Origin of the sequence: Nocardia acidivorans NBRC 108247, assembly GCF_001625085.1 — a bacterium.
In the GTDB taxonomy this organism is placed as follows: domain Bacteria; phylum Actinomycetota; class Actinomycetes; order Mycobacteriales; family Mycobacteriaceae; genus Nocardia; species Nocardia acidivorans.
This window is the reverse complement of sequence record NZ_BDAW01000017.1, coordinates 57672-114247: the sequence shown is the minus strand read 5'-3', so window position 1 is coordinate 114247 and position 56576 is coordinate 57672. Positions and strand designations below refer to the sequence as shown.

Annotated in this window: 55 protein-coding genes and 4 tRNA genes (2 of these 59 cut by a window edge); 37 read left to right on the top strand and 22 right to left on the bottom strand. The window is 65.8% G+C overall.

Annotated elements, in window-relative coordinates; all coding sequences use genetic code 11:
• The 6 genes from menE to NA10_RS11475 all read right to left on the bottom strand — a co-directional run.
• Positions 1-171, bottom strand: the start of a protein-coding gene (menE, locus tag NA10_RS11500; protein ID WP_067567117.1) for an o-succinylbenzoate--CoA ligase. Its footprint begins 960 nt before the window's first position; only the first 171 of its 1131 coding nucleotides appear in the window; it begins with the start codon at positions 169-171; the stop codon falls past the left edge of the window.
• 101 nt (positions 172-272) lie between these two features.
• On the bottom strand, positions 273-623 hold the full coding sequence (locus NA10_RS11495) for a DUF3349 domain-containing protein (protein WP_067567029.1): 351 nt from the start codon (positions 621-623) through the stop codon (positions 273-275).
• A gap of 25 nt (positions 624-648) precedes the next feature.
• The gene (locus NA10_RS11490; RefSeq protein ID WP_067567027.1) at positions 649-942 is read right to left on the bottom strand and encodes a hypothetical protein; all 294 of its coding nucleotides are present in this window, start codon (positions 940-942) and stop codon (positions 649-651) included.
• Positions 929-2140: an inorganic phosphate transporter gene (locus tag NA10_RS11485; protein ID WP_084514534.1), complete on the bottom strand. Its 1212-nt coding sequence runs from the start codon at positions 2138-2140 to the stop codon at positions 929-931. The genes NA10_RS11490 and NA10_RS11485 overlap by 14 nt, the downstream gene beginning before the upstream one ends.
• A gap of 75 nt (positions 2141-2215) precedes the next feature.
• Positions 2216-2602, bottom strand: coding sequence for a VOC family protein (locus NA10_RS11480; RefSeq protein ID WP_067567025.1), 387 nt, complete (start codon positions 2600-2602; stop codon positions 2216-2218).
• A 135-nt stretch (positions 2603-2737) separates the two neighbouring features.
• Positions 2738-3631: a 1,4-dihydroxy-2-naphthoyl-CoA synthase gene (locus tag NA10_RS11475; protein ID WP_067567023.1), complete on the bottom strand. Its 894-nt coding sequence runs from the start codon at positions 3629-3631 to the stop codon at positions 2738-2740.
• Positions 3632-3984: 353 nt separating this feature from the next.
• Between NA10_RS11475 and NA10_RS11470 the strand changes: the two genes are divergently transcribed.
• Positions 3985-4431, top strand: a complete 447-nt coding sequence (locus NA10_RS11470; RefSeq protein WP_067567021.1) for a DUF6918 family protein — start codon at positions 3985-3987, stop codon at positions 4429-4431.
• 75 nt (positions 4432-4506) lie between these two features.
• On the opposite strand, the gene NA10_RS11465 is transcribed toward NA10_RS11470, so the two are convergent.
• Positions 4507-5334 carry a siderophore-interacting protein gene (locus NA10_RS11465; RefSeq protein ID WP_067567019.1) on the bottom strand — a complete coding sequence of 276 codons (828 nt, stop codon included), beginning with the start codon at positions 5332-5334 and terminating at the stop codon, positions 4507-4509.
• 88 nt (positions 5335-5422) lie between these two features.
• Between NA10_RS11465 and menD the strand changes: the two genes are divergently transcribed.
• Complete coding sequence (gene menD / locus NA10_RS11460; RefSeq protein ID WP_067567017.1) at positions 5423-7057, top strand: 2-succinyl-5-enolpyruvyl-6-hydroxy-3-cyclohexene-1-carboxylic-acid synthase; 1635 nt, start codon at positions 5423-5425, stop codon at positions 7055-7057.
• Between the two features lie 3 nt (positions 7058-7060).
• Here menD and NA10_RS11455 read toward each other — a convergent pair whose 3' ends face one another.
• Both NA10_RS11455 and NA10_RS11450 read right to left on the bottom strand, forming a co-directional pair.
• Positions 7061-7318 (bottom strand): Rv3202a family protein, encoded by a 258-nt coding sequence (locus NA10_RS11455; RefSeq protein ID WP_067567015.1) that lies wholly within the window; start codon positions 7316-7318, stop codon positions 7061-7063.
• A 47-nt stretch (positions 7319-7365) separates the two neighbouring features.
• Positions 7366-7545, bottom strand: a complete 180-nt coding sequence (locus NA10_RS11450) for a hypothetical protein (protein ID WP_067567013.1) — start codon at positions 7543-7545, stop codon at positions 7366-7368.
• An 18-nt stretch (positions 7546-7563) separates the two neighbouring features.
• Between NA10_RS11450 and NA10_RS11445 the strand changes: the two genes are divergently transcribed.
• Positions 7564-8220, top strand: a complete 657-nt coding sequence (locus NA10_RS11445) for a hypothetical protein (protein WP_174562502.1) — start codon at positions 7564-7566, stop codon at positions 8218-8220.
• Between the two features lie 189 nt (positions 8221-8409).
• Positions 8410-8904: a hypothetical protein gene (locus tag NA10_RS11440; protein WP_157556377.1), complete on the top strand. Its 495-nt coding sequence runs from the start codon at positions 8410-8412 to the stop codon at positions 8902-8904.
• Positions 8905-8916: 12 nt separating this feature from the next.
• Here NA10_RS11440 and NA10_RS11435 read toward each other — a convergent pair whose 3' ends face one another.
• Together NA10_RS11435 and NA10_RS11430 are read right to left on the bottom strand one after the other, a co-directional pair.
• Positions 8917-9150, bottom strand: a complete 234-nt coding sequence (locus NA10_RS11435) for a DUF8836 family protein (protein WP_067567009.1) — start codon at positions 9148-9150, stop codon at positions 8917-8919.
• A 9-nt stretch (positions 9151-9159) separates the two neighbouring features.
• On the bottom strand, positions 9160-9780 hold the full coding sequence (locus tag NA10_RS11430) for a TetR/AcrR family transcriptional regulator (protein ID WP_067567007.1): 621 nt from the start codon (positions 9778-9780) through the stop codon (positions 9160-9162).
• 84 nt (positions 9781-9864) lie between these two features.
• On the opposite strand from NA10_RS11430, the gene NA10_RS11425 reads away from it, so the two are divergent.
• The gene (locus tag NA10_RS11425) at positions 9865-10899 is read left to right on the top strand and encodes an aldo/keto reductase (RefSeq protein ID WP_067567005.1); all 1035 of its coding nucleotides are present in this window, start codon (positions 9865-9867) and stop codon (positions 10897-10899) included.
• Here the strand turns inward: NA10_RS11425 and NA10_RS11420 are convergent.
• The 4 genes from NA10_RS11420 to NA10_RS11405 form a co-directional block, all read right to left on the bottom strand.
• Positions 10896-11957, bottom strand: a complete 1062-nt coding sequence (locus tag NA10_RS11420) for an alpha/beta hydrolase (protein WP_084514540.1) — start codon at positions 11955-11957, stop codon at positions 10896-10898. The two genes, NA10_RS11425 and NA10_RS11420, sit on opposite strands and share 4 nt — an antisense overlap.
• An 80-nt stretch (positions 11958-12037) precedes the next feature.
• Positions 12038-16483 carry a bifunctional nitrate reductase/sulfite reductase flavoprotein subunit alpha gene (locus NA10_RS11415; RefSeq protein WP_067567110.1) on the bottom strand — a complete coding sequence of 1482 codons (4446 nt, stop codon included), beginning with the start codon at positions 16481-16483 and terminating at the stop codon, positions 12038-12040.
• Positions 16484-16616: 133 nt separating this feature from the next.
• On the bottom strand, positions 16617-17330 hold the full coding sequence (locus NA10_RS11410) for a demethylmenaquinone methyltransferase (RefSeq protein WP_067567003.1): 714 nt from the start codon (positions 17328-17330) through the stop codon (positions 16617-16619).
• A 9-nt stretch (positions 17331-17339) separates the two neighbouring features.
• Positions 17340-17771: a DUF3592 domain-containing protein gene (locus NA10_RS11405; RefSeq protein WP_245677145.1), complete on the bottom strand. Its 432-nt coding sequence runs from the start codon at positions 17769-17771 to the stop codon at positions 17340-17342.
• A gap of 93 nt (positions 17772-17864) precedes the next feature.
• Here NA10_RS11405 and NA10_RS11400 point away from each other — a divergent pair, with 93 nt between their 5' ends.
• Entirely contained in the window at positions 17865-18368 is a 504-nt protein-coding gene (locus NA10_RS11400; RefSeq protein ID WP_067567001.1) for a DUF2505 domain-containing protein, read from the top strand.
• Between the two features lie 108 nt (positions 18369-18476).
• On the opposite strand, the gene NA10_RS11395 is transcribed toward NA10_RS11400, so the two are convergent.
• Entirely contained in the window at positions 18477-18911 is a 435-nt protein-coding gene (locus tag NA10_RS11395) for a VOC family protein (RefSeq protein WP_067566999.1), read from the bottom strand.
• 118 nt (positions 18912-19029) lie between these two features.
• Here NA10_RS11395 and NA10_RS11390 point away from each other — a divergent pair, with 118 nt between their 5' ends.
• A complete protein-coding gene (locus NA10_RS11390; RefSeq protein ID WP_174562501.1) occupies positions 19030-20733 on the top strand; it encodes a purine-cytosine permease family protein in 1704 nt (567 codons plus the stop codon).
• A gap of 14 nt (positions 20734-20747) precedes the next feature.
• Here the strand turns inward: NA10_RS11390 and NA10_RS11385 are convergent, their stop codons facing one another.
• Positions 20748-21167: a helix-turn-helix transcriptional regulator gene (locus NA10_RS11385; protein ID WP_067566995.1), complete on the bottom strand. Its 420-nt coding sequence runs from the start codon at positions 21165-21167 to the stop codon at positions 20748-20750.
• A complete protein-coding gene (locus NA10_RS11380) occupies positions 21164-22438 on the bottom strand; it encodes a geranylgeranyl reductase family protein (RefSeq protein ID WP_067566993.1) in 1275 nt (424 codons plus the stop codon). The genes NA10_RS11385 and NA10_RS11380 overlap by 4 nt, the downstream gene beginning before the upstream one ends.
• A 376-nt stretch (positions 22439-22814) precedes the next feature.
• Between NA10_RS11380 and NA10_RS11375 the strand changes: the two genes are divergently transcribed.
• Both NA10_RS11375 and htpX read left to right on the top strand, forming a co-directional pair.
• Positions 22815-23837: a polyprenyl synthetase family protein gene (locus NA10_RS11375; protein ID WP_067566991.1), complete on the top strand. Its 1023-nt coding sequence runs from the start codon at positions 22815-22817 to the stop codon at positions 23835-23837.
• A gap of 179 nt (positions 23838-24016) precedes the next feature.
• A complete protein-coding gene (gene htpX, locus NA10_RS11370) occupies positions 24017-24919 on the top strand; it encodes a zinc metalloprotease HtpX (RefSeq protein ID WP_084514533.1) in 903 nt (300 codons plus the stop codon).
• On the opposite strand, the gene NA10_RS11365 is transcribed toward htpX, so the two are convergent.
• Positions 24916-25407, bottom strand: a complete 492-nt coding sequence (locus NA10_RS11365; protein ID WP_067566989.1) for a YajQ family cyclic di-GMP-binding protein — start codon at positions 25405-25407, stop codon at positions 24916-24918. The two genes, htpX and NA10_RS11365, sit on opposite strands and share 4 nt — an antisense overlap.
• Before the next feature lie 139 nt (positions 25408-25546).
• Here NA10_RS11365 and NA10_RS11360 point away from each other — a divergent pair.
• From NA10_RS11360 to NA10_RS11235, 27 genes are all read left to right on the top strand, one after another.
• Positions 25547-25629 (top strand) — tRNA-Tyr (locus NA10_RS11360).
• Positions 25630-25857: 228 nt separating this feature from the next.
• A tRNA-Thr gene (locus NA10_RS11355) sits at positions 25858-25930 on the top strand.
• A 75-nt stretch (positions 25931-26005) separates the two neighbouring features.
• A tRNA-Met gene (locus tag NA10_RS11350) sits at positions 26006-26078 on the top strand.
• A gap of 46 nt (positions 26079-26124) precedes the next feature.
• Positions 26125-26295 (top strand): 50S ribosomal protein L33, encoded by a 171-nt coding sequence (gene rpmG, locus NA10_RS35460; protein ID WP_029925945.1) that lies wholly within the window; start codon positions 26125-26127, stop codon positions 26293-26295.
• Positions 26296-26504: 209 nt separating this feature from the next.
• Entirely contained in the window at positions 26505-27590 is a 1086-nt protein-coding gene (locus tag NA10_RS11345) for a fused (3R)-hydroxyacyl-ACP dehydratase subunits HadA/HadB (protein ID WP_067567107.1), read from the top strand.
• A gap of 184 nt (positions 27591-27774) precedes the next feature.
• Positions 27775-27847 (top strand) — tRNA-Trp (locus tag NA10_RS11340).
• Positions 27848-27910: 63 nt separating this feature from the next.
• Positions 27911-28285 carry a preprotein translocase subunit SecE gene (secE, locus tag NA10_RS11335; protein WP_067566987.1) on the top strand — a complete coding sequence of 125 codons (375 nt, stop codon included), beginning with the start codon at positions 27911-27913 and terminating at the stop codon, positions 28283-28285.
• 115 nt (positions 28286-28400) lie between these two features.
• Complete coding sequence (nusG, locus tag NA10_RS11330; RefSeq protein ID WP_067566985.1) at positions 28401-29186, top strand: transcription termination/antitermination protein NusG; 786 nt, start codon at positions 28401-28403, stop codon at positions 29184-29186.
• 40 nt (positions 29187-29226) lie between these two features.
• On the top strand, positions 29227-29658 hold the full coding sequence (gene rplK, locus NA10_RS11325; protein WP_067566983.1) for a 50S ribosomal protein L11: 432 nt from the start codon (positions 29227-29229) through the stop codon (positions 29656-29658).
• Positions 29659-29775: 117 nt separating this feature from the next.
• A complete protein-coding gene (gene rplA / locus NA10_RS11320) occupies positions 29776-30486 on the top strand; it encodes a 50S ribosomal protein L1 (protein ID WP_067566981.1) in 711 nt (236 codons plus the stop codon).
• Positions 30487-30920: 434 nt separating this feature from the next.
• A complete protein-coding gene (gene rplJ, locus NA10_RS11315; RefSeq protein ID WP_067566978.1) occupies positions 30921-31490 on the top strand; it encodes a 50S ribosomal protein L10 in 570 nt (189 codons plus the stop codon).
• Between the two features lie 64 nt (positions 31491-31554).
• The gene (gene rplL, locus NA10_RS11310; protein ID WP_067566976.1) at positions 31555-31932 is read left to right on the top strand and encodes a 50S ribosomal protein L7/L12; all 378 of its coding nucleotides are present in this window, start codon (positions 31555-31557) and stop codon (positions 31930-31932) included.
• A 258-nt stretch (positions 31933-32190) separates the two neighbouring features.
• Entirely contained in the window at positions 32191-33249 is a 1059-nt protein-coding gene (locus NA10_RS11305) for an ABC transporter ATP-binding protein (protein ID WP_174562500.1), read from the top strand.
• A 97-nt stretch (positions 33250-33346) separates the two neighbouring features.
• The gene (locus tag NA10_RS11300; RefSeq protein WP_245677148.1) at positions 33347-34054 is read left to right on the top strand and encodes an MlaE family ABC transporter permease; all 708 of its coding nucleotides are present in this window, start codon (positions 33347-33349) and stop codon (positions 34052-34054) included.
• Positions 34055-34105: 51 nt separating this feature from the next.
• A complete protein-coding gene (locus tag NA10_RS11295; protein ID WP_067566972.1) occupies positions 34106-34924 on the top strand; it encodes an MlaE family ABC transporter permease in 819 nt (272 codons plus the stop codon).
• Between the two features lie 70 nt (positions 34925-34994).
• Positions 34995-36350: an MCE family protein gene (locus NA10_RS11290; RefSeq protein ID WP_067566971.1), complete on the top strand. Its 1356-nt coding sequence runs from the start codon at positions 34995-34997 to the stop codon at positions 36348-36350.
• Positions 36347-37435, top strand: coding sequence for an MCE family protein (locus NA10_RS11285; RefSeq protein WP_174562499.1), 1089 nt, complete (start codon positions 36347-36349; stop codon positions 37433-37435). Before NA10_RS11290 ends, NA10_RS11285 begins: the two co-directional genes overlap by 4 nt.
• Complete coding sequence (locus NA10_RS11280) at positions 37435-38442, top strand: MCE family protein (protein WP_067566970.1); 1008 nt, start codon at positions 37435-37437, stop codon at positions 38440-38442. Before NA10_RS11285 ends, NA10_RS11280 begins: the two co-directional genes overlap by 1 nt.
• A 2-nt stretch (positions 38443-38444) precedes the next feature.
• The gene (locus NA10_RS11275; protein WP_067566969.1) at positions 38445-39704 is read left to right on the top strand and encodes an MCE family protein; all 1260 of its coding nucleotides are present in this window, start codon (positions 38445-38447) and stop codon (positions 39702-39704) included.
• Positions 39701-40918: an MCE family protein gene (locus NA10_RS11270; protein WP_067566968.1), complete on the top strand. Its 1218-nt coding sequence runs from the start codon at positions 39701-39703 to the stop codon at positions 40916-40918. The genes NA10_RS11275 and NA10_RS11270 overlap by 4 nt, the downstream gene beginning before the upstream one ends.
• Positions 40915-42177 (top strand): MCE family protein, encoded by a 1263-nt coding sequence (locus NA10_RS11265; protein WP_067566967.1) that lies wholly within the window; start codon positions 40915-40917, stop codon positions 42175-42177. Before NA10_RS11270 ends, NA10_RS11265 begins: the two co-directional genes overlap by 4 nt.
• Before the next feature lie 28 nt (positions 42178-42205).
• Positions 42206-43030: a hypothetical protein gene (locus tag NA10_RS11260; RefSeq protein ID WP_157556373.1), complete on the top strand. Its 825-nt coding sequence runs from the start codon at positions 42206-42208 to the stop codon at positions 43028-43030.
• 12 nt (positions 43031-43042) lie between these two features.
• Positions 43043-43780 carry a hypothetical protein gene (locus tag NA10_RS11255; protein WP_067566966.1) on the top strand — a complete coding sequence of 246 codons (738 nt, stop codon included), beginning with the start codon at positions 43043-43045 and terminating at the stop codon, positions 43778-43780.
• 618 nt (positions 43781-44398) lie between these two features.
• On the top strand, positions 44399-47884 hold the full coding sequence (rpoB, locus tag NA10_RS11250) for a DNA-directed RNA polymerase subunit beta (protein ID WP_067566965.1): 3486 nt from the start codon (positions 44399-44401) through the stop codon (positions 47882-47884).
• 142 nt (positions 47885-48026) lie between these two features.
• On the top strand, positions 48027-51980 hold the full coding sequence (locus NA10_RS11245; RefSeq protein WP_067566964.1) for a DNA-directed RNA polymerase subunit beta': 3954 nt from the start codon (positions 48027-48029) through the stop codon (positions 51978-51980).
• Between the two features lie 159 nt (positions 51981-52139).
• A complete protein-coding gene (locus tag NA10_RS11240; protein WP_084514531.1) occupies positions 52140-52736 on the top strand; it encodes a Uma2 family endonuclease in 597 nt (198 codons plus the stop codon).
• A 46-nt stretch (positions 52737-52782) separates the two neighbouring features.
• Positions 52783-53223 (top strand): hypothetical protein, encoded by a 441-nt coding sequence (locus tag NA10_RS11235; protein WP_218021498.1) that lies wholly within the window; start codon positions 52783-52785, stop codon positions 53221-53223.
• Positions 53224-53227: 4 nt separating this feature from the next.
• Here the strand turns inward: NA10_RS11235 and NA10_RS11230 are convergent, their stop codons facing one another.
• The 3 genes from NA10_RS11230 to NA10_RS11220 form a co-directional block, all read right to left on the bottom strand.
• The gene (locus NA10_RS11230; RefSeq protein WP_067566962.1) at positions 53228-53944 is read right to left on the bottom strand and encodes a DUF8020 domain-containing protein; all 717 of its coding nucleotides are present in this window, start codon (positions 53942-53944) and stop codon (positions 53228-53230) included.
• Between the two features lie 111 nt (positions 53945-54055).
• On the bottom strand, positions 54056-55027 hold the full coding sequence (locus tag NA10_RS11225; protein ID WP_067566960.1) for a helix-turn-helix transcriptional regulator: 972 nt from the start codon (positions 55025-55027) through the stop codon (positions 54056-54058).
• A gap of 94 nt (positions 55028-55121) precedes the next feature.
• Positions 55122-56090: an EamA family transporter gene (locus NA10_RS11220; protein WP_067566958.1), complete on the bottom strand. Its 969-nt coding sequence runs from the start codon at positions 56088-56090 to the stop codon at positions 55122-55124.
• Between the two features lie 39 nt (positions 56091-56129).
• Between NA10_RS11220 and NA10_RS11215 the strand changes: the two genes are divergently transcribed.
• A protein-coding gene (locus NA10_RS11215; protein WP_067566957.1) for a CGNR zinc finger domain-containing protein crosses the window boundary here: on the top strand, positions 56130-56576 show its 5' portion. 84 nt of this gene lie beyond the right edge of the window; the window shows 447 of its 531 coding nt (coding positions 1-447); the start codon lies at positions 56130-56132; the stop codon falls past the right edge of the window.

Here is a 56576-nt window from a genome sequence, read left to right as displayed (position 1 = left end):
GACCACCAGCGCCACCGCATCGTCGATCTCCTCGCCGGGGCGCAGACTGCCGCTCAGGCGCTGGGCTTCGCGGCGGTCGGCGGTGGGTACGGGCAGCCATGCGGGGCCGTTGCCCTCGAGGGCTTCCCGCAGGTGCGGCAATACATCGCCTACCGATGCACCGGTGGGCATGGGCAGGGTGCGGAGGGTATTGCTCACGTTCGCGATCGTGTCATGTCGTGGGGTGGCCGTGCACCTGTGGGGTCCGTGGCCCGGGGTAGATGATGGATCGGTCAGTCGGACGTCGGTGTCGCCAGCGGCCATCCACCGGCTGCCAGCCGGGAGGCCACTCGAGCGATATCGTCCTCGCCGGGTTGTTCCTTGGCAACTCGGGAGATGGCGGCCTCGATATCGGCGCGCTCGATCTCACCGGTGGCGACGCGCTCGCTGACGAGCTCCTCCACCACCAGGTGCACCTCGTAATCGGTGAGCCGCCGATGCAGCACCGCGAGCAGCGCCACATAGTCCGATTGCGGAATGCCCTGCGGATACCCGGCTTTGAGCCAGTCCAGGACTTTCTGCAGCACATTCGAGCGCGGCGGGGTGCGAGCCGGATCGGAGTTCGGCTGTTCCGGAGTGGTCACCAGTGTGCCTTTCTCTTCCGTGGCGTCACGCGCCGAGCAGATGGATGCCGAGCCGGGTCGCGAGGAAGCCGCGTGCGATGAAGAGCACACCGACCGCCACCGCGATCATGACCACGGCGAAGCAGAGGGCGGAGATCGCGACCGCCACGGTACGGGTGGAACCGGTCGCGCCGTCGTCGATCCGGGCGCGATAGCGGATGCCGAAGGCGAATATGACCGGCAGTCCGGCCCCGAAGACCAAGGCGGCCAGGGTGACCCGCCACAGATCGCTGATATTGGACAGGAAGGTGTGCACGGCGTCGCTCCTATCCGATTCCATTGCCGACGGTGTCATCGCTGCGCACCGCCGCGGTGTTCCCGGGCGGCGTCGCGGTGTGCTCGGCCTGCCAGTCCGCGTTCACATTGTGCGAATTGACCGGGGTTCGCTTGGAGCGCCGCCAGATCAGCGCGGCCATGGCGATCAGCAGTGCGAAGACCACCAGCACACCGGCGGTGCCGCCGATGCCGTGCAGGATCCCCCAGCAGACCGCGCCGACCACACCGGCCAGCGGCAGGGTCAGCACCCATGCCACCACCATGCGGCCCAGCACACCCCAGCGCACCTCCGCACCGGGTCGTCCGATGCCCGAACCCAGAATGGATCCGGTCACGGTCTGCGTGGTGGACAGCGGCAGGCCGAAGTGCGCCGAGGTGAGAATGATCGCCGCACTGGTGGATTCGGCGGCGAAGCCCTGCGGCGGCGCGATATCGACCAGACCCTTGCCGAGCGTGCGGATGATGCGCCATCCGCCCAGACAGGTGCCGAGCGCGATGGCGACCGCGCAGGAGACGATCACCCACAGCGGCAGCGGATCGCTGGCCTTGGCCGAGCCGTGTGCGATGAGCGCCAGGAAGATGATGCCCATGGTCTTCTGCGCGTCATTGGTGCCGTGCGCGAGGGAGACCAGGGAGGCGGAACCGATCTGGCCCCAGCGGAATCCGTTCTCCACCGTCTTCTCATTGCTGCGGCCGGTGATGCGGTACACGGCCCAGGAGCCCAGCGCCGCGACCAGCGCCGCCACGATGGGTGCGGCCAGCGCCGGAATGATGATCTTGGCGAGCACGCCCTTGCTGCCCGCGGCCCAGATCACCCCGTCCCAGCCCAGCGCGGCGATGGTGGCGCCGATCAGACCGCCGAAGAGCGCGTGCGAGGAACTCGACGGCAAACCCAGCAGCCAGGTGAACAGATTCCACAGAATGCCGCCGACCAGACCCGCGAAAACAATGTCGAGCAGGGCGCGCCCACTCACCTCGGAGAGGTCGACAATGCCCTCGGCCACGGTCGCGGCGACCGCGACGCTGAGGAACGCGCCGACGAGATTGAGCCCGCCGGAGAGAAGTACAGCTGTTCGCGGGGGGAGCGCACCCGTGGCGATAGAGGTGGCCATCGCGTTCGCGGTGTCATGGAATCCGTTGGTGAAGTCGAATACCAGGGCCGTGAGAACAACGATCAGCAGAACGAGCAGTTCGGCAGACACGCGGTCCAGTTTGCGCTACGCCGTTCATATCGCGTTAACCGGTGCCCCCCGACACGCCTCACAGTTACTCCCGTGCTAAGGCTTTCGGGTATCGCGGCGAATCGGATGGTCCGCCGGGATCTGCACCAGCACGATCGGCACGTCATCCGGATCGCGCAACCACATCTCCACCAGACCCCACGGCTCCAGCGTCGGCGTGCGATCGATCACCACACCCGCGAGGGCGAGCTCCGCGGCGGCGTCCGCGCAATCGCGCACCTGTAACCAGATCGCCCCCGCGAAACCCGCCGGACCCTCGCCCCGCCCGTGTCCCGCCACCTCGAGCAACCCCTGTCCCGCGAAGAAGACCGTGCCCCCCGGATACTCCCGGGCAATCGCCAGCCCGAGGGTGTCCCGATAGAACTCCAGCGTCCGCTGATAGTCGACCGGCCGCAGGATCAGGCGACTGCTCAAGATCTCCATATTTTCCGCCCCTCCGCTTCGCTCGGGGCCGGGTCCGCGGCCCCGAAGTCCCGGTTCTTCCCTCCCTCCGGCTCAGTCCAGAACCGGGACGGCCGCGAACCTTCGGGGCCGGTGTGTGAGGTCGGGTTCATGGTGTCAGAAGTAGTACGGGTAGGGAGACCAGTCCGGGTCACGCTTCTGCAGGAACGCATCGCGGCCCTCGACGGCCTCATCGGTCATATAGGCCAGGCGGGTGGCCTCACCGGCGAAGAGCTGCTGACCGACCAGTCCGTCATCGCTGAGATTGAACGCGTACTTGAGCATGCGGATGGCCTGCGGCGATTTGCCGAGAATCTCCGCGGCCCACTCCAGGGCCACATTCTCCAGCTCGTCGTGATCCACGACCGCGTTGACCGCACCCATGAAATGCATCTCCTCGGCGGTGTACGGCCGCCCCAGGAAGAAGATCTCGCGAGCCCGCTTCTGCCCCACCATCTTCGCCAGGTAGGCGCTGCCGTAACCACCGTCGAACGAGCCCACATCGGCATCGGTCTGCTTGAACCGCGCGTGCTCACGACTGGCCAGCGTCAGATCACAGGTGACGTGCAGGCTGTGCCCGCCACCGGCCGCCCACCCGTTGACCAGTGCGATGACCACCTTCGGCATGAATCGGATGAGCCGCTGCACCTCGAGAATGTGCAGCCGTCCCGCCCGCGCCGGATCCACGGTGTCCGCGGTCTCACCCTCGGCGTACTGGTATCCGCTGCGCCCGCGAATCCGCTGATCGCCGCCGGAGCAGAACGCCCAGCCGCCGTCCTTCGGGCTCGGCCCGTTACCGGTGAGCAGCACCGCCCCCACATCGGAGGTCATCCGCGCATGATCGAGCGTCCGATACAGCTCGTCCACGGTATGCGGCCGAAAGGCATTACGAACTTCGGGACGGTCGAACGCGATCCGAACGGTCCCCTGCTCGACATGCCGGTGGTAGGTGATGTCGGTGAGGTCTTCGAATCCAGGGACGGGTTTCCACAGCGCTTCATTGAAGGTCACCCGCTGAACATAGCCGGGCCGATAGGGCGTAACGCAAGGTGACGACTGATTTCGTACCGCCGGGGGCGCCTCCCGGGGTACGCCCGAAACTCGCTGGGTACGTAATCGCGAGCGCGGCGCACGACCGGCGGGCCTCCCCAAGCGGTCGCTTGAAGTCGCGGGGCGGCGGACAGTGCTGGTCGGGCGACCGGGTTAATAACGCGGAATCGAAAGGGTGCCAACTGATTGCGGAGGCTTTACAGTGCAGTTGCTGCCTAGGCAGTCGTAGGGCGTCTGCATCGTGTGCAGGGGGACACCGGTGCGTATAGTTCCATGCGCTCGTTCATCGAAAAACTATCCGGAGGAACCTGAAAGTGGTTGCAGCACTGTCTGAATCCCTGCTCGATGACGCCAAGCGTCCGGCCTTCCTGGCCGACGCCAAAGAGGTTCTGGATGCTGAGGTGTCGGACAAGGGCGGCGCGTCGGGGCTCGCCGTGAAGGGCGGCTACGCCGCGGTGAAGAAGGTCAGCCCGACCATCGTCGGCGATGCACTGGAGTCCTTCATCCCGAAGTTCGTGGCATCGCTCGAGCCGTTCTGGTCCGAGTACCAGGCGTCCGGCGCGGGCTCGTTCGCCGACCTGCTGGTTGCCAAGCAGGACGAGGTCTCCGAGGCGCTGCTCTCGGTCACCGACGAGCGTGCCGCCGCATCCTCGCGTCCCGCGCTGACCAAGGTCTACAACTCCATGCGGTCTTCGGCGAAGAAGCATGTGGCCGAGGCGCTTCCGCGCGTCGGTGCGCTTGTGCAGCGTCACGCTGGTTGATCAAATGACCGGTTCGCGGCCCATCGGGGGCCGCGAACTCGGTTTTCCCAGCGGTTCGTTCAGCCCGCGGTTCGTTCAGCCCGCGGCCTTGCCGACTCGCCAGTAACCGGTGAATGTGATGTCCGCCTTGGGGATTTCGCGGTCCTGCACCAGATGCCGCCGCACCCCGGCCGCCAGTTTCTGCTCGCCCGCGACGAAGCCGTAGACGCCCCCGGCGGGCAGCTCCGCGCGTCGCACCGCATCGGTGACCAGTGCGCCCGTCGGGGCCCGCGGATCGGTGCGGACCAGCCAATGCACCCGCACGCCTTCGGGTTCACCGAGTTCCTGCTTGTCCTCGGCATGCGAGATCTCCAGGTACGCCGCGCCTTCGAGTCCGCGCGGGGCGGAGCGCAGAATGCCCGCGATACCGGGCAGTGCGCTCTCGTCACCCACCAGCAGCGACCATTCGGTGTGCTCCGGGGCCTGATAGGTGATGCCTTCGTCCAGGAGGCCCACCTTGTCGCCGGGCGTCGCGCCGGAGGCCCAGGCCGAGGCCGGGCTGTCGTCGCCGTGCGAATAGAAGTCGATATCGAGTTCGGCGGTGCTGCCGAATTCGCCGAAGCCCGCGGCGCGGTAGTCGCGCACCGTGTAATTGCGCACCAGCGGGCGGTGCTCCTTGCCCATCATGAGGTACTGCGCGTACCAGCCCAGGCTGCTGGCGGAGGTGGGAAGTTTCAGGCTGCCGTCGCGGCCCGGCATGAAGAGCCGGAACCACTGGTCGAATCCCATGGCGGTGAAGCCCGCCAATCCCTCCCCGCCCAAGGTGACGCGCACGAAATTCGGGCTGATCCGCTTGCTCGCCAGGACCTGCGCGGTGAGGATCTCCCGATGTTCGGGCTTGACGTATTTGGGTCGCTTCGACATGGGCTTAGGTTAGCAAAGCCTAAGTTCAACAACCAGGTGTGAGCGGGCTGACGAAGCGCGGAAAACGACTGTCTGAGAGGCTGGGAGGGTGAACCCTTCGACAGCACAGGCGCACGTCGTCGTCGACGAACTCGCGCGCGGCGGTGTGCGAGACGTGGTCCTGTGCCCGGGATCGCGAAATGCCCCGCTGGCCTTCGCATTACAGGCCGCCGACGCCGCCGGGCGCATCCGCCTGCATATGCGAATAGACGAACGCAGCGCCGGATTCCTGGCCATCGGCCTCACCGCGTCCAGCGGCAGACCCGTTCCGGTGGTGATGACCTCCGGAACCGCGGTCGCCAATCTGGGTCCCGCGGTGCTCGAGGCCAATTACGCCCGTATGCCGCTCATCGTGCTCAGCGCCAACCGGCCGTACGAGATGCTCGGCAGCGGGGCCAATCAGACCGTCGAACAGCTCGGACTCTTCGGCAGTCAGGTGCGCGCGACCATCAGCCTCGGACTCGCCGAGATCGAGATCGGCGAAGACCTCTACCCCAGGCAGAACAGTCTGTGGCGGTCGGCGGTCTGCCGCGTGCTGGCCGCCGCGCGCGGCACCCGCTCCGGCAATGCCGGACCCGTGCACTTCGACATCCCGCTGCGTGAACCGCTCGTCCCGGATATGGCCCTGGGCGATCCGCTGCCGCTGGGCCGCGCCGACGATCGGCCTTGGACCGCAACGCAATACGCGACCCTGGACGTACCGCTCGATATCGACCTGAGCCCGGATACGGTGGTCATCTCCGGTCACGGCGCGGGCCACCGCCCCGAACTCGCCACCCTGCCGACGGTCGCCGAGCCCACCGCGCCCATGCACGGGCCGCCGCTGCATCCGCTGGCGCTGGGCCTGCTGAAACCGAAGCAGGCCATCATCACCGGCCGTCCGACCCTGCACCGCCAGGTCTCCAATGTGCTGGCCGATCCCGAGGTGACCGTGTACGCGCTCACCACCGGGCCGCGCTGGCCCGATGTCTCGGGCAATGTCGTGGGCACCGGCACCCGTGCGGTCACCTATGGCGCGCCGCGAGCGCAGTGGCTGGAGCAATGCAGGGAACTGAACGAGAAGGCGGTGGCGGTGGTCCGGGCTGAACTGGCCGGACATCCGAAACCGACTGGCCTGCATGTTGCCGCCGTGGTGATGGACGCGCTGCACGAGGGTGATCAGCTGCTGCTCGGCGCGTCCAATCCGGTGCGCGATTCGGCCCTGGTCTCCTCTCCACGCCCCGGCATCCGGGTGCTGTCCAACCGCGGCGTGGCCGGTATCGACGGCACCGTCTCGGCGGCGGTCGGCGCGGCGCTGACACATCCGGGACGCACCGTCGCCCTGATGGGCGATCTGACATTCCTGCACGATGCGTCCGGACTGCTCGTCGGCCCGGGTGAACCGCGCCCCGAGGACCTGACCATCGTGGTGGCCAATGACGACGGCGGCGGCATCTTCGAACTGCTGGAACAGGGCGACCCGCAGTACGCGGGTGTCTTCGAACGCGTCTTCGGCACCCCGCACGGTATGGACCTGGCGGCGCTGTGCGCCGCCTACCGGGTGCCGCACCGCCAGCTGGACCCCGCGCAATTGGCCCGGGCGCTCACCGAAAACGCCCACGGCATAAGGGTTCTGGAGGTGGCCACGGAACGCTCCAGCCTCCGGGAACTGCATGCCACGGTGCGCGCGGGTATCGCCGGCTGAGCGCTATCCGGCGTCGGGTTCGTAATCGTCGTCCTGTGGAACGGGGATGGACTGCTCGATGAGATCACCCTCGTCGGCCTGCCATCCGCTGTCCCCGGCGGTGAGCGGGGTGATGTCGGAATCCGCTTCCAGGAGCGTCTCCGCCAGTACGTCCCGGTCGGGATAGGCGTCCGCGTCCGGATACGCGGCGTCGTCCGGAAATGCCGCGGTGTGCTGTTCGAGGTAATCCGCCTCGGGCACACCGTCGATACGTTCTGTCATGGAATGCTCCTCTCCTCCTCATCGGCGCTGCCGGGTGAAGTCGGGCACTACCGAGGATGCTCCGTTGCACCGGAGTCGGCAACCTGATCGGCCAACCGGGTGTGCAGGCGGTCGCGTACCTGGTCGGGGGTGTAGGCGCGACGTTTGCGTTCGGATCGGACGATCACCACACCGGTCGCCGCGACACCCGCGGCACCGGCCAAACCGAGTATCTTCCACAGGCGCATGCGCCTAGGCTAGTCGCCGTGCCACACGACGCGCCCGCGAATATCGGCCTGGACGCCGCGGTCGAACTGACTCGCACCGGGGATCTGTGGCTCTTCCGCGGGCATTCGGGGGCCGATCGCGCGATTCGCGGATTGACCAACAGTCCGGTGAATCATGTTGGCATGGCGGTGGTTATCGACGATCTGCCGGCGCTCATGTGGCATGCCGAACTCGGGCGGGCACTGCCGGACGTCTGGTCCGGCAATCATCATCGCGGCGCGCAGTTGCATGATCTGCGCGCGGCCGTGCTGCGCTGGCACGGGGAGTACGGGCAGCGGGGCTGGCTGCGGCAGTTGGATCGGCCGGTCACACCCGAGATGGAGGATGCGGTGCTGCGCACCGTGGCCCGGCTCGACGGTATGCCCTTCCCCTCCACCGGCGCGCTGGCCGGTCGATGGCTGCGCGGGCGGGTGCCGCTGCCGAAGGCGCGGCGCGAATCCGAGCAGGCCGGACTGGAGAACGCGTACTGCGCGGAAATTGTCGCCATGACCTATCAGGCCATGGGATTGCTGCCGGAAAAGCGGCCGAATTGGTATGACCCGGGCCGTTTTTGGAGCGGTGACAAACTGCGATTGGAGCAGGGGTATCACCTCGGCGGAGAAATTACCGTGGAGATTCCCACCGCCGCTTCCTAGCGTCGGCCGCCCCGCCCTGAACAGGGGTTATGGCATACCCCGTGGCATATGGCTAACCTCGTGATCGGGACAATAGCGGCACTTACCGATCTTGCGGGATGGGTCTGATTGCCGTGCCTGTCACCGATTTGGATCTGTTTTGGATTCGAAAGGCACCGCACGACAACTGGTTTGGGAGTTCTTGTGGGAATGGGATCGCGTACAGCGCCGGAAGCAGCCGTTCAACCGACACCCGATACACCCCATGGCGGATCCACCCCCTGGTACGAGGGCTCGCTGTGGTGGGACGCCAAATCCGTCCTGGTCACCCGCGCCGTCGGCCCGGGCACCATAGCCACCACCCCCCACCTGGTAGTTCCCGCGGAATTCGGCCGCCTGGCCTTCCTGCTCTCCTCCTACGGCGCGGAGGCCCAGCAGCTCGCCGACGACGGCCGGGTGGTGATCCAGTCGGGCGATTGGCGCGGCCGTCCCGCGCTCGGCTCCCGCCAGCACTACGGCATCGCCCGCGTCATCGGCGATGCCCAGTTGGCCGCCCGCATGCGGGAGGGCATGCGCATCAAATACGGCGCTCGAACCACCCTGGCCCGCATGGCGCATCGCTTCGCCAACGGCTCGGTTCCCTACGGCGATCTCGTCGCGCTGGTGGAGCTGCTTCCGCATCAGCCCCTGATGCTGACCCGCTGAGCGGTTCGGACTTCACCCGCCGTCGAGCGGGCCCTTGTCGGCGGGGTGCTCCACCAGGGCCAGGACGCGACTCGAAATGAAACGAGCTGTTCGGACATTGGTGCCGGTGCGGGTCACCTCGCTGACTTCCACCACCCCGCGGGCGATACGGACTTCGACTCGTCGACCGGCTCGGCCGGCTGTCACTTCGTAATTTCGGGAACCGTCGCCGGTATCGACGACAATCTCCACGCGATCACCTTTCATCTATCGATTCTACCGGCCTTGTATAACGAAAACGCCTGTCTGAGCAGCGATTACGGCTGATTCGACGGCCGCGGCGACGGTGTTCTCGTCCAGCGGCGCGGCGCTGGTGAGGATGCGGTAGTAGAGCGGGGCGGAGACCGCGGACAGGACGGCGCGGGGGTCGGTGTCGGGTGGGACTTCGCCTCGGGCGCGGGCGGATTCGATACAGGCGGACCATTCGGCCAGCCGGGTGTCGTAGAAGGCGTGCAGGGCGGAGGCGGTGCCGGCGTCGGTGGTGGCGGCGGCGATCAGGGCGCGGAACAGCGGGCCTTGACGCGGGTCGGTGAGGGTTTTTGCCACCAGATCGGCATTGGCGCGCAGGTCACCGCGCAGCGAGCCGGTATCACTGTGCGGCAGTGAGGTTTCCGCCATATCGACGAGCAGGTCGGCGACCAGTCCGGCGGGGGTGCGCCAGCGGCGGTAGACCGTGGTCTTGCCGACCTCCGCGCGGGCGGCCACCTCGCTCAGATCCAGGTGCGCGAAGCCGCGTTCGGCCAGCAGATCCCCGGCGGCGCGCAGCACCGCATCGCGGATGCGGGCGGTGCGCCCGCCGGGGCGGATCGAGCCGGGGGCGGTGGTGTCCGGCGTCATAATGGGCCTCCAGTTCCATTTAAGTTCTCGGGAGTGTAGCGTCTGCGATGTTAATGAAACTGTAGTTCCGTTAGGAGTAGGGCAATGGAGTACCGTCGACTCGGCGCATCAGGTCTGCTGGTTCCGGCTTTGAGCTTCGGCGCGGGTACCTTCGGTGGGCGCGGGGAACTGTTCAGCGCCTGGGGCGATACCGATGCGCGGCAGGCCCGCCGGCTGGTGGACATCAGTCTGGAATCGGGCGTCACCATGTTCGACACCGCCGACGTCTACTCCGACGGCGCCTCGGAACAGGTGCTGGGCGAGGCGATTCGGGGCCGGCGCGAGGAACTGCTCATCTCCACCAAGGCCGCCCTGCCCACCGGTCCCGGACCCTCTGACGCGGGCTCGGGTCGCGCGCGGCTGATCCGGGCGGTGGAGGGTTCGCTGACCCGGCTCGGCACCGATCGCATCGATCTGTTCCAACTGCACGCCTTCGATGCCGGTACCCCCGTGGAGGAAACCCTTGCGGCACTGGACGATCTGGTGCGCGCGGGCAAGATCCGCTACGTCGGCGCGTCGAACTTCGCGGGCTGGCAGCTCATGAAATCCCTTGCGGCGGCGGACCGATACGGATTCCCGCGCTATGTCGCACACCAGGTCTACTACTCCCTGGTGGGCCGGGATTACGAGTGGGAGCTCATGCCGCTCGGCATCGATCAGGGCGTCGGCGCGGTGGTGTGGAGCCCGCTCGGCTGGGGTCGGCTGACCGGCAGAATCCGTCGCGGACAACCCCTTCCGGCGGGCAGCCGACTGCATCGGACGGCCGAGGCGGGACCGCCGGTGGATGAGCAGAAGCTCTACGACGTGGTCGACGTGCTGGACGAGTTGGCCGCCGAGACCGGCCGCACCGTCCCGCAGATCGCGCTGAACTGGCTGCTCACCCGGCCCTCGGTGGCGACGGTCATCGTCGGCGCGCGCAATGAGGAGCAACTGCGGCAGAACCTCGGCGCGGTCGGCTGGAGCCTGGACGCCGAGCAGATCGCTCGCTTGGACAAGGCGAGTGCGGTGACCCCGCCGTACCCCTACTACCCGTACTACCGGCTCCCGGATTTCGCGCGCCTGAATCCGCCCGCCGTCTAGGGCGCGGAGTACAGCCCCGCCGCCAGCACCGGCCATGACGTCTTCAGGTCCTCCTGCCAATAACCCCACGAATGTGTGCCGGTGGGGCGGTAATTGAAGGTGGCGGGAATGCCGAGCGAATCCAGCTTCTGCTGCAGGGTGAGGGTGGACAACTCCACATTCGCCTCGATGAATCCGCCGAGCGCCACTACCTTCGGGGTCTCGGCGGGCTGCTCCATCCGGAATTTGCCGCCCGGAATATCCCAGATTCCGGGTATTCCGGTGCCGGAGGAGATGAAAAGATGGATACCGCGCAGCTTTTCGGCATTCAGCGTGGGGTCATTGGCGGCCCACAGCGGATCGTTCTCCGGCCCCCACATATTCGTGACATCGCCGCCGCCGTACAACTCGGTGACCGCCCGCACCGCCGCGCGGGCGATCGGGGTGGTGGTCTGATAGAGACCGCTGTACGAGGCGGCGCTGCGGTACATGCCGGGATGCGAGATGGCGGTATTCAGAATCGGCAGACCGGCCATGGAGATACCGGCAATGGCATTGACCCGATTGGTATTCAGCGCCGCGTCGATGAGCGGCGGCAGCTCATCGGCCAGATAGGTGCCCCACTTGTTCACGCCCAGCGCCGGATCGGGCTTGACCCAATCGGTGTACCAGGCGAACGCGCCGCCGACGATCCGTACCACATTGATGTTCTTGTCGGAGAGGAAATCCAGTGCGTCCGTGCGCAATTGCCAGGTGGCATCGTCGACGCCACCGCCCGCGCCATTGAGCAGGTACAGCGTGGGCCGGGGTGCGGAGGTGTCCGCGGGGCGCAGCACATCCACCGGGAAGGTCTGGTTCATGGCCGCCGAGAAGACGGTCAAGCGCACATTCCGGGCGTCCTTGATCTCGACGCTCTTGATAGAGGAACCGTCGGGCGCTGTCGCCGCGGTGCTCACCGTGTCGACCGAGGGGGCGTCCGCCACCGCGGGATATCCGATCGTGCCGATCGATACGGTGGCCGCCAAGGCCGCCAATGCGATGCGCCCGGTGATTCGTAGGTTCAAGACCCGCCCCTCCATGGAAAATATACGTTTCACATGGTAGGGGCGGCGGCCGCGGGAATCCACCGCTGCGCTGCCCCGAGAAATGCGGGCGCGAATCAGTACACGTCGCGAACGTAGCGTTTCTCGGCGACCAGTTGCTTTTTGAACGCCAGTGCGGCGTCCTCACTCAATTTCCCGTGAATCCGGGCGATTTTCAGCAGGGCGTCATCGACATCCTTGGCCATTCGTGCGGCGTCACCGCACACGTAGAAGTGCCCGCCGTCGCGCAGCCACGACCACAACTCGGCCCCGTGCTCGATCATCCTGTGCTGCACATAGATCCGCTCCCGCTGATCCCGTGAGAAGGCCAGATCCAGCCGGGTCAGGAATCCGGAGCGGAACATGTCCTCCAGTTCGGCGCGGTAGTAGAAATGGTCCGCGGCGTGCTGATCGCCGAAGAACAGCCAATTGCGGCCCCGGCACCCCAGTGCCCGTCGTTCCTGTAGGAATCCGCGGAACGGTGCGATCCCGGTACCGGGACCGACCATGATCATCGGCGCGTTCGGATCCAGCGGCGGCCGGAAATGCGGTGCCCGCTGCAGGAAGATCGGCACCTCCCGCGCGGCCCGATCCGCCAGGAAGGTGGAGCTGACACCGCCGCGCCGCGCCGCGCCCGGGGTCACCGGTGCGCCATAACGCACCACGCCCACCGTCAACTGCACCTCGTGCGGGCTCACCAGTGGACTCGACGAGATCGAATACTGCCGTGGCTGTAGCTTTTTCAGCACCCCGAGCCACTCGACCAGATCCGCTCCGGCCGGAAAGTCGCGCAGCACATCCACCGGCTGCCGATCCCACAGGTAGCCGTCCAGCTCATTGCGATTGTCCTTGCGCAACAGTTTGGCCAGGCGCGGATGCGCATTGCGTTCCGCGATGAAGGACAGCAGATCCGCGCTCACCTTGGTGATGTCGTAGCGGGTGCGCAGCGCCTCCGCGAGGGTGAGCTCGGTATCGTCGACCTCGATCATCCGAGTCCCGTCCAACCCGGTGACCGCGAGCCACTCCGACACCAGCGCGGCACAATTCGCGGGCCGGATACCGAGCGAATCGCCGACCTCGTAGGTCGCGTCGAGACCGCGCAAGTCGAATCCGAACTGCCGCACCTCTTTTCCGGATCCCGCGCGGGAGAGCAGCTCATTGCGCACCAGCGTCGCCCGCACCGGCGCATTGCGGGTGAACGGGGGCGCGGGCAAGGTCGCGACCGAGGAGCGTCCCGTGACCGGGCCATTCGCCCCGCGGGTGGCCGTCCGGCCGAATCCGCCGGAGTTCGCCGCGCCGGGGGTGAATCCTCCCGGGCTCGCGGTGTGCGCACCGAAGTCCGTGGCGCTGGAGGGCAATTCACTCGAATCGGAGCGCCCGGTGCCGTCGCCCGGTGGCGGGGAACCGGGCCGGGGGCCGTCCGCGCCGGGGTCGGCGCTGCCCAGTGTGGCAGTCACCGCGTCGATCCACTGTTCGGACAGCGATTCGTGATCCGGTTCGCTGTCGACGCGCGGAAGCAGCCGCGTCGCACCGCGTTTCGCCAGCAGCTCGTCGAGTTTTCGGCCGTGGCCGCAGAAGTCCTCGTAGGACGAGTCGCCGAGCGCGAATACCGCGTAGCGCAGGCCGTTCAGCCGGATTTCGCTCTCGCTCAGGCGATCCCAGAAATCCGTGCCATTGTCCGGCGGTCCGCCGTCGCCGAAGGTGCTGCTGATCAGGAGTACATCGCCGGTCAGGTCGGTGAGCTCAGCGGCGTCCATATCGAGGAGCCGAGGGGTGAACGCGGTGTCGGTGAGCCGGGTCGCGACGGCCGCCGCCAACTCCTCCGCGGTGCCGGTCTGCGAGGCCCAGAGCACCGTCACGGTTCGCGAGACCGCCGCCGCGCCGCTGTTCGTGCCGAAATCAGCTGTGGCAGAACCGAACAGGGAGTCCGGCTGATACTGCGACGCTACCGTCCCCGGCTGCGGGGCGCGGGAATACATGCCCGCCAACAGACCGTCGATCCACATCCGGCTGCCGGGGGAGATCGGCGCGGTCTCCGGCAGCACCGGAACCCCGATCACCGGAAGCGATTGCAGGGCAGCGAGGTAGCCGCCGAGGTAGATGCGCTCGGCTTCATTGAGCGTCGGTGCGGCGGGGCGTTCCAGGCCGAGCATGGCCGCCAGCGGATGTGGCCCGTGCGAGCCTCCCTCGGCCGTCGTACCCGCAGGCGTTCCGTACGACCCGTGCCGACTGCCGAATCGGCCGCCCTCGGGTCCGCTCGGACTCTGGTCGATTCGGTTCGTATCCTGCGGGGGTAGGTTCGGAACCCCCGTCGTGCCGGTATCGGGCCGGACGGTGGTGGACACGGTCGCGACCTTGCGCAGCCGCACCGCGCACGCCTTGAACTCCGGTTGCAGGGAGGCGGGATCGACCGCGTCATTGGTGACGGCATTGATGGTCAGGTATTCGCCCTGCTCGTCATTCCAGTGGAAGGGCGCGAAGCAATTCCCGGGGAGCACCCGATCGCTGATTCGCGCGGGCAGCACGGCCCGTCCGCGCCGGGACGCGATCTCTACTTGGTCGCCGTCGCGGATCTCGAGGGTGGCGGCGTCCCCGGGATGCACCTCCACGAACGGCTCGCCATTGAGTTTGACCAGTTTCGCGATCTTCCCGGTCTTGGTCATGGTGTGCCATTGATGTTGCACCCGACCGGTATTGAGCACGAACGGGTGATCCGCGTCCGGCATTTCGGCGGGCAGCAGATGCGGTCGCGGATAGAACACCGCCCGGCGGCTGGGCGTCGCGAAGGCCAGGCGTGGCCGCCGACCCTCGGCGTCGACGAACAGCTCCTGACTGACACCGTCGTTCACATAGCGAATCGGATTGCGCCGCCGTGCCGGATCCGGGCACGGCCACTGCATCGGCCCGTCGCGCAGGGCGTCATAGCTGATGCCGCGCAGGTCGTATCCCGTCGCCGGATTGCTGAATTGCCGGATCTCCTCGAAGATCTCGGCGCTGTTCGCATAGTCGAAGCCGTCGAATCCCATGGCCGCGGCGATATCGGCTATGAGCCGCCAATCCGGCCGGGCGGCACCGATCGGCTCCACCGACTGCCGCAGCAGCGTCAGCGTGCGCTCCGAATTCACCATCACCGCATCGGATTCCGCCCACAGCGTGGCGGGCAGCAGCAGATCGGCGTAGGCGTTGGTGGCGGTATCGGTGTACACATCCTGGGCGATCACCAGCTCCGCGGCCTCCAGCCCGGCGATCACATTGCGCCGATTGGCCATGGAGGCAACGGGATTGCTGCATACGATCCAGCACGCCTTGATACTCCCGTCGGCGAGACCGTGGAACATGTCCACCGTCCCCGGCCCGGCCTCGGTGCGAATGGTGCCGGGCGGCAGCCCCCACGCGGTCTCCACGAACTCCCGGTCCGCCGCCGCGAGTAGGCTGCGCTGACCCGGCAATCCCGGTCCCATATAACCCATTTCGCGCCCGCCCATGGCATTGGGCTGCCCGGTCAGGGAGAACGGCCCGGACCCGGTGCGGCAGATCGCGCCGGTGGCGAGATGCAGATTGATGATGGCATTGGTGGTCCAGGTGCCGTGCGTGGATTGATTCACGCCCATGGTCCACAGCGACATCCATTCGTCCGCCGCGCCGATCCACTCGGCGGCGGTGCGAATATCGGCCTCGGGTACGCCGGTCAGCTGCGCGACCAGGTCGGGGGAGTAGTCGGCCAGGAAGTCCGGCATCGACTCCCAGCCCTCGGTGTGCTCGGCGATGAATTCCGCGTCGATCGCGCCGTTCTCGATCAACAGGTACAGCAGCCCGTTCAGCAGCGCGAGATCCGTACCCGGTCTGATCTGCAGGAACAGATCCGCGCGCGCGGCGGTATCGGTGCGCCGCGGATCCACCACAATGAGTTTCGCGCCCGCTTTGCACCGATCGGCCATGCGCAGGAACAGAATCGGATGGCAGTCGGCCATATTCGCGCCGATGGCGAAGAACAGATCCGCGTGATCGATATCGTCATACGATCCGGGCGGGCCGTCCGCGCCGAAGGATTGTTTGTACCCGGTGGCCGCACCGGCCATGCACAGCCGCGAATTGGCCTCCATATGCACGGTGCGCAGGTGGCCCTTGGCCAATTTCGTTGCCAGGTACTGGGCTTCGATGGAGAGCTGCCCGGAGACGTACATGGCGATCGAGTCCGGCCCGTGCTCGTCCAGGATGGCGCGCAAGCGCTGCGCCGCCTCCAGCACCGCCTCGTCGACCGGCAGCGGGACCGGCGACTGCCCGCGCTCGGGACGCCGGTACGCGGACTCCATCCGCCCCCGCGTCCGCATCAGGTCCGCGTGCGTGGCGCCCTTGGTGCAGAGCCGCCCGGCATTGACCGGATGCAGTTTGTCGCCGCTCACCTTCGCGATCACCCGGGCGCTGGAGGCATCGGCCTCGGTGCGCACGGTGATACCGCAGCCCACTCCGCAGTACGAGCACGCGGTTCGAATGCTCGGCGGGGTAGCACTGGAATCAGGCATGATCCGATCTTCGTCATCCCCGATTGCGGCGGATTGCCCGAAGGTTATCGTCAGGTGACAATCCCCCTCACAATCGATTGCGGCCACCGTGAGGTGCGCGAACGCTGTGAGGCAGAACACCGCGCGGGGCGGATCAGCCCAATTTGTAGCCGCGATGCAACGCCACGGCGCCGCCGGAGAGATTACGCCACTTCACCTGCGACCAGCCCGCATCGGCAATGCGCAGGGCCAGCTGCGACTGCGTCGGCCAGGCCCGAATCGATTCGGCCAGATATACGTAGGCATCGGGATTGCTGGAGACCTTCTTCGCCACCGCGGGCAGCGCCTTCATCAGGTACTCCATGTAGACGGTCCGGAAGAGCGCGAAGGTCGGGGTGGAGAACTCGGCCACCACCAACCGTCCGCCCGGCTTGGTGACGCGCAGCATTTCACGCAGCGCCAGATCCGGATCGGCGACATTGCGCAGCCCGTACGAAATGGTCACCGCGTCGAAGGAGGCATCGGCGAACGGCAGCGCCATGGCATCGCCCGCCACCATCGGCACCTTGCGGAAGCGTCCGGCGGCCAGCATGCCCTGGGAGAAATCGGCGGCCACACACCACGCCCCGGACTTGGACAGTTCGAGCGTGGAGACGCCGGTCCCGGCCGCCAGATCCAGCACCCGCTCACCGGGCCGCAGCGCCAAGGCTTTTCGCGTCGCCCAGCGCCAATAGCGATCCTGACCGCCCGAAATCAGGGTATTGGTGAGGTCGTACCGCTTCGCGACACCGTCGAACATGGACGCCACCTCATGCGGCTGCTTGTCCAACGAGGCCCGAACCAATTCCCGCCGCTCTGTTTTCGCCACACCCGCACATTAGCCCGCGACGCGAGTGCGCGACCATCGCCTCCGGATCGCGCCGACCCACCCGGCCGGCGGCGACCCGAGCAGCCACAATGCCGGAATGGCCACCGCCCAGCTCACCAGGATCACCGACAGTGCGGGGATGATCGCGACACGCGCATCGCGACCCGCCACCCGCACCAGGTCCGGATCGCTGCGCCGGTATTCGACATTGATGCGCTCGCCCTGGGTGAGCTTGGTCGGATAGAGCACGCCGACCTTCGGATTATGTGTCTCCCCATCGGGCGTCACGAAGGTGACCGCCGATCGCAGGGTACCGGCCGATAGCACTTCCGCGCTGGTCACGCCCATATTCGAGCTGATGAGGTGATCATCGCGCCAGGCCGCCAGCACCAGCAGCACCGCGAGCACACTGATCGCGCAGGCGAGTGTGGCGATCGTCATCCGAGGCCGGCGGAAGCGCTGAGCCCGGCTGACAGACTGGCTGGTTTCCGACACTTCACCAGGCTATTCCATGACTGGACTACGGTTGCCGCCATGTCCCGTAAATTCAGCTTCACCGTGCAGTACAGCGTTCCGGTAGAAGAGCTTCACCGGGCACTGACCAACGACGAGATGTGGAACGCGCGGTTCGCCGACGCCTCCACCGCAACACTGGAGCTGTCGCACCCCGACGGCCCCGGCACCATCCGCATTCATATGACCGAAAAAGCACCCGAAGACAAGATTCCCGGCCTGGTCAAGAAGGTCCTCAAGAGCGATCTCGTGCTCGAGCGCACCGACACCTGGGGCGCCCTCGAAGGCGATACCGCCAGGGGCTCCTTCGACGGCTCCTCCGGCGGCATCACCACCGAAATGGCCGGCACCTTCGAATTGCGGCCCACCGCCGCGGGTTCGGAGATCGAGGCCGCGGGCACCGTGACCGTCAAGGTCCCGCTGGTCGGCGGCGCCATCGAACCGCTGGTGGAGAACCTGCTGGAGAAGGTGATGAACAGCGAGCGCAAGTCCGTCGAGGCCTGGTTCGCAGCGCAGAACGCCTGAGCCGCCGAAAGATCGAGAACACCTGAGCCAGGCTGATTCTCACCTTCGAGGGGTACCCCGTGGCCGCGCCCACCCGCGGCTACGGGATTCTCGGCGGCACCGGCCCGCCTAGCCCCGCGACGGATCGAATTCGCGCGGTTCGGTGAGCACCAGCCAGTTCCCGGAGTTGTCGCGAATGATCGCCTCCACGCCGTACGGGCGCTCGGACGGCGGCTGCACGAACTCCACCCCCTTGGCGGTCAGCTCCTCGAAGGTCTTCTGGCAGTTCTCGGTCCGCAATCCCAGCGCGCCGTGCGTGCCATTGGCCATGGACCGGCGGATCGCCTCGGCCAGATTCTCATCCAGCGGCGGCCCCGGGATCATGAGCGTGACCTCCAGCTCCAGATGATCCGGATGCGCCACCGTCACCCAGCGAAAACCATTGTCGCCCATGGTGATATCGCTGACCTCCACGAAGCCGAGATTGTCGATGTACCAGCGCTTGGACGCGGTCTGATCGGTCACGTAGACGGTGGTGAGGGAAACGTTCGTAATCGTCGTCATGGCATCAGGCTATGGACCGGGCCGCCCGCGGCGCTTCTCCGAAATTGCGGTGTCGCGACCGAGTCCGCTGTGAGTGTGACGTAACCCGCACGCAATAGGACCGCAAACCCGGCTCTACATGAGCGGGCAACCCTCGACCTCGGCAACCACTCAGCACGAGCAGGATCGAGGAGCACCGGTGGTCGAAGTCGATACCCGCCCGGCGAATTCCGTCGCGGCAACCAAGGAGACGCTGGAGGACTACACCCTCCGTTTCGCCCCGCGCAGTTACCGCACCTGGAGTCCGGCCGTCGTCGGAGTCTCCGCGCTCGGCGGCATCGCCTACCTCGCCGATTTCTCCATCGGCGCCAATATCGGCATCGCCAACGGCACCGGAAACGCGCTGCTGGGCATCGGCATCTTCGCCCTCGTCATCATGCTGACCGGGTTTCCGCTGGCCTACTACGCCGCGCGCTACAACATCGATCTGGATCTGATCACCCGCGGCAGCGGCTTCGGCTACAAGGGTTCGATCGTCACCAATGTGGTGTTCGCGTCCTTCACCTTCATCTTCTTCGCGCTCGAGGGCTCGATCATGGCGCAGGGCCTGAAACTCGGCCTGCACGTACCACTTCCGCTCGGCTATCTGGCCTCCACGCTGTTGATCTTCCCGCTGGTCATCTACGGCATGAAGACGCTCACCAAACTCCAGGTCTGGACCACGCCGCTGTGGCTCGTCCTGATGGTGCTGCCCTTCGTGTTCCTGCTGGTGCGGCACCCGGATTCGGTCGGCGCCTTCCTGTCCTACGGCGGTAAGGACGGCCAGGGCGTGAGCCTGACCGGTGCGCTGCTCGCCGCGGGCGTGTGCCTGTCGCTCATCGCGCAGATCGCCGAACAGATCGACTACCTGCGCTTCATGCCGCCCAAAACCCCGGAGAACACGCGCAGCTGGTGGGGCTGGATGCTGCTGGCCGGACCCGGCTGGGTGCTGTTCGGCGCGATCAAGCAGGTGGTGGGACTGTTCCTCGCGGTGTACCTGATCGCGAATCTGCCCGGCGCGCAGGACATCGCGAATCAGCCGGTGCGCCAGTTCCTGGAGATCTACCGGGACATGATGCCCGCCTGGCTCGCCATGACCCTGGCCGTGGTGCTGGTGGTCATCAGCCAGATCAAAATCAATGTCACCAACGCCTATTCGGGCTCGCTGGCCTGGACCAACTCTTTCACCCGTATCACCAAGAACTATCCGGGCCGACTGGTCTTCCTGGGCTTGAATCTGCTCATCGCGCTGATTCTCATGGAAGCCGATATGTTCAACTTCCTGAACAATATCCTCGGCTTCTACGCCAACTGCGGTATCGCCTGGATCGTCACCGTCGCAACGGATATCGCGGTCAACAAGTACCTGCTGAAGATCTCGCCGAAGCAGCCGGAGTTCCGGCGCGGCATGCTCTACGACTACAACCCGGTCGGCCTGATCGGCTTCGGACTCTCGGCCGTGCTGTCCATCATGACCTTCTTCGGGCTCTTCGGTGAGACCTTGAAGCCGTACTCACCGATCATCGCGGTCCTCGTGTCCCTCGTGGCCACCCCGCTCACCGCGATTCTCACCGGGGGCAAGTACTACCTGCGCCGCACCGACGACGGCATCGCCGCGCCCATGTTCGACGAACACGGCAATCCGTCCGGTGCGACGCTCACCTGCCACATCACCGGCATGGACTTCGAACGCCCGGACATGATCGCCTCCCCGATCCCCGGACCCGGGGGCGAAATCCAGTACATCAGCTCACTGGCACTCTCGACCGATAAGTCCGGCATCCACGTCCTGCCGCCGCAGTGACCTGAAAGACGCTGCTACCGCGGCGGTTTCCGATCCGAGAGACCGTGCATGAAGATGTAGCAGCCCGGAATATGGGGAGCGCCCTCGGCGGCGAACTTGGCCTGATACTCCGAGGGCGACATCCCCACCAGTTCGGTGAACTTGCGACTGAACGAACCCAGACTGCTGTAGCCGACCATCATGCACGCCTCGGTGACGGTGATATTGGTGGCGCGCAACAGATCCTGCGCCCGCTCGATCCGCCGCTCGGCCAGATACAGCGCGGGAGTCTTACCGTAGGTCGCGGCGAAACAGCGCAGAAAGTGATACTTCGACACCCTCGCGGCCGCCGCCAGCGCCTCCAGATCCAAAGGCTCCGCGTAGTTCCGATCGGCCAGATCCCGGGCGCGCCGCAAATGCGGGAGCAGCTCCTCGGGAACCGGCCGGGGCGTCATGCGAACGGCTGGAGTTTGTCGAATCGCATCGACGCGCGACCCGCGCCCCGCCACAGCCGGGCGGTCAGATCCAGATCCTCATCGGTGACCAGATTGCCCATCACCCGAACGGCGGTGCGCTGCAACAGCTGTGACCGCATGACCGGCGGACCGCCGAACGGCACCGCCCGCGGATGGGTGGCCAGCGCCGCCAACCGCCGCGCCACCGAATAGGTGCGACCGTAGCGCGCCCGCAGCAGTTCGGGCCAGATCCGGGTCAGATCCGGTTCGTCCAGCAGGTCCGAAAGCATATGCCCGCCTTCGAGTCCGTAGTCGATGCCCTCACCGTTCAGCGGATTCACACAGCCCGCCGCATCGCCGACCAGCACCCAATTGCGCCCGGCCACATTCGATACCGCACCGCCCATGGGCAGCAGCGCCGAAGCCACCGCGCGCGCCTCACCGTCGAAACCCCACTCCTGCCGGCGCAGCGAGACATAGTGCTGCAGCAGCGGTTTCAATGCGATATGCGAGGGCCGCTGCTCGGTGGCCAGCGAACCGACCCCGATATTGACCTCACCATTGCCGAGCGGGAACACCCACCCGTAGCCCGGCACCAATTCGTTGTTGCCGTCCCGCAATTCCAGATGCGAGGTGATCCAGGGGTCATCGTGCCGCTCGGACTTGATGTACGCCCGCGCCGCCGTCCCGTAGGCGTACTCGCGATGCCAGGTGCGGCCCAACAGCTTTCCCACCGGCGACCGCACACCGTCGGCGACGATCAGCACCTCGCAGGAGACCACGCGCAGCCCCGCCTCGGTCTTGACGGTGACCCCGGTGACCCGATCACCCTCCCGCGCCACCTCCACGACCTTCGCGCCCTCGACCATCCGCGCGCCGAACTTCACCGCGGTATCGCGCAGCTTGTCGTCGAGTTCGGTTCGCGGAACAGCGCTTCCGTACACCGGGAAGGAACCCTTGGGCCACGGCAGCAGCGCCTCGCGCCCGAACCCCGCCATCCGCAACCCGTGATTGACCGTATGCGCGCGCACCCAGTCCCCGAGCCCCAAATTCTCCAACTCGGCGGTAGCCCGCGGCGTCAGCCCATCCCCACAGGTCTTATCCCGCGGGAACACCGCCGAATCGACGAGCAGCACATCACGTCCCGCCCGCGCCGCCCACGCCGCCGCCGCCGACCCGGCCGGCCCCGCCCCGACCACCAGCACATCGGCATGCGACGGCAGCACATTCGACGAGTGCCCCTGCTCCGAACCGATTCCCGCTGAACCCATAGCCCCAATACTCGCAGCCCACCGCAACCACAGTCGACGGGGTTACCCCTCTGCACGAACACCCAACCCGATTCCCCAAAGGTTCGCGGCCGTCCCGGTTCTGGACTGAGTGGAGCGGAGGAGCGCAGCGGGGGAGCGGAGGGAGGGAAGAACCGGGACTTCAGGGCCGCGAACCCGCCCGGAGCGAAGCGGAGGGCAGATAAAGCGGAGGGAGGGAAGAACCGGGACTTCAGGGCCGCGAACCCCGCCCGCAGCGAAGCGAAGGGCAGATAAGCACAGTGTTCCGTCGGTCGCACTACGGTGGTGTCCATAGGGGGCTGGGTGTCCACACGCTAGGTTCTTTGGCGTGGGGTCGGACGCGGCACTGGGAGATGAAATGAGCGCATCGGCTGTGAGCGATGAGAGCACGGTGGTGGCGGGGGTGGATCTCGGCGATCCCGAGCTCGCGGTAACAGTGCGTAAGGGTCTGGTCGAAGTCGAGGACCTGCTGATCACCGAGCTGTCCGACGGGGAGGATTTTCTGCAGGAGGCGGCGCTGCACCTGGCCAAGGCGGGCGGTAAGCGCTTCCGTCCGCTGTTCACCATTCTCACCGGGCAGCTCGGCCCCAATCCGGACAGTCCGGACCTGATCACCGCGGGGACGGTGGTCGAACTCGTACACCTGGCCACCCTCTATCACGACGATGTCATGGACGAGGCCCCGATCCGCCGCGGTGCGCCCAGCGTGAACTCGCGCTGGGGCAACAGCGTCGCCATCCTGGCCGGGGACTACCTGTTCGCGCACGCCTCCCGCCTGGTCTCCACCCTCGGCCCGGACGCGGTGCGCATCATCGCCGAAACCTTCGCCGAACTGGTCACCGGCCAGATGCGCGAGACCATCGGCGCGCGCGACTCCCAGGATCCGGTCGAGCACTACCTGCGCGTGGTCTGGGAGAAGACCGGATCGTTGATCGCCGCTTCGGGGCGCTTCGGGGGCACCTTCTCCGGCGCGGGCCTCGAACACGTGGAACGGCTGGCCCGGCTCGGCGACGCGGTCGGCACCGCCTTCCAGATCTCCGACGACATCATCGACATCTCCTCGGTGTCCGAGCAGTCCGGCAAGACCCCCGGCACCGATCTGCGCGAGGGCGTGCACACCCTGCCGGTGCTCTACGCCCTGCGCGACGAGGGCTCCGAGGGCGACCGCCTGCGCAAACTGCTGGCCCGCCCGCTCGAGACCGATGCCGAGGTCGAGGAGGCGCTGGACCTGCTCTCGCGCTCGCGCGGCATGGTGCTGGCCAAGGAGAAGTTGCAGGGCTACGCCGATACCGCGCACGCCGAACTCTCCGCCCTGCCCGGCGGACCCGCCAACGAGGCCCTGGAGCGGCTGGTTCGTTACACCATCGAACGGGTCGGCTAGCGGGGAACTTCTGGCCTACCCGAGGCGTTGACCAGGTGTTACGTAAGATGACAACTGATTTCGTGAGGTGCGGTAACTCCTCGGGTACGCCCAGAACAGGCCGGGCACCCGGCGGAGTCCTGGAACTGAGTCTCGCGGCACGTCAGTGGCAGGCCTGAAGACGCGGAGAGGCGGGACAGTTGCATTCGCACGGGTACGCCAATGGTGTGAAGACTTTCGGACTGTTGGTCGGCATGTCGGCGCTGATCGTGTTCGCCGGAGCCATGTTCCGCAGTCCGACAATCCTGATCCTGTCGATTCTGCTGGCCGTGGGCATGAACGCGTACGCCTACTTCAACAGCGACAAACTCGCGTTGAAGGCCATGCACGCCCAACCGGTGACCGAACTCGAGGCCCCGGTCATGTATCGCATCGTGCGCGAATTGGCCACCGCCGCAAGGCAACCCATGCCGAGGCTGTACATCAGTCCCACCAACGCGCCCAATGCCTTCGCCACCGGGCGCAATCCGCGGCACGCCGCGGTCTGCTGCACCACCGGCATTCTGCAGATCCTGGACGAGCGCGAGCTACGCGCGGTGCTGGGGCATGAGCTCTCTCACGTCTACAACCGCGACATCCTGATCTCCTCGGTCGCGGGCGCCCTCGCCTCGGTCATCTCCGGCCTGGCCAACCTGGCCTTCTTCGCCAGCGCCTTCGGCGGCAATCGCGACGGCGAGGGCCCGAATGTCATTGGCATTCTGCTGGTTTCGCTGCTCGGCCCGATCGCGGCCGCGCTCATCAAACTCGCGGTCTCGCGGTCGCGCGAATATCAAGCCGACCAGGACGGCGCATCCCTCACGGGCGACCCCCTGGCTTTGGCGTCAGCGCTGCGCAAGCTCGAACGCGGGGTGCAGGCCGCCCCGCTGCCGCCGGAGCCGCAGCTGACCGCACAGTCGCACCTGATGATCGCCAATCCCTTCCGGGCGGGCGACAAAATGGCGCGCTGGTTCTCCACCCACCCGCCCATGGCGGACCGCATCGCCCGCCTCGAAGCCATGGCGGGCGGCACCAGCGGCCCGGCGGCGGGCCCCCGCGAGTATTAGCGGTAGTTCACGAACTGCAACGCGACCTCGAAATCGCCATTGCGCAGCAGCGACTGCACGGCCTGCAGATCATCGCGGCTCTTACTGCTGACCCGCAGCTCCTCGCCCTGGATCTGCGCCTTGACCCCCTTGGGGCCGTCATCGCGGATCTTCTTGGCGATCTTCTTCGCCTGCTCGGTGCTGATGCCCTGAATCAGCTCGCCTGTGATTTTGTACACCTTCCCGGAGGCCACCGGATCGCCCGCGTCGAACGCCTTGAGCGAGATATCGCGGCGGATCAGCTTCTCCTTGAAGACGTCCAGCGCGGCCTTGACCCGGTCCTCGGAGTCGGCGGTGAGGATGATCTTCTCCTCGCCCGACCATTCGATGCCGGCGCCAGTACCGCGGAAGTCGTAGCGGGTGGCCAGCTCTTTGGCCGCGATGTTCAGCGCATTGTCCACCTCCTGACGGTCGACCTTGCTGACGACATCGAACGACGAATCGGCCACGCTTGTGCTCCTGTCCGAGATCGGAAATTTTGGGATTGCCCCGCCGAAGGTAGCCCGTCCGGCACCCCGTTTTCCAGCCGGTTTGCATTGCGGGCGGGGGTTCGATGTATTCTCGTCACCGCGCTGCAAGGCGTACCCAGGCAGATTGCCCGAGCGGCCAATGGGAGCGGACTGTAAATCCGTCGGCGAAAGCCTACGTAGGTTCGAATCCTACATCTGCCACCGCGAAACCCCCCGAGGCCAATGGTCCCGGGGGGTTTCGTGCTTTTCCGTGTGGCGCGGGTGTGATCGACGCCGTTGTCGACCGGTAGCCGGCCTCATTTGGGGAGTACCCACTCAAGACGGTGTAAAAACCTCTCCTGACCACACGGTTTGGAGAGTGGGCGAGATGTTGTGTAACCTCGTTCAAGTCTTCAGCGCCCGGTTCCAAAGACCGAGCAACGCAGACATGCCCCCTTAGCTCAGTCGGCAGAGCGTTTCCATGGTAAGGAAAAGGTCAACGGTTCGATTCCGTTAGGGGGCTCGCCGGATTGCCGGTGGTGACCGACTCGGCATCCAGATCGATGGACCGGGCTATCGCCGCCGCGAATCCTCGCATGGCGGTGTAGCTCAGTTGGTAGAGCAAACGACTCATAATCGTTGTGTCGCCGGTTCAAGTCCGGCCATCGCTACCCATACTGATTAACCACATCAGGCTTACCGGAAAGAGGGCGCATCGTGGCCGCGAAGTCCACTGATATCCGGCCAAAGATCACCTTGGCCTGCGAGCAGTGCAAGCACCGTAACTACATCACCAAGAAGAACCGGCGTAACGACCCGGATCGTCTCGAGCTCAAGAAGTTCTGCCCGAACTGCGGTACCCACCGGGCCCACCGCGAGTCTCGCTAACTTAACCCCGCGCGTTCTACCGCGTGGAAGAAGTGCCGGATCGGCTCGTCACTACGTCCCCCCTACCAGGGGACAGTGGCTCCCGGTCCGGCACTTGGTGTATATAGCGGTGGTTCAGCGCTCTGCCGGTCCTTGAAAAGGGATCAGATAGGTGACTCTCTGCCGTGACAATCAACACCGAGATCGAATTGGTCAGCGATACTGCCGACATGGTCAGTAACACCGAGACCGAAACGGTCTCCCCGGGTGAGGCATTCGATCCCGCCACGCACGCCGCCGCCATGGTCGGCCACCACTACCGGGTGGAGGACTACTACGAGGTGGGCCGCGAGAAGGTGCGTGAATACGCCCGCGCCGTGCAGGACTACCACCCCGTGCACTGGGACGAGGATGTCGCCCAAGAGTACGGATACGACGGTCTGGTGGCGCCGCTCAGCTTCATCTCGCTGGTCGGAATCCTGGCCCAGCGCAAGCTCTTCGAGCAGATCGTCACCGGCTACGACCTGAGCCAGATCATGCAGACCGATCAGATCCTGGAGTTCCACCGGCCCATCAAGGCCGGCGACCAGCTCACCTGCATCGTGTACCTGCACTCGTTCCGGCAGGCGTTCGGCGGCGACATCATCGTCACCAAGAACGACGTGGTCGACCAGAACGACGAAATGGTGCTCACCACCTACACCACCCTCATCGGCCGTAGCGGCGGTGATATCGATCCCAATGTCGGTGACGCGGTGCGCAATGTGCTCATGCACGGCGTCGGCCCGGAGGAGACCCCGGATCACAAGCCGCGCACTCTGCGGGTCGCTGATCTGGAGCCGCAGCCGGTGCCGGTGACCCTGCCCGGCCGCGGCAAGATCACCCCGAATAAGCACGCCATCCGGTTCGAGGATGTGGCCGTCGGCGATCTGCTCCCCACCCGCGTGGTGCGCCTGACCCGCGGCGATCTGGTGAACTACGCCGGCGTCTCCGGCGATGCCAACCCGATCCACTGGAGCGATGAGGTCGTCAAGCTCGTCGGGCTGGAAAACGTTGTGGCGCACGGCATGCTGACCATGGGCTTGGGCGGCGGCTTCGTCACCTCGTGGCTGGGCGATCCGGGTGCGGTGAAGGAGTACAACGTGCGCTTCACCAGCCCCGTGTACGTGCCCGTGGACAAGGCCGCCGAGATCGAATACACCGGCAAGGTGAAGTCGATCGACCCGGAGAATCGCACCGCCGTGGTCGCCATCGTGGCGAAATCGGAGGGCCGCAAGATCTTCGGCCGCGCCACCGCGACCGTCCAATTGGCCTGATTCGACCGGTGACCCCCGATTGGCGATTGCCGCGTGAGATACCGTAGACTCGGTTATCTGGGGTCACCAGCCGATGCGCGCTGCTCCGAGGAGCGGCGCGTATGTATGTAAAGGCACGGCACGGCGACCCCGTAGTACAACTGAAGAGATACTGTGGTCGGGCGAGCAACAGACGTCCAACCGAAGGGGCGTAGCTCAATTGGCAGAGCAGCGGTCTCCAAAACCGCAGGTTGCAGGTTCAAGTCCTGTCGCCCCTGCACGCGTAGCGATCGCTTGCGGGTCGCTCGAAACGGTCAGTACAGCGACGAGGAAGGATCGACGTGAGCGACGAGCGGGATACTCGCCACGAAGATGGCGATGACACCGCCGCAGTGGCTCGTCCGAGCGGCAAGCGTTCCGCCCGGCGTCGAAACGCGTCGGCGGCGACGAATGTAGCGACGATCGATCGTCCTGCGTCACCGGCCAAGGCGAACAAGAAGTCCGGCAGGGCCGGTGGCGGTACGGGCAATCCGTTCAAGCGCCTGGTGAAGTTCCTCAAAGAAGTAATCGCGGAACTGCGCAAGGTCATCTGGCCCAACCGCAAGCAGATGGTCACCTATACGAGCGTTGTGCTGGTGTTCGTGATCTTCATGATCGCGTTCATCAGCGGGTTGGATGTGGCGTTCATCAAGGGTGTCAACTGGCTGTTCGGCTAGCTGACCGTCGGCGCCGGTTACCGCTCCCCGAGCAGAGGCGGGGGACGGACCATCCGCCTGGGGTGACCCCCCAGCGCGCAGAGGATTACGTGACGACAAGGAAGCGAGTGCCCCAGTGAGCACCCCGGAGAACGGCACAACCGACGAATTCGACGTCGACGATCTGGTGGAAGAGACCACCGACGCCGCGGAATTTGACGACCCCGCCGACGCGGAGGCAGCCGCTGACGAGCCGACCGCCGAAGAGCCGGCCGCCCCTGTCGACGCCGAGCCCGCCGATCCGGTAGCCGAGATGAAGGCCGCGCTGCGCCGCGCCCCCGGCGACTGGTACGTGATCCACTCCTACGCCGGTTACGAGAACAAGGTGAAGACCAATCTCGAGACCCGCGTGCAGAACCTCGGTCTCGAGGACTACATCTTCCAGGTCGAGGTGCCGACCGAAGAGGTCACCGAGATCAAGAACGGCCAGCGCAAGAACGTCAATCGCAAGGTGCTGCCGGGTTACATCCTGGTCCGCATGGAGCTGAACGACGAGTCCTGGGGCGCGGTCCGCAATACCCCCGGTGTGACCGGTTTCGTCGGCGCGACCTCGCGCCCGTCCCCGCTGTCCATCGATGATGTGGTGAAGTTCCTGGTTCCCGCCGCCAAGCAGCAGAAGCCCGCGGCCACCGCGGCCTCCGGCTCCGGCGAGACCTCGGGCGAGACCCCGATCATCAAGCCCACCATCGATGTGGACTTCGAGGTCGGCGAGTCGGTCACCGTCATGGACGGCCCCTTCGCCACCCTTCCGGCCAGCATTTCCGAGATCAATGCCGAGCAGCAGAAGCTCAAGGTGCTCGTATCGATCTTCGGTCGCGAGACCCCGGTCGAGCTGGCGTTCACTCAGGTCGCCAAGATCTGATCAGACTTGCAAACCGCAAGAACCTAACCAAGGAAGAAAGATGCCCCCGAAGAAGAAGAAGGTCTCTGGGCTTATCAAGCTCCAGATCAAGGCCGGTGCGGCCAATCCGGCTCCGCCCGTTGGTCCCGCGCTGGGTCAGCACGGCGTGAACATCATGGAGTTCTGCAAGGCTTACAACGCCGCGACCGAGTCGCAGCGCGGGAACATCATCCCGGTCGAGATCACGGTCTACGAAGATCGTTCTTTCGATTTCAAGCTGAAGACCCCGCCCGCCTCGCAGCTGCTGCTCAAGGCCGCCGGTGTGCAGAAGGGCTCCGCCGAGCCGCACCGCAACAAGGTCGCGCAGGTCACCATGGATCAGATCCGTGAGATCGCCAAGACCAAGGCCGAAGATCTGAACGCCAACGATATCGACCAGGCCGCCAAGATCATCGCCGGTACCGCTCGCTCGATGGGTATCACCATCGCGTAGCGACTGCTCGCAGGTCGCTCGAAACGGCCAGCGGAGTAGCCACTCGGCTGCACATCCCGTGGGAGGGCCGGCCAGGCCCGCACACCACGTCTGAACTTACGAACAGGACAGAACAACATGGCAAAACGAAGCAAGGCTTATCTCGAGGCGGCCGCCAAGGTCGACAAGTCGGCGTTCTACGCTCCGCTGGCCGCCGTGCGGCTCGCGAAGGAGACCGCCACCACCAAGACCGACGCCACCGTCGAGGTCGCAGTCCGTCTCGGTGTCGATCCCCGCAAGGCCGATCAGATGGTCCGCGGCACCGTCAACCTGCCGCACGGCACCGGTAAGACCGCCCGCGTCATTGTGTTCGCGGTCGGCGACAAGGCCACCGAGGCCGAGGCCGCCGGTGCGGACGCCGTGGGCGCCGAGGATCTGATCGAGCGCATCCAGGGCGGTTGGCTGGACTTCGACGCCGCGATCGCCACCCCGGATCAGATGGCCAAGGTCGGTCGTATCGCTCGCGTACTGGGCCCGCGTGGCCTGATGCCGAACCCGAAGACCGGCACCGTCACCCCCGATGTGACCAAGGCCGTCAACGACATCAAGGGCGGCAAGATCAACTTCCGCGTCGACAAGCAGGCCAACCTGCACTTCGTCATCGGCAAGGCGTCCTTCGACGACAAGAAGCTGGCGGAGAACTACGGCGCGGCCCTCGACGAGATCCTGCGCGTCAAGCCCTCCACCGCGAAGGGCCGCTACCTCAAGAAGGTGACGTTCTCGACGAACACCGGACCGGGCATCCCGGTGGACGTGAACCGCACCCGCAACTTCGCCGAAGAAGACTGATCTCTTCGACGGGCGAGCGTAGCAACGCATAGAGCCTGAAGGGCCGGTACGGGGAAACCTGTACCGGCCCTTCGTCTTTGGTGGTCTACGCAAATGTCTGTGGTGGTCCACGCAGGTCAAGGGGGGTGCCGATTTGGGTAGCGCTACTCCACCTGGTAGCCTTTACGACGGTCGCCGACTTGTTCGGTGATCACCCCACATCGTTCTACCGAAGACCGTTGGTTGCTGCCCCCGGGCAGTCGAAGGTCCAGCGTTACTGCTGGCGGCCCACGCAGGGAGAGCCGAGGTAGGGGAAACCATTGCGAGTCACTCGCCTTGTGTTTCTTTCACGCCCCGGGACCACTCTGCGTCCGCGGGGCGTTTGCTTTATCGCTGGCCCCTGGCGGAAGTCGGTAGTTCATATACGAACCGACCATCCAGAGAGGAGGCGAAGTATGGCAAAACCCGAAAAGGTCACCGCGGTTGCGGAGATCACGGAGCAGTTCAAGGGTTCGACCGCCACCGTTGTCACGGAATACCGTGGACTGTCGGTCGGCAAGATCACCGAGCTGCGTCGTGCGCTCGGCGCGGACGCCACCTACTCCGTCGCCAAGAACACCCTGGTCAAGCGTGCCGCCGCCGAGGCGGGCGTCGAAGGCCTGGATGACTTGTTCGTCGGTCCGACCGCCATCACCTTCATCAAGGGTGAGCCGGTCGAAGCCGCGAAGGCGCTTAAGGCTTTCGCCAAGGACAACAAGGCGCTGATCATCAAGGGCGGCTACATGGACGGCGTCGCGCTGTCCGTTGCCGAAGTTGAGCGGATCGCCGACCTGGAGTCCCGCGAGGTCCTGCTGGCCAAGCTGGCCGGCGCCATGAAGGGCAACCTGTCCAAGGCTGCCGGGCTGTTCGCAGCCCCCGGCAACCAGGTCGCGCGCCTGCTCGCGGCCCTGCAGGAGAAGAAGGCGAACGAGGGTGGCGCCGCCGCCCCCGCCGCCGACGAAGCTCCTGCGGCCGACGCCGAATAAGTCATCACCCCAAACCTATTCGTCGCCGCTCGCGCGGTGATGAAACCATCGAAAGGAAACATCAATGGCCAACGTTGACGAGCTGCTCGAAACCTTCGGTTCCATGACCCTGCTCGAGCTCTCCGAGTTCGTGAAGGCGTTCGAGGAGAAGTTCGAGGTCACCGCCGCTGCCCCCGTCGCCGTCGCGGTCGCCGGTGGCGCTGCCCCGGCCGAGGCTGCCGAAGAGCAGGACGAGTTCGATGTCATCATCGAGTCGGCCGGCGACAAGAAGATCCAGGTCATCAAGGTCGTTCGCGAGATCGTCTCCGGCCTGGGCCTGAAGGAAGCCAAGGACCTCGTCGAGAGCGCCCCGAAGGCCATCCTGGAGAAGGTCAACAAGGAGGCCGCCGACGCCGCCAAGGCCAAGCTCGAAGAGGCCGGCGCCAAGATCTCCGTCAAGTAATTCTTGCCGGGCGTCTGACAACGTCTGTAAAAGGGCGGTTCCCGTTGGGGGACCGCCCTTTTCGTGTATTCGAGTACTCGTAATCGCGTCGTGATTCATGGTTGCGAAATGTTTCGTTACTGACCGGTCAGGTCTCGGTGTCCGAGACGGGGCTTATGCGATACAGTGACCGGACCTACTGTGATGCGCCACACCGCGCATTGAAAAATTCGTGGTGCGCCGCAGTGGGGCGCTCGTCGGAGAATTGTGGAGGTTGGCGTGGGCGTCGAGGTCAGGACCGAAAGCATCACCAAGTCGTTCGGTTCGCAACGGATTTGGCAGGACGTCTCGCTGACGCTGCCGTCGGGGGAAGTCAGCGCGTTGCTCGGCCCCTCCGGTACCGGTAAGTCGGTCTTCCTGAAGTCGCTGATCGGTCTGCTGCGCCCGGAGCGCGGCTCCATCTACATCGATGGCACCGATATCACCACCTGCTCCAACAAGGAGCTGTACGAGATCCGCAAACTGTTCGGCGTCCTCTTCCAGGACGGCGCGCTCTTCGGCTCGATGAATCTGTATGACAACGTGGCCTTCCCGCTGCGTGAGCACACCAAGAAGAGCGAATCCGACATCAAGAAGATCGTCATGGAGAAGCTCGAGCTGACCGGTCTGCTCGGCGCGGAGGGCAAGCTCCCGGGTGAGATCTCCGGCGGTATGCGCAAGCGCGCCGGCCTGGCCCGCGCCCTGGTGCTGGATCCGCAGATCATCCTGGTCGACGAGCCGGACTCCGGTCTGGATCCGGTGCGCACCACCTATCTCTCGCAGCTGTTGATCGATATCAACGCGCAGATCGACGCGACGATTCTGATCGTCACGCACAACATCAACCTGGCGCGCCTGGTGCCGGACAATATCGGCATGCTGTTCCGCCGCGAACTGGTCATGTTCGGCCCGCGCGAGGTGCTGCTCACCTCCGAGGAGCCGGTGGTCAAGCAGTTCCTCAACGGCCGTATGCAGGGCCCGATCGGTATGTCCGAGGAGAAGGACGAATCGCAGATGGCCCGCGAGCAGGCCATGTTCGACGCCGGTCACCACGCCGGTGGCGCGGAAGAGGTCGAGGGCATCATCCCGCAGATGAAGGCGCAGCCCGGTATGCCGGTGCGTCAGGCCGTCGGTCGCCGCCGGGAGCGGGTGCGCCAGATTCTGCACACCCTGCCGCCCGCCGCGCAGGAGGCGATCCGGCACTCCATGGAGGAGAACGGTGACGCCGACACACAGGTGATGCCCGCCTACACGGGCGGGTACGACACCACGGTTCGACAGAACCTGACTAACGGGTAACATACCGCCCGTGAATCAAACCCTGACGCGGCTGCGCACCCCGGTCGAGTCGGGTCTTGCCCAGGCCGGCAACATTTTTGCGCTGCTGTTGGATGTCATGCGCAAGACTTTCCGTCGACCCTTCCAGTGGCGGGAGTTCATCGAACAGTCGTGGTTCATCGCGAGTGTCTCGATCCTTCCCGCCGCCCTGGTGGCAATCCCGTTCGGCGCGGTGGTCGCCCTGCAGACCGGCTCGCTCATCAAGCAGCTCGGCGCGGAGGCGTTCACCGGTGCCACCAGCGTGCTCGCCACCGTGCAGCAAGCCGCTCCCGTGGTCACCGCCCTCATCATCGCCGGTGCCGCCGGCTCCGCCGTGGCCGCCGATCTCGGCTCGCGCACCATTCGCGAGGAGATCGACGCCATGGAGGTGCTGGGCATCGATCCCATTCAGCGCCTGGTGGTTCCGCGTGTCCTGGGCATGATGCTGGTGGCGCTGCTGCTCAATGGTCTGGTGGCGGTCGTGGGCATCTGCGGCGGCTACTTCTTCAATGTGGGTCTGCAGGGCGGTACGCCCGGCGCCTACCTGGCTTCGTTCTCCGCGCTCGCTCAGCTGCCCGACCTCTGGATCGGCGAGATCAAGGCCCTGATCTTCGGACTCGTCGCGGGCGTCATCGCCGCCTACAAGGGTCTGCATCCCAAGGGGGGCCCGAAAGGAGTAGGTGACGCCGTGAACCAGTCCGTGGTTATCACGTTCCTGGTGTTGTTCTTCCTGAACCTGGTGCTGACCCTGATATATCTTCAGGTCGTCCCGGCCAAGGGCGCGTGATTCATGGTTGTTTCGCAGCGCACCAACGCATTTCAGCGGGGGGCGCGCCGGATGACCGGTGCGCTCAAATCGCCCGTGCACCTGGTCGACCGCGCGGGCGATCAGATGTCGTTCTACACCCGGGCGGTCAGTTCGATTCCGCGGACCGTCGTGCACTACCGCAAGGAGGTCATGCGGCTGCTGGCCGAGGTGACCTTCGGTTCGGGTGCGCTGGCGGTCATCGGCGGCACCATCGGCGTCATCGTCTTCATGTCGGCCTCGGTCGGCGTGGTGGTCGGGCTACAGGGTTTCAAGGCGCTGGATTCGCTCGGTTCGGGTGTGCTCACCGGCTTCCTGACCGGGTACATCAATACCCGTGAGCTCGCGCCTTTGGTTGCGGCGCTGGCGCTTTCGGCGACGGTTGGCTGTGGTTTCACCGCGCAATTGGGCGCCATGCGCATCTCCGAGGAGATCGACGCGCTCGAGGTGATGGCGGTGCCGGGTGTGCCGTTCCTGGTGACCACGCGGGTGATCGCGGGATTCGTGGCGGTCATTCCGCTGTATATCGTCGGCCTGCTCGGCACCTATGTGGCGTCGCGGTTGATCAGTATTTATTTCAATGGGCAATCGAGTGGTTCGTATGACCACTACTTCCAGTTGTTCCTGCCACCCGAAGACGTCATCTATTCCTTCTTGAAGGTGCTCGTCTTCGCGTTCGTGATCATCCTTGTGCACTGCTACTACGGCTTCAATGCCACCGGTGGTCCGGCGGGTGTGGGTGTGGCGGTGGGGCGCGCGGTGCGTGCGGCCATCGTGCTCATCAATGTGCTCGATTTCTTCCTCAGCCTTGCCATTTGGGGCACGACCACGACGGTGCGGGTGGCGGGATGAACGGTCAGGTCCTGGAGGCGGCAGCTTGCGTAACCACGCAAGGCCCCCGTGCATCCCGGATGGGTGGAGCATGAGCAATCCAGAGCGGGTGTTGTTCTGGCGTCGGACCGAGAAGCTGCGCAAGCGCACCATGGGTTTGCTGTTCTTCGTGGTGGTGGCGCTGTTCCTGTGGTCGACGATCGCCATCTACAACAAGCAGTTCGTCGATACCGTGCGGGTGAATCTGCTGACCGATACCGTCGGCAACGCGCTGACCCGCAATGCGGATGTGAAGATCCGCGGCGTGAATGTCGGTGAGGTGCGGTCGACTTCGTACGACGGCCATCAGGTGACGCTGGACCTGGCGCTGGATCCGGCCAAGGCCGGCAAGATCCCCGCCAATGTGACCGCGCGGCTGCTGCCCAAGACGCTCTTCGGTGAGCGCTATGTGGATCTGGTGTGGCCGGAGCAGCCGGACGGCAAATTCCTCACCGCGGGGATGACCCTGCATCAGGACACCAGCGGCCATGCCATCGAGGTGAGCCAGCTGCTGGATCATCTGCTGCCGCTGCTGCAGGCGCTGCCGCCGCAGTATCTGGCCTCCACGCTGGGCGCGATCTCGCAGGCGCTGCAGGGTCAGGGCGCGGAGCTGGGCAAGACCATCGATCGCCTGGACGACATCTTCACCCAGGTGAATACCGAATTGCCCACGCTGCGGGAGGATTTGAAGAGCTTCGCCGATGTGGCGACGGTGTACTCCGATGCCGCACCGCAATTGGTGGACGCGCTGGACAATCTGCGCACCACCAATGCGACGATCGTGCAGAAGCGTCCGGATATCGATCAGCTGCTGGCCACTTTGACCCCCAGCTCGTCGGATCTGGCGGATTTCCTGGTCGCCAACCGCGACAACATCATCGATGTGGCGGCGGATTCGCGGCCCGCGCTGGAGGCGCTGGCCAAGTATTCGCCCGGGTACACCTGTTCGCTGAAGAACTTCGCGCAGATGAAGCCGCGCATCGACGAGCTGTTCGGCAAGGGCACCGATCTGCCCGGTTCGCGCGTGACGGTGGAGATCGTCAATCCGCGCGGCCGCTATGTGCCCAATCAGGATGAGCCGCGCTGGTTCGACACCCGCCCGGCCATGTGCATTCCGGAATATCCGCTGGGCGTGGATCCGGGCCAGTACACCAACGGTTCCGCCAATGACGGCTCGTACCAGGCGCCGAGCCGGACCCCCGGTGATCAGAACATCGGGATCATGCCGTCCCCGCAGTACAAGGTGTTCGGCCCGCACGCGCCCACCACCGCCGGTTCTCCGCAGGAGCAGCAGACCCTGAACTCGATCTACGGTGCGGCCAACGGCGTTTCGCCGGACCAGGTGCCCGGCTGGATGGCGCGCATTGCGGCCCCGGCCTTCCGCGGCAGCGAGGTGACCATTCGATGAGGGATCTGCTGCGCGGCCTCGGCGGCACGCTGACCAAGCTGATCGTCTTCATTCTGGTGACGGTCTTCGCCACCGGCGTGCTGGCGCTGACCATCGCCAATTACGGTGGCAGCGGCACCAAGTTCAATGCGCGGTTCACCGATGTGACGTCGTTGAATCCGGGTGACGAGGTGCGCATCGCCGGTGTGCGTGTCGGCAAGGTGACCAAGGTGTCCATTGTCGACAAGCGGCTGGCGAATGTGGAATTCGAAGTCACCGACCGCAATTGGCTACCCGCCTCCACCACGGCTCAGATCAAGTACCGGAACCTGGTGGGGCAGCGGTATATCGCGCTCGAACAGGGTGCGGGGGAGCAGGGGCGCAAGCTCAACAAGGGCGCGACGATTCCGCTGGAGCGCACCAAGCCCGCGCTGAATCTGACCGAGCTCTTCAACGGCTTCCGGCCGCTGTTCCAGACGCTCACCCCGGATGATGTGAACAAGCTGTCCTACAACATCATTCAGGTGTTCCAGGGCGAGAAGGGCACCATCACCGATCTGGTGGCCAATACCGCCGCGCTGACCAACAAGATCGCCGACAAGGACGCCGTCATCGGTTCGGTGATCACCAATCTCAATGCCATTCTGGCCGCGGTGAATCAGCACGACGGTCAGCTGGATCAGTTGATCGTCAATACCGAGGCGCTGGTCACCGGTTTGAACGCCGAGCGCGGCACCATCGGTTCCGCGGTCACCTCGCTGGGCAACCTGGCCTCGGCCACCGCCGATCTGCTGGTGCCGGTGCGGCCGAATCTGCAGGGCGCCATCGCGGGCCTGAACCAGTTGACCGGCACCCTCAACGATCGCTCCGACGAGGTCAACGAGGGTCTGGCGAATCTGCCCATCAAGATGGACAAGCTGGGTCGCGCCGCGAGCTACGGCTCCTGGTTCCAGTTCTACCTCTGCGGTATCGACATCGTGGCCGGGCCGGGTACCGCCGACGCGCCGCAGCTGAATCTGCCCGCGGCGATTCAGAATATGCCGACCGTCAACCAGCCGATCTATACGAATCCGGCGCCGCGCTGCCATGGGAAGGGAGGCCGCTGATGGACGATCGGGTAGTGCTCGGTAAGCGCAGTCCGGCGTTCATGGGCGGACTGGGCCTGGTCATGGTGCTGTTGGTGACCATGTCCGCGTTCAGCCTGGACAAATTGCCGATTCTGGGCGCGGGGACGAAGTACACCGCCGAATTCTCCGAGGCCGCCGGGCTGAAGAAGGGCAATGAGGTTCGCATCGCCGGGGTGAAGGTCGGTTCGGTGCAGGATGTGCGCCTGCACGGCGACCGGGTGCTGGTGGACTTCCGCACCCAGGACGCCTGGATCGGCAATGAGACCACCGCGTCCATCCAGATCAAGACCCTGCTCGGGCAGAAGTATCTGGCGCTGGACCCCAAGGGCTCCGGCGCGGCCGATCCGGCGAAGGATATTCCGTTGTCCCGCACGGTCTCCCCGTACGACGTGGTGGACGCGTTCAGCGATGCCGCCGCCGATATCGAGGGCACCAAGACCGATCAGCTCGCGCAGAGCTTCCGGGTGCTCTCGGACGCCTTCTCCGGCACCCCGCCGGAGATCCGCGGTTCCATCGACGGTGTCGCCCGGCTCTCGGAGACGCTGGCCAAGCGCGACGACCAGCTCAAGAAGCTGTTCGGCGCGACCAAGAAGACCACCCGGGTGCTCGCCGACCGCAATGCCGAATTCGAGCGGTTGATCGGCAATGGCGGACAGCTGCTCGCCGAGCTGAATGTGCGCCAGCAGTCCATCGCGCAATTGCTCACCGGCGCGAAAACCATTGCGGCCGAGCTGACCGCGCTGGTGCACGACAACGAGGAGCAGATCGGCCCCGCGCTGACCAACCTCAACAAGACCATCGACATGCTCAATGCCAACCAGGCCAATATCTCCAAGACGCTGCAGCTGGCGGCCCCCTTCTACGGGCTGTACGCGAACGTGCTCGGCACCGGCCGCTGGTTCGACGCGGTGATCACCAACCTGATCCCGCCCGCGCTGCCCGATGTGCCGGGTGACCGGGCGCCGATCCGAAAGATGGGAGGCTAGCGATGGCGTCGAATCCGCTGACCGCCCTGAAGGCGTCCAGTACCAAAAGCAAGATCATCGCCGGAGTGGTGATCCTGGCCGTGCTGGCCGCCGGTGTGGCCTGGTGGGGGCTGGACAAGCTCACCACCACCACGATCACCGCCTACTTCGACAAGTCCGTCGGCATCTACGAGGGTTCGGATGTCCGCATCCTCGGGGTGCCGGTGGGCAAGGTCGCCTCGGTGACCCCGGAGGGCGAACAGGTCAAGGTCGTACTGCACGTCGACCGCAAATACGACGTGCCCGCCGATGCCAAGGCCGCGCAGATCACCCCGTCGGTGGTGTCAGACCGGTACATCCAGCTCGCGCCCGCCTACAAGGGCGGACCCAAGATGGGGCGCAATGCCACCATCCCCAAGGACCGCACCGCGACCCCGGTCGAGGTGGATCGGCTGTACAAGAGCATCACCGAACTCTCCGATGCCCTGGGTCCCAACGGCGCCAATAAGGACGGCGCGGTGAACGAGTTCGCTCGCACCGCCGCGCAGAACCTCGCGGGCAATGGCGACGCGCTCGCCAACAGCTTCACGCAGCTGTCCAAAGCCGCGGCGGCGCTGTCGGATTCGCGCACGGACGTGTTCGACACGGTGAAGAATCTGCAGCAGTTCGTGCATATGCTCGCCGATAACGACGCGCAGGTACGCACCTTCAATTCCCAGCTGTCGTCGCTGGCCGGCTTCCTGCGCGATGAGCGCCGCGATCTCGGTGACGCGCTCAATCTGCTGTCGGTCGCGCTCGGGGATGTGGCCCGCTTCGTCGACAACAACCGGGAACTGGTGCAGAGCAATGCCGATGCGCTGACCTCGCTGACCAAGACCCTCGCCGATCAGCGGGACGATCTGGCCAAGGCGCTGCCGCTGCTGCCGACGGCGCTGAGCAATCTGATCAATGTCCACAACGGTGAGACCGGCACCCTGGATATGCGACCCAACTTCACCGATCTGCAGAACCCGTTCGGGGTGATCTGCAAGATGCTGGATCTGGGCAAGCTGCGGCCGGGCGATCCCAAGTTCGACGCCATCTCGCGCCAGCTCAAGCCGATTCTGGACAACTGCACCACGATCACCGATCAGCTCACCGCGGGTGTGAAGACGCCCTCGCTGGTGCTGCCGTTCGGCATCCTGGGCGCGGACAACGAACAGCGCAATGTGGTGCCCGGCACCGTGCCCGGGGTGCCCTCCGATCAGCAGCCGCCGTCGACGCAGGAGGGTGGACAGCGATGAGCCGCAAGCGTTTTCGTACCGCGAGCCTGGCCGCCACGCTCGGCGCGGTGACCGTGGTCGCCGCCGGCTGCGGTAACGGCGCGTTCAGCGTGCCGCTGCCCGGCGGCCCCAGCGTCGGTGACCACCCGATACACCTGGATATCCGTTTCGCCGATGTGCTGGATCTGGTGCCGCAGTCGACCGTGAAGGTCGACGGTGTGGCCGTGGGCCGGGTCGACAAGATCGAACTCGCGCCGGACGGCTGGACCGCCAGCATCAAGGCCGTGGTGAACTCGGATGTGAATCTGCCCGCCAATGCCCGCGCGGAGGTCAAGCAGTCCAATCTGCTCGGTGAGAAGTTTGTCGAATTGTCCGCTCCCGCAAACGATCCCGATTCGGCGCGGTTGAAGGACGGCTCGACCATCAAGGTGGAGAACACCCGCACCGCCACCGAGGTGGAGCAGGTGCTCGGCGCCCTCTCGCTGCTGCTCAACGGCGGCGGCGTGGCCCAGTTGCAGCCCATCGTGGTGGAGCTGAACAAGGCGCTGGACGGTCGTGACGGCAAGGTGCGCTCCCTGCTGGAGCAGGCCAACACCCTCATCGACGGACTGAACAAGCAGGTCGAGGACATCACCCGCGCGCTGGACGGGCTCGACACCCTCTCCACCCGGGTCGGTCGGCAGACCGAGCAGATCGGCAAGGTCCTCGACGAACTGCCGCAGGGCATCAAGATCCTCAATGAGCAACGGCCGCAACTGATTCAGCTGCTCACCCAGCTGGATCGAGTGGGTCAGGCCGGTTTCGACGTGCTGGATCACTCCAAGGAGAACCTGATCACCGACCTGAGCTCGCTGCGCCCCACGCTGCAGGAGCTCGGCAAGTCCGCGGGCGATCTGGTGACCGCGTTCCCGCTCATCCCGACCTATCCGTTCCCGGACGAGGCGATCAAATCCGCCTTCGGCGGTCAGGTCAACACCTGGCTCTCGGTGGACCTCGAGGTCGGCACCCTGCTGTCCAATCTCGGTGTGGGCAAACCGGATCCGGTGTACCTGCCGCCCGAGGGCCGGCAGGTGAACGTGGACCCGTCCAACCCGTACTACAACGGCAACGGCCCGCGCGGTGGCTGGCCCACCGTCTCCCTGCTGCCGCTGCCGCCCACGGTGCTGCCCGCGGTCGCGCTGCCCAACGATCCGCTGGGATCGATCCTGCAACAGCTGGGAGTGGGTCCGCGATGAGCCGACTGGTACGTAATCAGCTGATCCTGTTCGTGATCATCGCCGTAGTGGGCGTCACCTTCGTCGGCGCCAAGTACGTGCGGCTGAACAATATGCTCGGCTTCGGCCTCTACAAGGTCACCCTGCGCATCGACGACACCGACAAGCAGGCGGCGGGCACCGGCAATCTCTCCAAGGGCGCGGAGGTCACCTACCGCGGCGTCCCCGTCGGCCGGGTCGGCGATCTCGACATCACCCCCGACGGCGTGGTCATCACCCTGGAAATGGACTCCGGTAAGCCCAAGGTGCCCGCGAGCGCCAAGGCGATCGTCGCCGACCGCTCCGCCATCGGCGAGCAGTACGTGGATCTGCAGCCGACCAACAATGGCGCGCCCTATCTGAAGGACGGCTCGATCATCACCGGTGCGGTGCTGCCGCTGCCGGTGGAGACCCTGCTGGCCAGCGTCGACCACTTCGCCCAGACCACCGATCTGGCGGCGCTCAGCACCGCGGTCACCGAACTGGGTAAAGCGTTCGACGGCAAGGGCAATGACCTCAAGGTGCTGGTGGACTCGCTCAACAAGTTCACCACCACCGGCGTCGAATCGCTGCCGCAGACCATCGCGCTGATCCGCGAGGCGCGCGGGGTGCTGGCCACCCAGTCCGAGCAGGGCCCGGCCATCCTGAACTTCAGCGACGGCCTGGACAAGCTCACCGCACAGCTGCGCTCCAGCGATCCGGATATCCGGCGGCTCATCGGCACCAGCACCGGCGCGGGCGATCAGCTGCGGAAGCTGCTGAAGGAGAGCGGTCCGGCCCTCACCCAGGATCTGACCAATCTGCGCACCCTGCTGCTGACCATCTCGCCGAAGTTCTACGCGCTCGGACCGGTGCTGCATATGCTGCCGCTGCTGTCCATCGGCGCCTCGGCCACCGCGCCCGGCGACGGCACCACGCACTTCGGTCTGGTGCTCGAGACCAACAACCCGCCCGCCTGCACTATCGGCTACGAGGGCACCAAGGCCATCATCGACCAGATGAAGGCGCAGAACCCGAATTTCGACGATTCGCGCGACGATTTCCCGTTCAACACCGAGGCGAAATGCACCGCGCCGCAGGGCAGTGAGACCGCCGTCCGCGGCGGCGCGCGCGCCGATCTGGCCGATCCCAGCGTCGCCCAGCCGTGGGATGACAAGCCCAAGTACGACCCGGAGAAGCTCAACCTGAATCCGGTCGCCAATCAGTTGGCCACGCTCATGGGCGTGACCACCAAGCGATGACGCGTGGAGAGGAAAGTATGGTGGCGGCGTGAGTCAGCAAAAGGACAGCAACCAGGGCGAAGCCCTCGACGAGCCGGTCGACGCACCGTCGGACGAGACCACCCTGGAGTCGAGCTCCCCAGCTGACTCCGCGCCGGAGACCCCGGACGGCACCGCCGAGGCCTCCGGCACCGTCGTACTCGACAAGGCCGGTGATTCGGTCGGCAAGGCCACCGAATCCCGCGCATCCGCCTCTGCCGCAACCGGTTCCGATGAACCCGCGGCGGGCGGTTCGCCGCGCCGGGTCGTCACCCTCGCCTCGATCGCGGTGCTGGTCGTGGCGGCGGTGGCCGCGGCCTGGTTCGGCGGCAGCTGGATCGTCGGCGGCCTGATGCGCGACAAACCGCGCGCCGACGCCCGGGACGCCGCCCTGGCGGCCGCCCAGCAAGCCGCCATCAACATCACCTCGATGAACCTGGCCGATATCGACGGTTCGCTGGCGCTGGCCCGTTCCTCGATGACCGGCGATCTGCTGGACGCCTCCACCAAGAACGACGCGCAGATCAAGAAGACCGCCGCCGACTCGAATGTGAACACCACGTCGAAGGTCGTCGGCGGCGCGATCACCGAACTCAACTCCGAGCGCGATCAGGCCGGTGCGCTGGTGGTCCTGGAGGTCACCGAATCGGGTGCGGGCAAGCCCGCGAACCGGCTGCGCTACACCTGGTCGCTGGACGTGGTGCTGAAGGACGGGGTGTGGAAGGCCGATCAGGTGCAGCAGGTGGCCGATCCGGTCGCCATCGGCAGCGCCGCCCCGGCCCAGTCGGCTCCCGCCGACCCGACCACCCGGCCCACACCGCAACCGGGCAACTAGGAGACCGCGATCATGGCAAATCGACGCCCCGTCAATCGCGTCAGCTCCAAGCGCCGTCCGGCGGCCCAGCGCAGCAGCGGCGCCCGCACCACCGCCGCCGATCTGCGGGCCACCGAATCATCGCGCGGCGCAACGGGTTCCACCCGTGACACCGGCGGTCGTGGCACCGTCCGCGGCGGGGCCCAGCGCGGCCCCAGCCCGACCAAGAAGCAGTCCCCACGGTCCAAGCGCCCGACGCCCCCGCCCGGCGCGTTCTGGCGCACCTGGCGGGTCGCGATCCTGTGCGGCACCGCGGCGGTGCTGTTGGCCGCCCTGGCCATCGTGGGCGCGCTGCGCCCCGGGGTGGACGACGGCAACCGGGCCTATGTGGACAATGCCACCACCGATCAGGTGAAGGCCGCCGCCCGCGACGCCCTGACCACGATCTACGGCTACAACGCCAAGGACATCGACAAGTTTCGCGATACCGCCCGCGCGGTCATGACCGGCAAGATGCTCGAAGAGTTCGACAAGGACAAACTGCTCGACACCGGCATCGACGCCATCAAGCAGACCCAGACCGACACCAAGGCCACCGCCGATCCGATCGGCGTGACGCTACTCACGGGTGATCGCGCGGAACTGCTGGTCAACCTGAGTATCGCCGCCATCAAGGACGGGCAGCCGCAGCCGCTGGCGGCCGGTCCGATCGTGCTGCACATGCGGAAGGTGGGCGGTAAATGGCTGGCCTCGGAGATCGCCGACCGCTGAGCCGACCCGCCGCCCCCGGGACATTCCCGACCGCAGGCCCCGATTTTCGGGGCCTGTGCCGTTTCCCGGGCACCCATTGCGCGACGTCGCCGGGTGATCTTGTACTGGGGCAGGGGATCTCGCGGTTTGTCAACTCCTCGCGCCACTTGACGAGTTTCGTCCGACCCGTCACGCTATTCACAACAGCGGCGACCGTCACAGGGGAATCAGACGCCGGCAGGGTGCTCGAGGAACGCAGCCAGCGGACACCGAGCCCGGTCGGCAGACGGTGTGACGACGTCGCTCAGCGGTACCCGATCTCACCGCCGTGCGGTGTTCGATTCGGCCCGCGACGCGGTCTTCACCCGTGGCGATGCGGAGTGATCACCACCGCGACACGCTTCGGCGCGTTAGCCCTCGGGGGTTCCCCACGGGTGGTACTTTGACACCCCCGTAGGTTTGGGTGTAGTTTTGGACGTTGCGCTGGCTGCCTCCTGTCCATACCTCGATCGCATCGACGAAAGTTCCACCTTCCGGTGTTACTTCCGCTGTTTGCTGTTCGGGTTTCGTTCGGGTTGTAACCAGCGGAATTCGTAGCAGACAAGCGACGGTCGCGGACCACCACGCGACGCGCGTGAGGTGCTGGAAGGACGCATCTTGGCAGTCTCCACCCAGACCAAGGCCGGTATTCCCGGAGCCCCGAAGCGGGTGTCTTTCGCGAAGATTCGTGAGCCCCTCGAGGTTCCGGGTCTTCTCGATCTACAAACCGACTCGTTCGCCTGGCTGATCGGTTCACCGGATTGGCGGGAAAAGGCAGTCGCCCGAGGCGACGTCAACCCCTTCGGTGGGCTCGAGGAGGTGCTCGAGGAGCTCTCGCCGATCGAGGACTTCTCCGGTTCCATGTCGCTCTCCTTCTCCGACCCGCGCTTCGAAGAGGTCAAGGCCTCCATCGAGGAGTGCAAGGACAAGGACATGACCTACGCGGCGCCGCTCTTCGTGACCGCGGAGTTCATCAACAACAACACCGGTGAGATCAAGTCTCAGACGGTCTTCATGGGTGATTTCCCGATGATGACCGACAAGGGCACGTTCATCATCAATGGCACCGAGCGTGTTGTCGTTTCGCAGCTGGTTCGTTCGCCGGGCGTGTACTTCGACGACTCCATCGACAAGTCCACCGAGAAGACGCTGCACTCCGTGCGCGTCATCCCCTCGCGTGGCGCGTGGCTGGAGTTCGACGTCGACAAGCGCGACACCGTCGGTGTCCGCATCGATCGCAAGCGCCGTCAGCCGGTCACCGTGCTGCTCAAGGCACTCGGCCTGACCGCCGAAGAGATCGTGGAGCGCTTCGGCTTCTCCGAGATCATGATGTCCACCCTGGAGAAGGACAGCACTCCGGGTCAGGACGAGGCGCTGCTGGACATCTACCGCAAGCTGCGTCCGGGCGAGCCGCCGACCAAGGAGTCCGCGCAGACCCTGCTGGAGAACCTGTTCTTCAAGGAGAAGCGCTACGACCTGGCGCGCGTCGGTCGCTACAAGATCAACAAGAAGCTGGGCCTGAACCTGGACCAGCCGGTCACCGGCTCCACGCTGACCAAGGAAGACATCGTCGCGACCATCGAGTACCTGGTGCGCCTGCACCAGGGCGATCGCATGATGACCGCCCCCGGCGGCCGCGAGGTTCCCGTCGACGTCGATGACATCGACCACTTCGGCAACCGTCGTCTGCGCACCGTGGGCGAGCTGATCCAGAACCAGATCCGGGTCGGCCTCTCCCGTATGGAACGCGTTGTGCGCGAGCGTATGACGACTCAGGACGTCGAGGCCATCACGCCGCAGACCCTGATCAACATCCGCCCCGTCGTGGCCGCGATCAAGGAGTTCTTCGGAACCTCCCAGCTGTCGCAGTTCATGGACCAGAACAACCCGCTCTCGGGTCTGACCCACAAGCGCCGCCTGTCGGCGCTGGGTCCGGGTGGTCTGTCCCGTGAGCGCGCCGGCCTGGAAGTTCGTGACGTCCACCCGTCGCACTACGGCCGCATGTGCCCGATCGAGACCCCGGAAGGCCCGAACATCGGCCTGATCGGTTCGCTGTCGGTGTACGCGCGGGTCAACCCGTTCGGTTTCATCGAGACCCCGTACCGCAAGGTCGAGAACGGCCGCGTCACCGATGAGGTCAAGTACCTCACCGCCGACGAGGAGGACCGCCACATCCGCGCCCAGGCGAACTCGCCGGTCGACGCGGACGGCAACTTCCTCGAGGAGCGCGTGCTCGCCCGCCACGGCAACGAGGAGATGGAGTACGTCGCCGCGGCCGCGGTCGACTACATGGATGTCTCGCCGCGCCAGATGGTTTCGGTCGCGACCGCCATGATTCCGTTCCTCGAGCACGACGACGCCAACCGTGCCCTCATGGGCGCGAACATGCAGCGTCAGGCCGTGCCGCTGATCCGTTCCGAGTCGCCGCTGGTCGGCACCGGTATGGAGCTGCGCGCCGCCGTCGACGCCGGTGACGTGGTCGTGAACCAGAAGGCCGGTGTGGTGGAAGAGGTTTCGGCCGACTTCATCACCGTCATGCACGACGACGGCACCCGCCGCTCGTACCGCATGCGCAAGTTCGAGCGCTCCAACCAGGGCACCTGCGCGAACCAGCGTCCGATCGTGGACGAGGGCACCCGCGTGGAGGCCGGGCATGTGCTCGCCGACGGCCCCTGCACCGAGAACGGTGAGATGGCGCTGGGCAAGAACCTGCTCGTGGCGATCATGCCGTGGGAAGGCCATAACTACGAGGACGCGATCATCCTGTCGCAGCGCCTCGTGGAGGATGACGTGCTCACCTCGATCCACATCGAGGAGCACGAGATCGACGCTCGCGACACCAAGCTCGGTGCCGAGGAGATCACCCGGGATATCCCGAATGTCTCCGACGAGGTCCTGGCCGATCTCGACGAGCGCGGCATCGTCCGCATCGGCGCCGAGGTTCGTGACGGCGACATCCTGGTCGGCAAGGTCACCCCGAAGGGCGAGACCGAGCTGACCCCCGAGGAGCGCCTGCTGCGCGCCATCTTCGGTGAGAAGGCTCGCGAAGTTCGCGATACCTCGCTCAAGGTGCCGCACGGTGAGTCCGGCAAGGTCATCGGCGTGCGCGTCTTCTCGCGTGACGACGACGACGATCTGCCCCCGGGCGTGAATGAGCTGGTGCGCGTGTACGTCGCGCAGAAGCGCAAGATCCAGGACGGCGACAAGCTCGCCGGTCGCCACGGCAACAAGGGTGTTATCGGCAAGATTCTTCCGCAGGAAGATATGCCGTTCCTCCCGGACGGCACCCCGGTCGACATCATCCTGAACACGCACGGTGTGCCGCGTCGTATGAACATCGGTCAGGTGCTGGAGACCCATCTGGGTTACATCGCCAAGACCGGCTGGCAGGTCGAGGGCACTCCCGAGTGGGCCAAGCGCCTGCCCGAGGAGATGATCGGCCAGCCCGCCAACACCAATATCGCCACCCCCGTCTTCGACGGTGCGCGCGAGGAGGAGTTGACCGGTCTGCTCGGTTCGACCCTGCCGAACCGCGACGGCGAGAAGATGATCGACGACAACGGCAAGGCGGTGCTGCTCGACGGCCGCTCCGGCGAGCCGTTCCCGTACCCGGTCTCGGTCGGCTACATGTACATCCTGAAGCTGCACCACCTGGTGGACGACAAGATCCACGCGCGTTCGACGGGTCCGTACTCGATGATCACGCAGCAGCCCCTCGGTGGTAAGGCCCAGTTCGGTGGTCAGCGCTTCGGTGAAATGGAGTGCTGGGCCATGCAGGCGTACGGCGCCGCCTACACCCTGCAGGAACTGCTCACCATCAAGTCCGACGATGTCGTCGGTCGCGTCAAGGTGTACGAAGCGATCGTCAAGGGCGAGAACATCCCGGAGCCGGGTATTCCGGAGTCGTTCAAGGTTCTGCTCAAGGAACTCCAGTCGCTGTGCCTGAACGTCGAGGTGCTGTCCTCGGACGGTGCGGCGATCGAAATGCGCGATGGCGATGACGAGGACCTGGAGCGCGCCGCGGCGAACCTGGGCATCAACCTGTCCCGCAACGAGGCTGCGACGGTCGACGACCTGGCGCAGTAAGAGCGATCGGTCCGGGAAGGCCGCTCAGCATGTGAAAAGCCTTCCCGGGCGGACCCTTTCGAGCGACCCGCAAGCAGTCGCTACGAGCGGGATTTAGCGAACTTTTGCTCATACTCAACCCGAACAGGGGAAAGGAAGTTACGTGCTAGACGTCAACTTCTTCGATGAACTCCGGATCGGCCTGGCGACCGCTGAAGACATCCGCCAGTGGTCGTACGGCGAGGTGAAGAAGCCGGAGACCATCAACTACCGCACGCTGAAGCCCGAGAAGGACGGCCTCTTCTGCGAGAAGATCTTCGGTCCCACCCGGGACTGGGAGTGCTACTGCGGTAAGTACAAGCGGGTCCGGTTCAAGGGCATCATCTGTGAGCGCTGTGGCGTCGAGGTGACTCGCGCCAAGGTGCGTCGTGAGCGGATGGGCCATATCGAACTGGCCGCTCCGGTTACCCACATCTGGTACTTCAAGGGCGTGCCTTCGCGCCTGGGCTACCTGCTCGACCTGGCGCCGAAGGATCTGGAAAAGATCATCTACTTCGCCGCCTACGTCATCGTCGGCGTCGACGAGGAACTGCGGCACAACGAACTCTCCACGCTCGAAGCCGAGATGGAGGTCGAGAAGAAGAACGTCGCCGACCAGCGCGACGCCGATCTCGAGGCCCGCGCCCAGAAGCTCGAGGCGGATATCGCCGAGCTCGAGGCCGAGGGCGCCAAGTCCGATGTGCGCCGCAAGGTCAAGGACGGCGGCGAGCGCGAAATGCGTCAGCTGCGTGACCGCGCCCAGCGTGAGCTGGACCGTCTCGACGAGATCTGGACCACCTTCACCAAGCTTTCGGTGAAGCAGCTGATCATCGACGAGGTCATCTACCGCGAGCTGCAGGACCGCTACGGCGAGTACTTCACCGGTGCCATGGGCGCGGAAGCGATCCAGAAGCTGATGGAGAACTTCGACATCCCGGCCGAGGCCGAGAACCTGCGCGAGATCATCCGTACCGGCAAGGGCCAGAAGAAGCTTCGCGCGCTGAAGCGTCTGAAGGTCGTCGCCGCGTTCCAGAACAACGGCAATTCGCCGATGGGCATGGTTCTCGACGCCGTTCCGGTGATCCCGCCGGAGCTGCGCCCGATGGTGCAGCTCGACGGTGGCCGCTTCGCGACCTCCGACCTGAACGATCTGTACCGTCGCGTCATCAACCGCAACAACCGGTTGAAGCGACTGATCGATCTGGGTGCGCCGGAGATCATCGTCAACAACGAGAAGCGCATGCTTCAGGAATCGGTTGACGCGCTGTTCGACAACGGCCGTCGTGGCCGTCCGGTCACCGGTCCGGGTAACCGCCCGCTGAAGTCCCTGAGCGATCTGCTCAAGGGCAAGCAGGGTCGTTTCCGTCAGAACCTGCTCGGTAAGCGTGTCGACTACTCCGGCCGTTCGGTCATCGTGGTCGGTCCGCAGCTCAAGCTGCACCAGTGTGGTCTGCCCAAGCTGATGGCGCTCGAGCTGTTCAAGCCGTTCGTCATGAAGCGTCTGGTGGATCTCAACCACGCGCAGAACATCAAGTCCGCCAAGCGGATGGTCGAGCGTCAGCGCGCTCAGGTGTGGGATGTCCTGGAAGAGGTCATCGCCGAGCACCCGGTGCTGCTGAACCGCGCGCCCACCCTGCACCGCCTGGGTATCCAGGCCTTCGAGCCGCTGCTGGTCGAAGGTAAGGCCATCCAGCTGCACCCGCTCGTGTGTGAGGCGTTCAACGCCGACTTCGACGGTGACCAGATGGCCGTGCACTTGCCGCTGTCCGCGGAGGCGCAGGCCGAGGCCCGCATCCTGATGCTGTCCTCGAACAACATCCTGTCGCCCGCCTCGGGTCGACCGCTCGCCATGCCGCGTCTGGACATGGTGACCGGCCTGTTCTACCTGACTCGCCTCGAAGAGGGCGCGAAGGGTGAATACCGGCCCGCCGCAAAGGATTCCGCCGAGTTCGGCGTGTACTCCTCGCCGGCGGAAGCGCAGATGGCCGTGGACCGCGGTGAGCTCACCGTGCGTTCGCTGATCAAGGTCCGCCTGACCAATCAGCGTCCGCCGAAGGACATCGAGGCCGAGCTGTTCCCGGACGGCTGGCAGCGTGGCGACGCGTGGACCGCGAAGACCACGCTGGGTCGCGTGATCTTCAACGAGCTGCTGCCCGCCGATTACGCGTACATCGACGAGCCGATGCCGAAGAAGCGTCAGGCGGCGATCATCAATGATCTCGCCGAGCGTTACCCGATGATTGTCGTGGCGCAGACCGTCGACAAGCTGAAGGACGCGGGCTTCTACTGGGCGACTCGCTCGGGTGTCACCGTCTCCATGTCGGACGTGCTCGTTCCGCCGGAGAAGGCGGAGATCATGGCGCGGTACGACGCGCAGGCCGATCAGATCGAGAAGAAGTACCAGCGTGGTGCTCTCGATCATCAGGAGCGCAACAACGCCCTGGTCAAGATCTGGCAGGAAGCGACCGAAGAGGTCGGTAAGGCGCTGCGCGCGCACTACCCGGCCGACAACCCGATCATCACGATCGTCGATTCGGGCGCCACGGGTAACTTCACCCAGACTCGTACCCTCGCGGGTATGAAGGGTCTGGTGACGAACCCGAAGGGTGAGTTCATCCCGCAGCCGATCAAGTCCTCCTTCCGCGAGGGCCTGACGGTGCTGGAGTACTTCATCAACACCCACGGTGCGCGAAAGGGTCTGGCCGACACCGCGCTTCGTACCGCCGACTCGGGGTACCTGACCCGTCGTCTGGTGGACGTGTCGCAGGACGTCATCGTGCGCGAGACCGACTGTGGCACCGAGCGCGGCATCGTGGTGCCGATCGCGGAGAAGCAGGCCGACGGCTCGCTCATCCGGGACGCGCACGTCGAGACCAGCACCTTCGCTCGTACGCTGGCGACCGACGCGCTCGACGCCAAGGGCAACGTCATCATCGAGAAGGGTCACGATCTCGGCGACCCGGCGCTCGAGGCGCTGCTCGAGGCCGGTATCACCGAGGTGAAGGTCCGCTCCGTGCTGACCTGCACCACCGGCACCGGCGTGTGTGCGACCTGCTACGGCCGTTCGATGGCGACCGGCAAACTGGTCGATATCGGCGAGGCCGTCGGTATCGTCGCCGCGCAGTCCATTGGTGAGCCGGGTACCCAGCTGACCATGCGTACCTTCCACCAGGGTGGTGTCGCGGGTGACGACATCACCGGTGGTCTGCCCCGAGTGCAGGAGCTTTTCGAGGCTCGTGTGCCCAAGGGCAAGGCGCCCATCGCGGAGGTCTCGGGTCGCGTGCGGCTCGAGGACGACGATCGCTTCTACAAGATCACGATCATCCCGGACGACGGGTCGGACGAGGTCCTGTACGACAAGCTCTCGAAGCGTCAGCGTCTGCGCGTGTTCAAGCATGAGGACGGTTCCGAGCGTCTGCTCGCCGACGGCGATCATGTGGAGGTCGGCCAGCAGCTGCTGGAGGGCTCCGCGGATCCGCACGAGGTGCTGCGCGTGATGGGCCCCCGTCAGGTGCAGATCCACCTGGTCCACGAGGTCCAGGAGGTCTACCGCTCGCAGGGTGTGTCGATCCACGACAAGCACATCGAGGTCATCGTCCGGCAGATGCTGCGTCGCGTGACCATCATCGATTCGGGTGCGACCGAGTTCCTGCCCGGTTCGCTCGTCGAGCGCGCCGAGTTCGAGAACTCGAACCGTCGCGTGGTGTCCGAGGGCGCCGAGCCGGCTTCCGGCCGTCCGGTCCTGATGGGTATCACCAAGGCGTCGCTGGCCACCGATTCGTGGCTCTCGGCGGCCTCCTTCCAGGAGACCACCCGGGTGCTCACGGACGCGGCCATCAACTGCCGCTCCGACAAGCTGATCGGCTTGAAGGAGAACGTGATCATCGGCAAGCTGATCCCCGCCGGTACCGGTATCAACCGCTACCGCAACATCCAGGTTCAGCCCACCGAGGAAGCCCGCCAGGCCGCGTACGCGGTGCCGTCCTACGACGACACCTACTACAGCCCCGACGGCTTCGGCACCACCACCGGTGCCGCGGTTCCGCTGGACGACTACGGCTTCAGCGACTACCGCTAAAGCTCTAGTAGGGCAAAACATTCGGCCCTCGCTCCGATTCCGGAGCGGGGGCCGAATGGCATTCAGAGTCCCTTTCAAGGGGACAGTTCGGTCGCATAAAGCACCGGCCTGTCCCCTGAGGCGACCGATTGGTGACCCTGCGCGGGGTAATCTCCACATATGATCGCCGCGCAGTACTCCGATGAGCCGATCATGACGCGGCTGGCGGCGCTGCCGATGCCACCGGCCGGTGGATTCACCGCCGAGGATCTGCCCCGTCTGCTGGAAGTGGTCGAGGGCCGCTTCGAGCTGTTGGACGGTGACGTCGTGACGATGGCTCCCGCCACGCATTGGCATGACGAAGTGGTCGATATTCTCGAGCATTCGCTGCGCGCCGTTGCGCCGCGCGAATTCGTGATCGGCAGTGAGAAGGGCATCAACCTAGGGGCCAGCGTGCCCGAGCCGGAGGTGCTCGCCATCTCGCGGTCGGTGGTTCGGTCGGACAGTCTGATCTTCGAGCCAGAGCATGTTCACCTCGCCGTGGAGGTCGTATCGCCTCGGACGAAAACGAAGGATCGCAAGCTGCGGCCTTTGCAGTATGCAGAGGCGGGTATCAAGTGCTTCTGGCGCGTCGAGAACGAGGACGACGCCATGGTCGTCTACACCTTCGAGCTGCTGCCAGAAGGTGGTTACGCTCCGACCGGCGTGCACCGAGGACGGGTAAAGGTCGATCGCCCGTTCCCGATCGACATCGAATTGCCCGAAGTCACTTGGTGATTCCTCTGTAGGAGGGGTTGGCGTGGGAGCTTTACGGAGCGCGTTCGTGGTCCTGCTGGGCGGTGCGGGACTGCTGATATCAACCGCCGGGGCCGGGTCGGCCGTGCCGGATAGCGGGCTCGGCGGGTGTTATCGGGGGAGTGTGCTGACCGCGCAGCGGGTGCCGGGGACCGGGAGTGCGGGGCAGAGTGTGCGGCGGACGGCGCAGGTGTGGGATTGTGTCAGTCCGTTGTTGCCGGGTATCGGGTCCGGGCGGTTCGATGCCGAATTGCCTTGGAATGGCGGCGGTTCGATCACGTCGGGGACGTTCACCTGGTCCGACGGCAGTGTCAGTGGCGTGACCGGGCTGCCGAATACGTTGTGGGAGATCACGTCTGGTCCGGGTAGCGGCCACACCGTGCAGTTTCAGCTCGATATGCCGATGAATGGCGATTGGTATTACACCGACAACAGCATGGCGATTGTGGCCGCTACCTTCTTGCGGTGAAGCGTCAGTTGGGTTGTTGTTGCGGGGCGGGGAGGGCTTCGAAGGCGGGGCGGATGGCTTGGGAGGCGCCGGGGACGAGGGTGTCGGCGTAGGTGAGGGCGGCGTTGACCGCTTCCCGGCCGCCGCCCTGTTGCAGGCCGATGGCCGCGCCGACGATGCTGCCCACCACCAGGCCGATGGGGGCGGTGATGATGTCGAAGACGAACAGGCCCGCGGGGAAGCCGAGCAGGAAGCCGATGGCTCCGCCTATGGCCGCGCCGGTGAGGACGGTGGGCATATTGGCCTGGACCACGTCGAAGAAGCGCTGCTGGGCGTCGATATCCCGGAGCGGGGTGGGGGACTGGGCCACCGGGGTGAGGGTCAGGCGCTTGTTGTCGGTGTCGATGGCGGGGGCGAATTCGACGGATTTTCCGGCGACGTCGTATTTCAGTGGGACGGTGGCCAATACGCGGCCCGCGTCGTCGGTGGCGATAACGGCCTCGCCGTCCCAGGTGGCCAGGAAGCGGCCCGCCTGCAATGTGCTGACGGTGGCGCGGCGGTCCTCGGAGAGTGCCACCCGGTAGCCGACACCGTGGTCGGTGCCCTCGAGTTGGATGGTCGAATTCGCGGGCGCCGGTGCGGGATCGGCGGTCGCGGTGGCGGTGAGTGCGCCGCTCGCGGTGAGGGCGACAGTGGCGGTGAAGCTCAGTAGCACTGGCGCAATGGTCTTGGTTCCAGCCATGGTGGTGCCCCTAGCGTCGCGGGCTGCGCGGAGCCCGATGTTTGCCGACGAACGTACCGGGGGTACCGGGGGAGGGGAACCCTTTCGTCGCATATGCGCCGTTCGCCACAGCTATTCGGCGTTCGCGGGCAGCGCGCGGGCAATGCGGGCCGCGGCCGCGCGCAATCGCTCAGCCAGTTCGGGAGAATCCCGCACCTCGAATTCGGCATCGAGCGAGATGAGTTGGCTGGCAACCCATTCCGGGGCGTCATCGCGTTCCTCGACGAGGCGGCAGCTGTGCTCGCCGAGGGCTTCGAGCGCGCCCGCGGCCTCACCGAGCCGCCCGGCGATCCGATATGCGGGCAGGTGAATGGTGATATCGACGCGGTAGGGCCGTGTGCCCCAATCGGTTCGGTTACCGGCCACATAGGCCGCGGCATCGGCGGCGGGTAGATCTCGCGGGGTGAATCGAGCCCCGGTGGGTTGCGGTCGTTCGATCCGGTCGACCCGGAAGCTGCGCCAGGCCATCCGATCCAGATCGAATCCGACCAGGTACCAGCGCCGTTGCAGGGTGGCCAGCCCCCGGGGTTCGATATTGCGCCGGGTCTCATTGCCCGCCGCGTCGCGATAGGCGAAGCGCACCCGTTCGGTATTGGTGACGGTGGCGGCGAGGGCCGCGAGCACCTCCGGATCGGCGGCCGGGCCGTCACCCCGGAAGGTGGACGTGGCCGCGCCGATCACCCGCACCCGCCGCCGGAGTTTGTGCGGCAGCACCTGTTCCAGCTTGGCGAGCGCGCGCACCGAAGCCTCCTCGATCCCGGCCACGGCCTGTCCGGCGGCCGCCCGCAATCCGACGGCAATGGCCACGGCCTCCTCGTCGTCGAGTACCAGCGGCGGCAGCGCGGCCCCGGCGGCCAGCCGGTATCCACCGGTCACCCCCAGTGTCGCCTCGACGGGGTAGCCGAGTTCGCGCAGCCGGTCGATATCGCGCCGCACGGTGCGGCCGCTGACCCCGAGCCGGTCGGCGAGTTCGCTACCCGGCCATTCGCGCGGGGTTTGCAGCAGGGACAGCAGTCGCAGCAGCCGGGCCGGGGTGTCGTTCATGGGGTCAATGATCGCTCAGAACCAGGACCGAAAACGTCCTAGATGCCTGTCCGGCGATGCGCCGACTCGCGGAGCGGGACGTCTCGCGCCGTCTTCAGTGCGGTTCGCTGAGCGTCGGTTCGGCCGGTGTCTGCTCGGGTTCACCGAGCCGCACCACCACGACACCCAGGAGAATCAGCGCGCCGCCGACCAATTGGATGGCGTGCGGGGCCTGTCCGAGCAGCGCCCAGGCGAAGAGGATGGCCGCCAGCACCTCGGTGAGGGCCGCGAAGGAGGCCAGCCGCGACCCGAGCAGTCGGGTGGCGGCGATCCCGGTGACGTACGCGACCGCGGCGGTGACGACCCCGAGTGCGAGCAGCGGCTGCCACCACTGCGCGGTAAAGCCTTCGAAGGCAACGTTATCGGTGGTGGCGTGCAGTGGTACCACGCCCAGCAGTCCCGCGATCAGCACGCCGAGGCCGCCGACCAGGAGTCCGCTGGTGGCCAGTACGGTGCCCGGGACCGCGTCGCCCGCGCTGCCGGAGAGAATGAAATACGCTGCCGCGCCGACCATCGCGCCCAGGGCCCACAGCACGCCGATCCAACTGGTCGGGACATCGGAGCGCAGGTCCAGTACCAGGATGAGTCCGGCGATACCGATGAGCGAGCCGAGAACCGTTATGCGCCCGGGCTTTTGCGCATGCCGCAACCACAGCCAGGCGATCACGGCGATGGGCGCGGTGTATTCGATGAGCAGTGCCACTCCGACATCCATATGCGCCACGGCATTGAAGTAGGACAGCTGGGCTCCGGCGACGGCGAGCAGGCCGTATCCGGCGAGCAGTGGGATATTGCGCCGCAGCAGATTCCAGTTGCCGTGCAACTGCACCACCGCCACCGGGAGCAGTACGAGCGCGCCGAGCAGTACCCGCACGATGACCACGGCGGCGGGGCTCCACCCCGCGTTCATGAGTCCGCGGGCGAGCGCCCCTGCGAGTCCGAAGGACGATGCGGACAGCGCCGCGAGGAGCAGCCCATTGCCGAGCCGCCTGCGCGCCTGCGTGTCATGTGTCATCGTGGCCATGACTAATGACGCTAAGGTGCCCGTGTGTAATATGTCAACATGGTTTTTACTGATGACACGGTGGCCTCGCTGGCCGCCGCCGTCGATCTGGTGAATTCGGCGGAACCCCCGGATACGCTGACCGAAACCGACCAGCTGAAGAACTTCTTCGTCCGGCACGGCTACACCGGCTCCCGCACCGGCGACGCGGCGGAGCTGGAAGCGGTGCGCGCCCAGCGCGCCCCGATGCGCCGCCTGCTCACCAGCGAGCGCGATACCGCGGTCGAGTTGGTGAACGCCATCCTCGCGCGGCATCGCGCGGTCCCGCGGCTGGTCCGCCACGATGATCTCGACTACCACATTCACGCCGTCGCGGCCGATGCCCCGCTACCGGTCCGCATCGCCGTCGAAACCGCTATGGCGATGATCGACGTGATTCGCGCGGATGAACTCAGCCGCCTGTCGATCTGCGCCGACGACGCCTGCGAGGGCATCGTCCTGGACCTG

What these genes read in the sequence shown, in the direction of transcription:
- NA10_RS11490 (WP_067567027.1), bottom strand. Translation starts at nt 942, where the DNA reads ATGGAATCGGATAGGAGCGACGCCGTGCACACCTTCCTGTCCAATATC.
- NA10_RS11480 (WP_067567025.1), bottom strand. Translation starts at nt 2,602, where the DNA reads ATGGAGATCTTGAGCAGTCGCCTGATCCTGCGGCCGGTCGACTATCAG.
- NA10_RS11465 (WP_067567019.1), bottom strand. Translation starts at nt 5,334, where the DNA reads ATGTCGAAGCGACCCAAATACGTCAAGCCCGAACATCGGGAGATCCTC.
- NA10_RS11455 (WP_067567015.1), bottom strand. Translation starts at nt 7,318, where the DNA reads ATGACAGAACGTATCGACGGTGTGCCCGAGGCGGATTACCTCGAACAG.
- NA10_RS11450 (WP_067567013.1), bottom strand. Translation starts at nt 7,545, where the DNA reads ATGCGCCTGTGGAAGATACTCGGTTTGGCCGGTGCCGCGGGTGTCGCG.
- NA10_RS11440 (WP_157556377.1), top strand. Translation starts at nt 8,410, where the DNA reads ATGGGATCGCGTACAGCGCCGGAAGCAGCCGTTCAACCGACACCCGAT.
- NA10_RS11435 (WP_067567009.1), bottom strand. Translation starts at nt 9,150, where the DNA reads ATGAAAGGTGATCGCGTGGAGATTGTCGTCGATACCGGCGACGGTTCC.
- NA10_RS11430 (WP_067567007.1), bottom strand. Translation starts at nt 9,780, where the DNA reads ATGACGCCGGACACCACCGCCCCCGGCTCGATCCGCCCCGGCGGGCGC.
- NA10_RS11425 (WP_067567005.1), top strand. Translation starts at nt 9,865, where the DNA reads ATGGAGTACCGTCGACTCGGCGCATCAGGTCTGCTGGTTCCGGCTTTG.
- NA10_RS11420 (WP_084514540.1), bottom strand. Translation starts at nt 11,957, where the DNA reads ATGGAGGGGCGGGTCTTGAACCTACGAATCACCGGGCGCATCGCATTG.
- NA10_RS11415 (WP_067567110.1), bottom strand. Translation starts at nt 16,483, where the DNA reads ATGCCTGATTCCAGTGCTACCCCGCCGAGCATTCGAACCGCGTGCTCG.
- NA10_RS11405 (WP_245677145.1), bottom strand. Translation starts at nt 17,771, where the DNA reads ATGACGATCGCCACACTCGCCTGCGCGATCAGTGTGCTCGCGGTGCTG.
- NA10_RS11400 (WP_067567001.1), top strand. Translation starts at nt 17,865, where the DNA reads ATGTCCCGTAAATTCAGCTTCACCGTGCAGTACAGCGTTCCGGTAGAA.
- NA10_RS11395 (WP_067566999.1), bottom strand. Translation starts at nt 18,911, where the DNA reads ATGACGACGATTACGAACGTTTCCCTCACCACCGTCTACGTGACCGAT.
- NA10_RS11390 (WP_174562501.1), top strand. Translation starts at nt 19,030, where the DNA reads ATGAGCGGGCAACCCTCGACCTCGGCAACCACTCAGCACGAGCAGGAT.
- NA10_RS11385 (WP_067566995.1), bottom strand. Translation starts at nt 21,167, where the DNA reads ATGACGCCCCGGCCGGTTCCCGAGGAGCTGCTCCCGCATTTGCGGCGC.
- NA10_RS11380 (WP_067566993.1), bottom strand. Translation starts at nt 22,438, where the DNA reads ATGGGTTCAGCGGGAATCGGTTCGGAGCAGGGGCACTCGTCGAATGTG.
- NA10_RS11375 (WP_067566991.1), top strand. Translation starts at nt 22,815, where the DNA reads ATGAGCGCATCGGCTGTGAGCGATGAGAGCACGGTGGTGGCGGGGGTG.
- NA10_RS11345 (WP_067567107.1), top strand. Translation starts at nt 26,505, where the DNA reads ATGGTCAGTAACACCGAGACCGAAACGGTCTCCCCGGGTGAGGCATTC.
- rplK (WP_067566983.1), top strand. Translation starts at nt 29,227, where the DNA reads ATGCCCCCGAAGAAGAAGAAGGTCTCTGGGCTTATCAAGCTCCAGATC.
- rplA (WP_067566981.1), top strand. Translation starts at nt 29,776, where the DNA reads ATGGCAAAACGAAGCAAGGCTTATCTCGAGGCGGCCGCCAAGGTCGAC.
- rplJ (WP_067566978.1), top strand. Translation starts at nt 30,921, where the DNA reads ATGGCAAAACCCGAAAAGGTCACCGCGGTTGCGGAGATCACGGAGCAG.
- rplL (WP_067566976.1), top strand. Translation starts at nt 31,555, where the DNA reads ATGGCCAACGTTGACGAGCTGCTCGAAACCTTCGGTTCCATGACCCTG.
- NA10_RS11300 (WP_245677148.1), top strand. Translation starts at nt 33,347, where the DNA reads ATGCGCAAGACTTTCCGTCGACCCTTCCAGTGGCGGGAGTTCATCGAA.
- NA10_RS11295 (WP_067566972.1), top strand. Translation starts at nt 34,106, where the DNA reads ATGACCGGTGCGCTCAAATCGCCCGTGCACCTGGTCGACCGCGCGGGC.
- NA10_RS11290 (WP_067566971.1), top strand. Translation starts at nt 34,995, where the DNA reads ATGAGCAATCCAGAGCGGGTGTTGTTCTGGCGTCGGACCGAGAAGCTG.
- NA10_RS11285 (WP_174562499.1), top strand. Translation starts at nt 36,347, where the DNA reads ATGAGGGATCTGCTGCGCGGCCTCGGCGGCACGCTGACCAAGCTGATC.
- NA10_RS11280 (WP_067566970.1), top strand. Translation starts at nt 37,435, where the DNA reads ATGGACGATCGGGTAGTGCTCGGTAAGCGCAGTCCGGCGTTCATGGGC.
- NA10_RS11275 (WP_067566969.1), top strand. Translation starts at nt 38,445, where the DNA reads ATGGCGTCGAATCCGCTGACCGCCCTGAAGGCGTCCAGTACCAAAAGC.
- NA10_RS11270 (WP_067566968.1), top strand. Translation starts at nt 39,701, where the DNA reads ATGAGCCGCAAGCGTTTTCGTACCGCGAGCCTGGCCGCCACGCTCGGC.
- NA10_RS11265 (WP_067566967.1), top strand. Translation starts at nt 40,915, where the DNA reads ATGAGCCGACTGGTACGTAATCAGCTGATCCTGTTCGTGATCATCGCC.
- NA10_RS11255 (WP_067566966.1), top strand. Translation starts at nt 43,043, where the DNA reads ATGGCAAATCGACGCCCCGTCAATCGCGTCAGCTCCAAGCGCCGTCCG.
- NA10_RS11240 (WP_084514531.1), top strand. Translation starts at nt 52,140, where the DNA reads ATGATCGCCGCGCAGTACTCCGATGAGCCGATCATGACGCGGCTGGCG.
- NA10_RS11230 (WP_067566962.1), bottom strand. Translation starts at nt 53,944, where the DNA reads ATGGCTGGAACCAAGACCATTGCGCCAGTGCTACTGAGCTTCACCGCC.
- NA10_RS11225 (WP_067566960.1), bottom strand. Translation starts at nt 55,027, where the DNA reads ATGAACGACACCCCGGCCCGGCTGCTGCGACTGCTGTCCCTGCTGCAA.
- NA10_RS11220 (WP_067566958.1), bottom strand. Translation starts at nt 56,090, where the DNA reads ATGGCCACGATGACACATGACACGCAGGCGCGCAGGCGGCTCGGCAAT.